Here is a 40,635-nt window from a genome sequence, read left to right as displayed (position 1 = left end):
GGGTATCAACATATCTGGCGTTGACTTTTGGCACGCTGTTGAGTTCTCAAGGAACGGACGCTTCCTTTGAAACCGTATCACCGGTTTCTCCGGGCTTTTCCCTCCGGGCCTTTCGGCCTTTCGTGTTTCCAACCTTACCAGATCCGTTTTCCGTTCCGTTTCCGGTTCGAATTCCGTTTCCGGTGGCCTGTTGGGGGCCTTTGCCTTTCGGCGTGTCTTCGACTTTAGCAGAGTCGCATCGGCCGACCTAATCGGCTTCGCGATTACCTACAGGGTCAAAGTGCTCCGTTTGGAATTGCCTTCACGAACGGAGCGGTTAGATGCCAACGGCTGCTGAGCAGCGTACCACGCCGCTCATCGCAACCGTTAAAATCTACCTCCCCACATGACCCGTGTCAACGGTTTCGGGGAGATGAACACCGTACCAGGTCAGCGGGGCGCTCCGCACATCACCCGAAGGACGACGGCGGGGTCTCCAGCTCCTCCAGCTCGATGCCCGGAGCAGCGAGTACCACGTCGCCGGCGATGTGAACCGTGTGCTGCTCACCCGTGTCCAACTCGCTGACCTGGTACTCGTCCACGGTGAGCGGGCCGCTGTCGGTGGAGTGCGCCGTACTGCCGAGCAGTGCCCAGGACTGGTCGAGGGTGCGCGGCGCGAGGACCGGGTCGGTGAAGGCGACGAGGCGGACGCGTACGGGCCCCGCGCCGGGTTCGAGCCGGAGCATGCGGGAGAGCGCGACGAGGAACGCCGGGGAGGTGCCGGTGAACGCGTGGGCCTGGGTGTTGCCCTCGGTCGCGTGCTCTCCGGACGGGTCGGTACGGACCCAGGTCACGCCCTCCATCGCGCCGCCGCGGATCCGCCAGCTGGCGGCGTGCAGTTCCAGGCGGAGGGGGCGGCCGAGTTCGTCGAGCGTGAGGTCCACGGAACCGGCGTGCTCGCCGGAGGGCGAGGTGCGCTGTGCGACGTAACGCCATCCGCTGGGGCCCGGCGCGCAGTGGAAGTGCTCTTCGCCGAGGGGGGCGTGGTCGTGGGTGTCGTGGAGGGAGTAGCGGCCGCGGGGCATGGTGTGGTCCTTGAAAACGAGCCGGGGCCCGCCCGGCCGTAACGGCGCGGACGGGCCCTGGGGCCCCGCCGGTGGCGGGGCCGGTGACCGGCGCTCGGCGCGCCGGCCGGGGCGATCAGTAGCGGTAGTGGTCGGGCTTGTACGGGCCCTCGACCGGGACGCCGATGTAGTCGGCCTGCTCCTGGCGGAGCGTCGTCAGCTTGGCGCCGAGCGCTTCCAGGTGGAGCCGGGCGACCTTCTCGTCCAGGTGCTTGGGCAGCACGTACACGTCGGTCGGGTAGGACTCGGGCTTGGTGAACAGCTCGATCTGGGCGATCGTCTGGTCCGCGAAGCTGTTGGACATGACGAAGGACGGGTGACCGGTGGCGTTGCCGAGGTTCAGCAGACGGCCCTCGGAGAGCACGATGAGCTTCTTGCCCTCGGGGAACGTCCAGGTGTGGACCTGGGGCTTGACCTCGTCCTTGACGATGCCGGGGATCGCCGCGAGACCGGCCATGTCGATCTCGTTGTCGAAGTGGCCGATGTTCCCGATGATCGCCTGGTGCTTCATCTTGGCCATGTCGCTGGCCATGATGATGTCCTTGTTGCCCGTCGTGGTGATGAAGATGTCCGCGGTCTCCACCACGTCGTCCAGGGTGGCGACCTGGTAACCGTCCATCGCCGCCTGCAGCGCGCAGATCGGGTCGATCTCGGTGATCACGACCCGGGCGCCCTGACCGCGCAGCGACTCCGCGCAGCCCTTGCCGACATCGCCGTAGCCGCAGATGACCGCGACCTTGCCGCCGATCAGTACGTCGGTGGCGCGGTTGATGCCGTCGACCAGGGAGTGGCGGCAGCCGTACTTGTTGTCGAACTTCGACTTCGTCACCGCGTCGTTGACGTTGATGGCCGGGAAGAGCAAGGTGCCCTCGCGGTGCATCTCGTACAGGCGGTGAACGCCGGTGGTGGTCTCCTCCGTCACACCGCGGATCTCGGAGGCGAGCTGCGTCCACTTCTGCGGGCTCTCCGCGAGGGTGCGGTTCAGCAGCTCGAGGATGACGCGGTGCTCGTCGTTCTCGGCGGTGGCGACGTCAGGGGCGGCGCCGGCCTTCTCGTACTCGACGCCCTTGTGGACGAGGAGGGTGGCGTCGCCACCGTCGTCCAGGATCATGTTCGGGCCGCCGGTGGCGGTACCCGGCCAGGTCAGCGCCTGCTCGGTGCACCACCAGTACTCCTCCAGCGTCTCGCCCTTCCAGGCGAAGACCGGAATGCCCTGCGGGTTCTCCGGGGTGCCGGTCGGGCCGACCGCGATCGCGGCGGCCGCGTGGTCCTGGGTGGAGAAGATGTTGCAGGACGCCCAGCGGACCTGCGCGCCGAGTGCGGTCAGGGTCTCGATCAGGACCGCGGTCTGCACCGTCATGTGCAGCGAGCCGGTGACTCGGGCACCGGCCAGCGGCTGGGATGCGGCGTACTCCTTACGGAGCGCCATCAGGCCGGGCATCTCGTGCTCGGCGAGGGTGATCTCCTTGCGACCGAAATCGGCCAGGGAGAGGTCGGCGACCTTGAAGTCCTGACCGGTGTCGGCTGACGTCATGAGTGCTGCTCCTCATTGATCGGTTGGCGAGCGAGAGTGTTTCGGCTGGCCTGCGGGCAGCGGGCACGGTGTGTCCGGAAACAGACATACCTGAAGCGGACACACGTGTCCCCTTTGCTCGCAGTGCGCAGTCCGTCGGAGGCCCTCTCTCCCTCGGTCGACCCGCGGACGGGCCGCCCGACCGCCATCAGCAGCGACGTCTGGCTCGCACTCGAATCTACACGCTGGGCGGGGTGAGCCCCAGCCCGCGGGGGTGTTCTTCGGCCCCCGGGGCCGTACGGGCGGGCTCCCGGGGCCGTACGGGCGGGCTCCCGGGGCCGTACGGGAACTCGCGTCGTGGGGCCGCCGCGGCCGTACCGCTTCGATCCCGACCGCGGGTATTGCAGGATGCAGCCGGCACGGGGACGCTTGCACATTCCCGCGCTGCTCGGCGAGTTGACGGTGTTGGCAGCGCTGACGGCGTTGTCGGCATTGACGGCGTTGTCGGCGTGCTCGAGGAAGCTGATCGTGACAAGGAGAACCACGTGACCAGTCCAGCCGATCCCCCCAACGGTGCGGGGACCAGCGACAGTGCGGAGACCGGCGGGCCGGGGCTCAAACTGCTCGCGGTGACCGCCTGTCCGACGGGCATCGCCCACACCTATATGGCCGCCGAGAAGCTGGCGCAGGCCGCGGAATCACGCGGTCATCGCATGAAGGTGGAGACACAAGGCTCGATCGGGGCCGAGAACGTACTGTCTGACAACGATGTCAGCGAGGCGGACGGCATCATCATCGCCGCCGACAAGGACGTCGACCGCAGTCGGTTCGTCGGCAAGAAGGTGCTCGTCGTCGGGGTGGCCGAGGGGATCCACCAGCCGGGGCGGCTGATCGAGCAGGTGCGGAACGCGCCGGTGTACGGGGGCGATGCGGCCGGGTCGGGCTCGGGTTCGGGCTCGGGCTCCGGTTCGGGTGGGGCCGGCGCCGGTGGCGGTCGTACGGGGCGCGGCGTCACCTACAAGGCGCTCATGAACGGCGTCTCGTACATGATCCCGTTCGTGGTCGTCGGCGGTCTGCTGATCGCCGTATCGCTCGCGCTGGGCGGCGATACGACGTCCAAGGGGATCGTCATCCCCGACGACTCGTTCTGGAAGACCGTCAACGACATCGGCACCATCGGCTTCCAGCTGATGGTGCCCGCCCTGTCCGGCTACATCGCGTACGCCGTCGCCGACCGGCCCGGGCTGGTGCCCGGCATGGTCGGCGGCTGGATCGCGGCCCATGGCGAGCTGTACGACAGCGAGGCGGGCGCCGGGTTCATCGGGGCGATCGTCACCGGCTTCCTGGCCGGGTATCTGGTGCAGGGGATCAAGAAGGTCCGGGTACCGAAGTTCGTCCAGCCGATCATGCCGATCATCGTGATCCCGATCGTGGCGACCTCGGCGCTCGGCCTCTTCTTCATCTACGTCCTCGGCAGGCCCATAGCCTGGGTCTTCGAGAACCTCACCGACTGGCTCGGCGGGTTGACCGGGACCAGTGCGGCGCTGCTCGGCATCATCCTCGGGCTGATGATCGCGTTCGACATGGGCGGACCGGTCAACAAGACGGCGTTCCTCTTCGGGGCCGGGCTGGTCTCCAAGAACCCCGAGGTCATGGGCGCGTGCGCGGCGGCCATTCCGGTGCCGCCCCTGGGGCAGGGGCTGGCCACGCTGATCCGTCGCCGAATGTTCGACGACCAGGAGCGGGAGACCGGGCTTGCCGCCCTCTTCATGGGCTTCTTCGGCATCACCGAGGGTGCGATCCCGTTCGCCGCGGCGCGGCCCGCGCTGGTGATCCCGGCGAACATGCTCGGAGGTGCGGTGGCCGGGGCCATAGCCGGGCTGGCGGCGGTCGAGGACAGCGTGCCGCACGGAGGGCCCATCGTGGCGGTGCTCGGTGCGGTGAACGGGGTGCCGATGTTCTTCGTGGCGGTGGTGGTCGGTGCGGCCGTCACGGCGGTGGCCACGGTCGGATTGATGGGGCGGGGTGGGGCGGTGGCGTCGGCCTCTGCCTCTGGCTCTGCCTCTGCCTCTGCCGACGTGAAGTCGGCTTCTGTTGTGGCCGAGCCGGTGGCGGTGGGGAGCCGTACCGGTGCCTCGGGGGCTCCGTCGGGGGCCGGGGCCGTCGGTCGTGCTGCTGTCGCCGAACCTGCGGCGTCCGCCGATGGCGAGGTGCTGTCCGGGTATCTGACCGAGCGGACCGTCAAGGAGCAGCTGGCCGCCGACCGTAAGGACGATGCCATTCGCGAGATGGCCGAACTGCTGGCCGCGAGCGGCAAGGTCGCGGATGCCGCGGAACTGGTGCGGGCCGCATTCGCCCGCGAGGACCAGGGCACCACGGGTCTCGGCGACGAGATCGCGATCCCGCACGCCAAGTCGGACGCGGTGACCGCCCCCGTCGTCGGCTTCGCCCGGTCCGCCGAGGGCATCGAATGGGGCGCTCCGGACGGTACGAAGGCTCGGCTGGTCTTCATGATCGCGGTGCCGGAGGCCGCGGCGGGGGATGAGCACCTGCGGATCTTGGCGCTGCTGTCGCGGAAGTTGATGGTTTCGGAGTTTCGGGAGCGGTTGGTGGAGGCGGAGGGTGTGGGGGCGATCGTGGGGGTGCTGGGCGAGATCTCGTAGGGGTGGGCTGGTGCGGGGTGGGTTTTCCCCACCCCGCCCCTCCCCGAACCGGGGCTCCGCCCCGGGCCCCGATGCGGGGGCCCGGCCATGAGTGGCTGGGCCCCCGCCCCAACGAGGGGGCCGGTGCGGCGCCGCATCCCGCCCCGGCCCGCGCCGGGACTGCGCCCCTGCGGCGGGTGCTGTGACCGTCCCGGCCGTGCGCCGTGCCGGGCGTACCCGGGGTACGCCGGTATGCCGCGGCTCGGGGTCGCGTGCACGTGTACGCGGCGATTCGTACGTGCCACGCCATGCGTACGCGCCATGGGGCCTCCTGGGCCCCGGCCATGGGTGGCTGGGCCCGCCCCCGGGCTGCCCTGCCCCGGCCATGAGTGGCTGGGGTCGGTCCAGTCGAGGGGCCAGGGCGGCTCGCCCCGCACGGAACGGCGGCTCGTATCCCGATCCGGCAGGTGGGGCTCCGCCCGCCGCTCCCCGCCGAGGGTGCGTCCCCGCCCCCTCCGATGAAGCGCGGCTCCGCACCGCGCCCCGGGCCCCGCTCCCTCCGCAGCGGGGCTTCGCTGCCCCAAGCTGCGCTCCTGGGCGCCGGGCCCCCTTCGGCAGCGCGCCGGGCTGCGTCGGCCCCGAGCCGGTGGACGCCCACCGTGGCTGCGCCCCAGGCCCCGAGGCTGGGGCGCAGCCTCTGCTCCGGTGCAGCGGCGCTCGCCGGGCGTTTCGTAGCGCACAGACGCGTCCCCCGGTAGCGCGATCGCCCCGCGCCGGAGGGGCGCGGGGCGATCGGGGCGTGTTGCCGGGGGCAGACCTAGGAGGCTCGGAGGATGTCCGGCTCCAGGTAGATCACTCGGGCGATCGGGACCGCCTCGCGGATGCGGGCTTCCGCTTCGTCGATCGCGCGGGCGACCTCCGCCGCGCTGTCGTCGTGCTGGACGGCGATCTTGGCGGCGACCAGGAGTTCCTCGGGGCCCAGGTGGAGGGTGCGCATGTGGATCAGGCCGGTGACGGTCTGGCCGTCGACGACCGCTTCGCGGATCTTGGCGACCTGGTCGACGTCGGCCGCCTCGCCCAGCAGGAGGGACTTCGTCTCGGCCGCGAGGACGAGGGCGATCAGGACCAGCAGGGCGCCGATGCACACGGTGCCGATGCCGTCCCAGATGCCGTCGCCGGTCAGGACGGCGAGGCCGACGCCGCCGAGGGCGAGGACGAGGCCGACCAGGGCGCCGAGGTCCTCCAGGAGGACGACCGGCAGCTCGGGGGCCTTGGCGCGGCGGATGAACTGGGACCAGCTCAGCTTGCCGCGGATCTCGTTGGACTCCTTGACGGCCGTACGGAACGAGAAGCCCTCCGCGATGATCGCGAAGACCAGCACGCCGACCGGCCAGTACCAGGCGTCCAGCTCATGCGGGTGCTTGATCTTCTCGTAGCCCTCGTACAGCGCGAACACGCCACCGATGGTGAACAGCACGATGGAGACGAGGAAGCCGTAGATGTACCGCTCGCGGCCGTAGCCGAAGGGGTGCTCGGGGGTCGCCGCGCGCTTGGCCTGTTTGCCGCCGAGGAGCAGCAGTCCCTGGTTGCCCGAGTCGGCCAGCGAGTGCACGCCTTCGGCGAGCATCGACGACGAGCCGCTGAAGGCGAACGCCACGAACTTGGCTGCGGCGATGGCCAGGTTGGCGCCCAGCGCGGCAACAATCGCCTTGGTTCCGCCTGATGCACTCATATGTGCCGAATGTCCCTTCCCGCTCATGGCAGTTTTGCTTGAGCTTTACTGCCGCTACGGCGGGCCATTGTTCCAGCCCTCCGCAGGAGCCTGACGTCAGGCGGTCAGTGTGGCCCTGAACACAGTGCCGTCGCCGGTCACGGTGACATCCTCGCCCGCCCTGAGATAGGCCGATTCGCCGCGGGACAGGCGAAGTTCAGCGTCCTGTTCGTCGGCGGCGCGGAGCGAAACCTCGCCCGCGACGCACAGCAGGATCTGCGGGCCCGAGGAGGGCAGCCGGCGCGGGGCGGCGCCCTCCGCCAGGACGTACCGGGAGAGCCGGAACTCGTCGATCGGGGTGGCGTACAGCTCCTCGCCGGAGGGGTCCTCCTCGGGGCGCAATACGGCCGGGGCGTCGCTCTCGAAGCGGACGATGCGGAGAAGTTCGGGGACGTCGACGTGCTTGGGGGTCAGACCGCAGCGCAGCACGTTGTCGGAGTTGGCCATGATCTCGACGCCGAGTCCGTCGAGGTAGGCGTGTGGGATGCCCGCGCCCAGGTACAGCGCCTCACCGGGCTGCAGCGTCACGAAGTTGAGCAGCATCGCGGCGATCACGCCGGGGTCGCCCGGGTAGTGGCGGGCGATGGTGGCGTACGCCGCGTACGCCGGGGCGTGCGGGCCGTCGAGCGCGCCGAGGCGTTCGGCAGCGGTCGCGGCCTCGTGCACGGTCTCGGCGATGGCCTCGCGGTCGGCGGTCAGCACGGCCGTCAGCACCTCGCGCAGGGCGCGCGACTCGGGGTGGGCGTGCAGGATGTCCACGTACGGCTTGAGCGAGTCGACCTCAAGCGCGGCCAGCAGCTCGGCGGCCTCGTCGGGGTGGCGGAAGCCGCACAGCCCGTCGAACGGCGTGAGGGCGCAGATCAGCTCGGGCTTGTGGTTGGCGTCCTTGTAGTTGCGGTGCGGGGCGTCCACCGGGACGCCGCGGGCCTCCTCGTCCGCGAAGCCCTCCTTCGCCTGCGCGAGGTCCGGGTGCACCTGGAGGGAGAGCGGCGATGCCGCGGCGAGCACCTTGAGGAGGAACGGGAGCCGCGGCCCGAAGGCCCGTATGGCGCCCGCGCCCAGCTCGCGCTCCGGATCGGCCGCGATCACGTCGGACAGCGCGACGGAGCCCTCGCCCCGGTCGATGCGGGACGGCGCCCCGGGGTGTGCGCCCATCCACATCTCGGCCTGCGGCTCGCCGGTCGGCGGGGTGCCCAGCAGCTCGGGGATGGCGGTGAGGGAGCCCCAGGCGTAGGGGCGCACGGTGTTGACGAGGCGGTCCATGCGGTGCGGTTCCTGACTGTCCGGGCGAAGGGATGCCGATTCCCGGCGCGGGTTTCCGGCGCGGGCCGTTCGCGGGCCGTTCATGGCGTCGCGTACGGCCTCAAGTTCTATCCGCCGAAGCAAGCGCGAGGTAAACGGCGGCGAAATCCGTGATGGCGAGAAGCTCGGCCGCGCGCTCCAGTGGACTTCCCTCGTCCGGTTCCAGCTCGCTGAACGCCGTCTCGTGCGCCAGCGCGAGTTCGCGGGCCGACGGCACGGCCGAGACGGGATCCACCGGCTCGTCGTGCAGCAGCACGATCCGGGCGCGCAGCGCCTCCGGCTCCTCCACCCGGTCGCGGAAGAAGTCATCCGGGTCGGCCCCGCCCGCGAAGGACCCCGCCAGCAGCGTGCCGTGCGCGGCCAGCGCGCCGGGCAGATCGGCGGCGAGTGCGGGGCGCCCGGCGAGCACCGCGAGCAGCCCCGCGAAGCGCCGTCCGGTCGCGGCGGCCACCGGGCCCTCGGTCCACAGCAGTGGAAGCGACCCGGCCAGCTCGGCCGCGAGCGTCTTCGCGGGGTTGGTGTACGTGGCGATGGCCGGCCCGCAGCGCTCGGCGACCCGGTCCAGCCGGTCGGCCACCTGCTGCAGCGCGGCGGGCGGCGCGGAGATCAGGCCGATCCGGTCGACGAGCATCAGCAGCGGGGTGAGCAGCGCCCACAGCGTGCCGGGCAGGGCGGGGCCGGTGACCTCGTCCGGTGCGGTGCCGGGCGGCTCTATGTGCGGCGGGGTGGTGTGGTGCGCGTGCGCCCCCATGGGGGCGGGCTCGCCCAGGGCGCCTTCGAGTGGGGGGCCTTCGGGCTCGGTTTTTGGGGGAGCCGCTTCTTGGGGCGCCGTGTCCGGGGCGGGCTCGCCGCGCCCGGCCGCCGCGTACGGCGAGGGGGCGCCGCCGCCGGGCGAAGCGTACGCGGACGTGGCCAGCGGCACCATCAGGCCGCGCGCCTGCGCCACCGCGCCCGCCAGCGGCGCGTGCCCGGGGGCCACCGCCACGAGCGCGCAACCGCGGCGGTACGCCTGCTCCACGAGGCGCGGCAGCCCCGGCTCCGTACCGTCCGGCGTCGCGATGACCAGCAGGTCCAGCGGGCTCGCCCAGCCGGGGAGCGCCCAGCGCAGGGCGCCGGGGGCGGGTGCGACGCCGGTGGGGCCGATCAGGCTCACCGGGATGTTGCCGCCGCTGAGCGCGCCGAGGAGATCCGCGGTGCAGCTGCCCGCCGCCCCCGGGCCCGCGACCAGGACGGCGCGCGGCCGTCCGTCCGGCTTGAGGTCGGCTACGCCCGCCTCGGCGGCGTGCCGGGCTGCGGTACGGACCCTGGCGCCCGATTCGGCGGCCCCGCGCAGCAGCCCGCGGGTATCGGCCCGGGCGAGGGCCTCAGGGGCGTCGAGGAGGGATTCGTCGAGCATGGAGCTACGGCCTCCGATCGCCGTGGGCGGGGTGCGGCGTGGTGTCGTCGGATGTCGTCAGGCCGGGCGGCGCGCCTCGTCTACGAGCAGGACCGGGATGCCCTCCCGGACGGGGTACGCGAGACCGCATCCCTTGGCGTCCGTGCACACCAGCTCGGGGTTCTCCTCGGCCTCTTCCTCGCGGAGCGGGGCGTGGCACGCCGGGCAGGCGAGAATCTCGAGAAGACCGGCTTCGAGCGGCATGGGGTGTCCCTTCGGATGTGGTCCAGTCGGACGTGGGTCCGGCGTGGTCAGGGTACCGCTGGGGTCGCCCCCGCGGCGGCCGGTGGCCCCGGTGGGGGCGGGGCCGCGGGCGGCTGGGCGGGGGTGGTTTTCCCCCACCCCGCCCCTTCCCGAAACCGGGGCTCCGCCCCGGACCCCGCTCCTCTTCCCCAGCCACCGCCGGGAGGTGCCCCTTGGGAGCTGGAGGTGGGGCCCCTGGAACCCGCCTCCACGCGCCGGAAGAACTGAGGGTGGGGCATCGCCGCCCCGGGCCCCGCCCCACAAACACCGGAGAGGCCGGAGGTGGGGGCACCGCCGCTCCGGGGACCCGCCCTCCAAACGCCACAGACGCTGGAGGTGGGGCACCGTCGGCCCCGCCCCGCAAACGCCGCCGGGGCGGGGGCAGGGCACCACCGCCCCGGGCGCCCACGTCGCACAGGGGCGAGGCGCCTCCGCGCCAGGCCCCGCCCCACACACCGGACGGGCTGGGAGTGGAGTACCCGGGCCGCCCCCACACCAGAGAAGGCTGGGGTGGGGCACCGCCGCCCGAGGGGCCCGCCCCCACACCCCGCAGGGGCGGGGGAAGGGCATCACCGCCCCCACACACCGGAGGAGCTGAGGATGGGGCCTCAGCACCCCACACACCGGTGGGGCTGGGGGTGAGGCGCTACCGCCCTGGATCCCGCGTCTCAAACGCCGCAGGGGGTTGAGGGCCGGGGCACCATCCCAGGAGCCACGCCCCCACACGCCGCAGGGGCGGGGCGGGGCACCGCCACCCCGGGCCCCGCCCCACACGCCGGAGGGGCTGGGGTGGGGCGCCCCCGCCCCGGGGCCCGCCCGGCAAAACGCCGTAGGGGCTGAGGGTTCGGGGCCCGCCCCCGCGCATGCCGCTGGGGCGGGTGGCTACCGCTGGGAGGTGTCCCCGGGGCTTGTGGCGGTGGGTGGGTTGGGCTTAGGCGCGGACCTTGGTCAGGACCTCGTCTCGGATGCGGTCGGCGGTCTGGGTGTCGCGGGCCTCTACGTTCAGGCGGAGGAGGGGTTCGGTGTTGGAGGGGCGGAGGTTGAACCACCAGTCGGCGCTGGTGACCGTCAGGCCGTCCAGCTCGTCCAGTTCGATGCCCTCGGCCTGGCGGCCCTCGTAGGCGGCCTTGACGGTCTCCATGCGGCCGGTCTGGTCGGCGACGGTGCTGTTGATCTCGCCGGAGGCGGCGTAGCGGTCGTACTGCTCGACCAGCTGCGACAGGGGCCGGTCCTGGCCGCCGAGGGTGGCCAGGACGTGGAGGGCGGCGAGCATGCCGGTGTCGGCGTTCCAGAAGTCGCGGAAGTAGTAGTGGGCGGAGTGCTCGCCGCCGAAGATGGCCCCGGTGCGCGCCATCTCGGCCTTGATGAAGGAGTGGCCGACGCGGGTGCGGATGGGGGTGCCGCCGTTCTCCTTGACGACCTCGGGGACCGACCAGGAGGTGATGCAGTTGTGGATGACCGTCCCGCCCGGGTGTTTGGCCAGTTCGCGGGCGGCGACCAGGGCGGTGATCGCGGAGGGGGCCACCGGCTCGCCGCGCTCGTCCACGACGAAGCAGCGGTCGGCATCGCCGTCGAAGGCGAGGCCGAGGTCGGCACCGGTCTCGCGGACGCGGGCCTGGAGGTCGACGATGTTCTTGGGGTCGAGGGGGTTGGCCTCGTGGTTCGGGAAGGTGCCGTCCAGCTCGAAGTAGAGAGCGTCCAGCTCCAGGGGGAGCCCCTCGAAGACGGTGGGGACGGTGTGGCCGCCCATGCCGTTGCCCGCGTCCACGACGACCTTCAGCGGCCGGATGGCCGTGAGGTCCACGAGGGAGCGCAGATGGGCGGCGTAGTCGGTGAGGACGTCACGCTGGATGATGGTGCCGGGGTCGGCGGCGGGCTCGGGGGCTCCGGTCTCGGCCCAGCCTTCGACCAAGGCGCGGATGTCGGCCAGGCCGGTGTCCTGGCCCACGGGCGCGGCCCCGGCGCGGCACATCTTGATGCCGTTGTACTGGGCGGGGTTGTGGCTTGCCGTGAACATCGCGCCGGGCAGGTCGAGGTGACCGCTGGCGAAGTAGAGCTGGTCGGTCGAGCAGAGGCCGATCTCGGTCACGTTCACCCCGAGGGACGCGGCCCCGCGGGCGAAGGCGCGCGACAGGCCCGGCGACGAGGGGCGCATGTCATGGCCGACGACGATCGCGCCCGCGCCGGTCACCCGGGCGAAGGCGGCGCCGAACAACTCGGCGAGCGGTTCGTCCCACTGGTCCGGGACCACACCGCGGACGTCGTACGCCTTCACGATCTGCGACAAGTCGGGCACAGCCAACCCCTTCTCGAAGTCCTTCTTGGAGGTCTCCACGGACAGGATCCACGGACAGTGTCCACGGATCTCAAAACTTACCCCCCGGGCCTGGGCGGCAGCTGTGAGGCTCACCTACCGGGCTACGGCAGCATCCAGCCGAGCAGGAACGACGACTGCGCGACGACGATCAGGCACATCAACAGCAGCAGCCCCAGACTCCACGGCAGCACCTTCCGCAACAGATCCCCCTCACGCCCCTTGAGCCCCACCGCGGCGCAGGCGATGGTGAGGTTCTGCGGGGAGATCATCTTGCCGAGGACGCCGCCCGAGCTGTTGGCGGCGGCGAGCAGGTCGGGCGAGAGCCCGGACTCGCGGGCGGCGGTGACCTGGAGGGCGCCGAAGAGGGCGTTGGCGGAGGTGTCCGAGCCGGAGACGGCGACGCCGAACCAGCCGAGCACCGGGGAGAGGAACGCGAGCCCGGCGCCGGCGGCGGCGACGAAGTGACCGATGGTGGCGGCCTGTCCGGAGAGGTTCATTACGTACGCGAGGGCGAGCACCGAGGTGACCGTGAGGATCGCGTGCCGCAACTCTCGTACGGTGGCCGCCCATTCCCCCAGCGCGTCGCGCGCGCCGACCCGCAGGACGGCGGCGGTGGCTAGCCCTGCGAGCAGGACGAGGGTGCCGCCGGTGGCGACCAGGGGCAGCGCGAAGAGGTTGCCCGCGACCGCCTTGCCGTCGGGGGCGGCGACGTCCAGGAACGGCCAGTCGATGGTGCGGGTGGCCTTGGCCAACAGGTCCTTGACCGGGCCGATCTGGGCCATGGAGAAGATCGCGACGATGAGCGCGTACGGGGCGTAGGCGCGCAGCACCTCGGGGCGCTGGTCCACCTGGTCCAGGTCGTCGCTGCGCACGCCGGTGAGGACGGCGGCGCGCACCGGCTCCTCGGCGGGCCGCCGGGCGGACGGTACGGCGACGAGCGCGGCGGCGCCCACGAGCGCGGCGGCGATGTCGGCGAGCTGGACGGAGAGGTAGTTGGAGACGGTGAACTGGGCGGCGGCGAAGGCGGTTCCGCAGGCGAGCGCCGGTATCCAGGTCTCGCGCAGCCCGCGCCGCCCGTCGACCAGCACGACCAGCAGCAGGGGGACGACGAGGGCGAGCAGCGGGGTCTGCCGTCCGACGACGGAGGCGACGGAGTCCAGCGGCAGTCCGGTGACTTGAGCGAGCGTCACCACCGGCGTGGCCATGGCACCGAAGGCGACGGGCGCGGTGTTGGCGACGAGCGCGACGACGGCGGCGCGCACCGGATCGAAGCCGAGCGCCACGAGCATGACCGCGCTGATGGCCACCGGCGCGCCGAAGCCGGCGAGGGCCTCCAGCAGGGCACCGAAGCAGAAGGCGATGACGAGGGCCTGGACGCGGGGGTCGTCGGACAGCCGCCCGAACGAGCGGCGCAGGACGTCGAAATGGTCGGTGCGGACCGTCATCCGGTACACCCACAGGGCGTTGACGACGATCCACATGATGGGGAAGAGCCCGAAGAGCACGCCCTGTGCGGCGCTGGAGAAGGTCTGGCCGATGGGCATCCCGTACGGGAGGCAGGCGACGAGGACGGCGACGGCGAGGCCGATGGGCCCCGCGTAGTGGGCGCGCATCCGCACCCCGCCGAGCAGGGCGAGGACGGTGAGGAGGGGGAGGGTGGCGACGAGGGCGGAGAGGGTCAGTGAATCGGCGACGGGCTCCAGCTGCTGCACGAACACGCGGGCCTCCCGGCGTTGGGGGTCGGCATTCGGGGCCGTATCCCCGGAAGTCCACGTCCGTGATGCGGAATTGAAGGACTCGGGGTCCAGGAATGGTCATGTCCGTGGCGAGTTCGCGTCAATGCCCTGGAGGGAAGTGATCGACTGGCGGCGGAAATTGACCGCGCGGCAGAAGGCGCGACCTCAAGAAGCGAGCACGGTCAGGGAGATCAGGATTCCGGTGAGCGCAGGACGCGCAGATGGCCGCGGCGCGCGACCTCGCGGGGGTCGGCCTCCCGGCCGTTCTGTCCGCCCCCGCCCGCACCCGGGCCCGCGGAACCGGACGCCCCGGATCCACCCGCCGCCCCGGCGGCGCGCTCCTGTGGGCGGGCCGCCTCACGCACCGCGTTGGCCAGGGCTTCCAGATCGTCGCTGCTCGGCCGGGGCGGACCGGTGTCGACGGCCAGCCGGACGACCTCCCAGCCGCGCGGGGCGGTCAGCCGCTCCGAATGCTCCGAACACAGGTCGTAGCAGTGCGGCTCGGCGTAGGTGGCGAGCGGTCCGAGAACCGCGGTCGAGTCCGCGTAGACGTACGTCAGCGTCGCGACGGCGGGGCGGCCGCAGGCGGTGCGCGAACAGCGACGTACAGGGCTCACGACGTTGGACGGTACCGCACTCTTGAGCGGGCCGCGACGACTCTCCACCAGCTCACTCCGCCGTGTCGTCCCGGTTCGCCCCGTGCACCCGATACGCGCACTTCCCCGCTGACCAGCCGGGACATCGGGACGACCGCGAGCCGTCGTGGACGATTCCGGTCAGCAGCCGAACCGAGAGGGGTCGCCCTGCGGCACGGAAGTGAACCAAGAGACGTCCGTTTATGGATGTAAACATGGCCGGAATGTTCATTAAGTGACATTGCACATGGCTGCCCGTAAGCGCGTGCCCGGGGCCGGGCGACGGCTACCCTCGTGAGTGATGACCAGGTCCGCACCCTCCGACCAGCCCGAGCCGCGCCCCCGGCGCCGCGATCGGCACGGTCGGGGTATGCGCGGTCCGATCGCGCCGCCCCAGGTGCCGCTGTCGGTCAGCCGCGCCGAGTCCTTCGTCGATCTTGTGCAGGACTCGGCGGAGCGGCTGGAGAGACGCTGGCCACAGCTGTCGGGGGTCGACTTCACGGTGCTGGAGGTGCCGGTCACCGGCGGGGGCACCGACGGGCCGTCCGCGCACGGGCTCGATGGGCATCCGCCGGGCGCCTCCGGCCTCGCCGACGGGTGGGACGGCGAGTCCGTACCGCTCGGGCGCTTCATCGCGGCGCGCGGCGACGCCCCCGACCGGATCGTGATCTACCGGCGCCCGGTGGAGATCCGTACGAAGAACCGGGACGAGCGCGCCCTGCTGGTGCACGAGGTCGTGGTCGAGCAGGTGGCGGAGCTGCTGGGGCTGGAGCCCGAGTCGGTGGATCCGCGGTACGGGCAGGAGTAGGCGGCAGGAGCAGGGGGCCGGGACGGGGCCGTGGCCCCCGCCCCGCCGCGATCCCTAGCGGTTCAGGACGGACAGGTCCTGCGTCGCCTGCGGGACCTCCACCGTCCCCCGGTCGTCCGGGAGGGACTGGATCGTGAAGGCCGGCACGCCGCCCTGCGGGAGGGACAGCATGCGGGAGGCGTGGACCGGGCCGCCCGAGACGCGCTCCACGGTGACGGCGTACTGCCCCTTGGCGCCGGACGGCTTCGGCGGGGCGACGGCCTTCGTCGTGCCCCCCTTGACCGTGTAGGTCTCGCTCGCCGGGGTGCCGCCGCCGGTGCCCGCCGAGGCGGTGACACGCACCTTCGCGGTGGAGCCCGGGGCGACCAGCGACAGGACGGAGCCCTTGGCGCGGTTGTCGGCGGCGGTGGCGGAGCGCTCGATGGCGCCGGTGGCGGGGATGAACGCCGTCTCCTGGTCGCTCCCCTTGCCGCGGGTGACCTGCATCCCGGCGACCACCGGGGTGGCCGGGCCCCCGCCGCCCTCGGGGGTGAGCAGCAGCGAGCCCGGTTCGCCCTTGGTGACGTCGCCGAGGTCGATCGCCGAGGTCATCCCGCTCTTCACGTGCAGGGACTCGTGTCCGGCCGGGGTGATCGAACTGGTGGGCCCGGCAAGCCGCACCTTGAGGTCCGCGTCGTCGGCGCCGGGCGCGAAGACCACCAGGCGCGCCGAGGTGGCGTCGGACGGTATGCCGGGGATCGCGACGCTCGTGGCGGGCACCGCGGAGGCCGGGATCCAGTCGCCGCCGCGCTTTTCGTCGGTGGCCTGGACGGCGGCGCCGACCCGTCCGCTGCGGGCCGTCACATGGAGGGAGACATCGGTGGCGCGCTGATCGGTGAGGGTGGACAGCAGCACCGGCACGGTGGACCGGCCCGGGACCGTGATCGACTCGTCGGACGCGGACTTGAGGCGGCCGTCCGGGCCGTACATCGTGAGGTCCACCTCGGCCGCCCGGTCGTCCGGGTTGGTCAGATGGACGAAGTCCTGCCGGTCCTTACCGGTGGACGCGCCCTGGAACCAGAAGTCGGTGTCCGGGGCGGTGCACGCGGTGCCCATGAGGCCGCGGCCGCTGCCCGCGTCGATCGAGGTGGTCTGCTGGACGGTCCAGCCAGGCGCGAGCGGGCCGTCGGCGGTGCCGATGAGCGCGGGGGCGCCCGAGCGGTCGGTGTCGGTGGTGACCGGCGCGCCGGGGCGCTTGAGCGGCAGGACGGGTTTGTTGCCGCCCTTCCCGCCCTTGGCGCCGCCATTCTCCTCCGACACGCCGTCAGGGCTGCTCTCGGCGGGCAGCAGTTCGGCCGTCCCGCTCCCCTTGGCCGCGCCGCCGCCGTTCCGCTTGGGCGTGTACCCGGTGTACGTCGTACGGCTCACGTCGGAGGAGCTGGGCGCCGGGCACAGCAGCGTGGAGCGCTGGACGGGCAGCCGGCCGGCGGCCTTGGCCGCCGTGCCCGCGTCGTCCGGCGAGCCGCCGGTGAGGGACGCCACGCCGGTGAGGGCGGCCAGCGCCGTGGCCGCGCCGATCAGGGACAGGGTGGTGCGGTTCATCGCTGCTGATCGCTCCCGTCGCGACGGTCATCGGGGGCGCCGCCGCCGTACGTCGTGTCGCCCTGGGCGGGGTAGGTGCCGTCGGGATACGTGCCGTCGGGGTAGGGCTGCTGCTGGTCGTAGGCGTACGGGTCGGCGTACTGACCGGCGGCGTACTGATCTCCGTACGGGCCGCCCGCGTACGGGTCCGCCGGGTACGGGGGGTCCTGGTACTGCCCCTGCGGGTACGGATAGCCGCCCTGGTACTGGTCGGCCGGGTACTGCCCGTATCCGGCGCCGGCGTACGGCGCTTGCGCGTCCCACTGCCCGTACGGCTGCTGCTGCGGCTGCTGGTCCGGCTGTTGCTCTGGAACGAACGGTTCCGGGACGTACACCGGCGGCTCGGCGGGCGGTGCGGGCGGCGGCGGGGTCACGTCCGCCTCCGCGCCGCCGCCGTCCGCCGGGGCGCCCCGCGGCGCCTCCGCGGCCTGCGCCGCCTCCGCGGCGGCCCGCAGCCGCCGCGCGCGTCGCCCGTCGCCCGCCAGGTCCTCGGCGGTGATGGCGGAGGCCGCGGCCGCGGCCTCCGCCTCCGGCAGGTCGTCGTCCACGTGACGGCGGCGGCCCGGCAGCGCGAGCACCAGCAGGACGACCGCGAGCAGCCCCTGCGCCCAGACCCACGCGGTGTGGGTGACGGGGGTGTCGTAGGTGAGGTCGAGCCGGCCGCCGTTCGCCGGAAGTGCGAAGCCCTGCGCCCAGCCGTCGAGGGTCTTCGGCGTCAGCGGCTTGCCGTCGAGCGTGGCCGTCCAGTCGGCGGTGGCCCGGTCGGCGAGCCGCAGCACGCGCCCGTCCGCGCCGTCCGGGATGGTGGTGTGCGCCTCGACGGGACCGGCCGCCACGGGCACCGGCGCGGCCGACGCGCCCGCGCCGCCTCCCTGGGAGGGCGGGACGATGGAGACCCGCGCGACCCGCTGGTCGAGCCGCCACAGGGTGCCGTCCTTCTCCCTGCTGAGCTGGGTGAGGCCGGGCGTCGCGTTCAGCACGCGCGTCACGTCGCGCGAGGCGCCCTGCTGTACGTAGACGTAGCGCACCGCGTAGGCGCCCAGCCGGGCGGTCTGGTCGGCGCCGGAGCCCGCGACCAGATGGGCCACGACGTCGTCGAGGCGGGTGTCGGCGCCGCCCGCCGCGGCGAGTTCGCCGTCGCCGAGCCGGGCGCCGGAGCCGCGCACCAGGGCGTAGTCGGTGCGGGCGTCGTCGCCGGTGAGCACCAGGGTGCGGGCCTGGTCCTCGGTGGCGCTCTCGGCCGCCACGAACGCCGGGACCTGGGAGGGCTCGCGCCGTGACAGCGGGCCGTCCGCGCCGCTGACCATCCAGCTGACGGCGGCGTACAGCGGGGCGGCGGCGGAGGCGACGGCGATGATCAACGCGACCGGCTGGCGCCAGCCGAAGCTCTGCGCCGCCACCCGCTCCTTGGCGCCCTCGGCGCCGACCACGGCGGCGGTCAGCAGCGCCAGGCCGTAGACGAGGGTCGCGGGCCCGGCCCAGGCGGAGCCGTTGGTGATCGCCGCGAAGAGGAACCCGGTGAGGGCGACGGCCCAGGCCGTACGCACCGTCAACTGCCGTTCGCCGCGCATCAGGGCGGCGAGCGCGGCCAGCACGAAGCCGATCAGCAGCAGCGTGCCGCCGCCCTTGGGGCCGCCGGGGCTGAGCGCGAGCAGATCCAGGGCGGACGCGGAACCGCTGCCGCTGTCGAGCCCGGCCTCCTTCAGGAAGCGGACCGGGTCGGTGAGCAGATCGACCGACCAGGGCGCGAGGGCCAGCAGCGGGGTGAGGACGACGGCCAGGAACCGCATCCCGTACGCCACGAGCGGCTCGCCCTGCCGCTGCCGCAGGACGAGCACACCGGCGGACAGCAGGAGCGCGATCGGCCAGACGACCGGCGTGAACGCCATGGTGAAGGTCAGCAGCAGGGCGTACGCCCACGCCGCGCGCCAGCTCGGCAGCCGGCCCTTCGTACCGCCCGCCCGGAAGCCGCCCGCGGCGGCCGCCGCCCGCGCCATCAGCGGCAGCAGGACGGCCAGGACCGCGGTGCCCAGGCGCGCGCTCGCGAGCGCGCCGGTCGCGGCCGGGAGGAAGGCGTACGCGACGCTCCCCCACGCGCGCAGCAGCCGGGACTCGACGAGCGGCCGGGAGGCGAAGTACGCGATGAACCCGGCCAGCGGCACCGAGCAGACCAGCAGCAGGGTGAGGGTGAAGCCGGTGCTGCCCAGGAAGACCGTGGCCAGGGCGGCGAGGGCGGCGAGATACGGCGGTGCGCTCTGGGTGCCGCCGGTGCCGACCGGGTGCCAGCCGTCGACGTAGCTCGCCCAGAGGTCGGAGACCTGCCCGGGGGCGGGCAGCAGGTTGCCGCCCGCGAGCGCGCCGGTGCCCAGCAGCTCCCGGCAGGCGATCAGCGAGACCACCAGCAGCACGACGAACAGCATCGGGCCCGGTTTGCGCGCTATCCGCTTGAGCCGCGCGAACTGCTCGATCTCCAGGAAGTCCGCGTCGTCGTCGCCCGGCCCGGACTCGACGGCGCCGTGCCGGCCGCCCGAGGACAGCTCGGGCTCCGACCGTCCGCCGATGTTGCTGGCGATCTGCTCGGCCGTCGCCCGCACGGTCGCCCCGGAGGGCGGGAAGAGCGGCCGCAGCTCGCTCGCCTCGATCGCGGGGCGGCCGCGCCGTTTGCGCGCGGCACTGATCTTCCCGGGTCGCAGCAGCGTGCCCGACAGGCCCGTGACCTCGTCCAGCGCCTGGCCGGGCACCTTGCCCACCAGATAGGCGAGGGTGCGCACCAGGGTGCCGAGGACGACCCGCAGCATCACATAGGGCAGCAGCGCGCCCCGGGTGTTGACCAGCAGGGTGTAGACGGCACCGGCCTTGTCGACACGGTGCGGGCTGGCGACGGAACGGCCCACGCAGTCGATGGGGCGCCGCTCCCGCGCGGACGCCTCGGCGTGCCGCAGGGAGGCGTCCGGCGCGACCAGCACCTGATGCCCGGCGGCATGGGCGCGCCAGCACAGATCGACGTCGTCCCGCATCAGGGGCAGCCGGGGGTCGAAGCCGCCCAGCTGCTCCCATACGTCACGGCGCACCAGCATGCCCGCGCTGGAGACCGACAGCACCGGCCGCACCTGGTCGTGCTGGCCCTGGTCCTGTTCGCGCCGCTCCAGACCGGTCCAGCGGCGGCCGCTGCGGGCGATGCTGACGCCCACTTCGAGCAGCTGCTTACGGTCGTACCAGCCGCGCAGCTTGGGGCCGATGATCGCGGCCTCGCGGTTGGCCAGCAGCTCGGCGTCGGCGACCCGCAGCAGCTCGTGGAGGGCGTCCGGGGCGGGCGCGCAGTCGTCGTGCAGCAGCCAGAGCCACTGGATGGGCTCGCCGTGAGGCAGCTCCGGCATGTCGTAGGCGTCGTCGCGCCAGGTGCGGTTGACGGGATCCCAGCCGCTGGGGCGCTTGAGGTACGTCAGCTCCTCGGGGCCCAGCACCGGGGCGCCGCGGACGGCCTCGGCGACGGCCGTACCGAAGCCGCTGCGGCGCGCCAGGTGCAGGACCCGGTCCTCGCCGAGGGCCTCGGTCAGCAGCCGGGCCGATTCGTCGGCGCTGCCGGTGTCGGCGGCGACGACGCTCTGCACGGGGCGCTCCTGGCCGAGCAGGCCGGACAGCGCGTCGGGCAGCCAGCGGGCGCCGTCGTGGGAGACGAGCACGGCGGTGACGACATGGCGCGGGAAGTCAGGTGCCGGTTGCGCGGCGGCAAATCCGGCGGAGGCGGCCGGGTGTGGGGCCGCCGAGTGGCTGTGCACGGACATCGAGGTACGGGCCCCGGTTCGCTGGACTGCGGTGGACGAGCCCGCCCCAGGGGGACGTTGGCGCGCCTCGGACGGGCCCCCACACTAACGGCTGCGTACGCAGGCGGTCCGCCTCCCGTCGTCCGGAACCGGGGACAGACCGCTCACCGCTGTGCGGATGTGGTCAGACCGCTGCCTTCTTCAGCCGGCGGCGCTCCCGCTCGGAGAGGCCGCCCCAGATGCCGAAGCGTTCGTCGTTGGCAAGGGCGTACTCGAGGCATTCGGAACGGACCTCGCAGGCCAGGCAGACCTTCTTCGCCTCGCGCGTGGACCCGCCCTTCTCCGGGAAGAACGATTCGGGATCGGTCTGGGCGCACAGTGCGCGCTCCTGCCAACCGAGCTCCTCGTCCGCCTCTTCGACCAGCAGTTGCTGGAACAACTCGGTCATGTGCGCCCCTCGTCTGTTTTCGCGTCCCCGGTGCCGTCCCCGTGCCCTGGTGCCGTGGTCAAACGGCAGAACGACACGTGTGAAATTACAAGTGCGCCGATCCGGGCCAGTCAAGCCGAGATCTGCTATTGGGCCTCTTATTCACTCTGCGGAACCAAGGCTGCGCGGAAAGTGTTCAAATCGGCCTAAACGCGACACGTTTCCCCTCCGCTGCCCACGGCTCCTCCTCGCCCTCACGGTGGAGGACGCCGTGAACGCCGTTTCCGTTGCACACACGTTTCTCGTTTGCGCACGGAGGCGGGTGCTGCGCCACCTCTCCGACTAACGCGCGGGCAAACCTTTCTGCCCCCATTTCGACCGGATGAGGTGAACGATGGGCGCCCGACCGGAGATCAAGTTGACAGGAGGGCCAGGACCCGCTGTCCTTGTCCTCATGTCAGTGACCCACGCGCCCCAGTCGACCCGTGTCCACGGGTTCCGCTGCGCCGTGCAGGCTCGCTGTCGCTGTTCCAGCTGTTGATGCCTCTCTGAGCTCCAGCTTTTCTCTTCGCGTCTCCCGCGTCTCCCGCGTCACCCCGCACAGCTCCGCTTCGCGCATCCGCGCACCGCCGCACTTCCCGCTGAGGAACCCCCCACATGAACAGCGACGTCCAGATCGCCGGTGACCCGCTCGCCGTCCCGCATCTGCTGCCGCCCGTACCCGCGCACCCCACCACCGTCTCCGGCTTCGCCGGACTGGCCCGCGACATCGCCGCCGACCGCGACAGCTGGGCGCCGCTCGTCCGGTACGACGCCACCACCCGCTGGTACCACCGGCTGCGCACCGGCCCCGGCTATGAGGTGTGGCTGCTCAGCTGGGTGCCCGGGCAGGGCAGCGGCGCACATGACCACGGGCGCTCCTCCGGCGTACTCACCGTCCTCCAGGGTGAGTTGACCGAGCGTGTGGGCGCGGACGGCAGCGCACGGCATACGCTGCGCGCCGGCGCGCAGCGCGTCTTCGCGCCGGGATACGTGCACGATGTCGTCAACGACGCGCTCGAACCCGCCGTCAGCCTGCACGTCTACTTCCCCGGCCTCACCGAGATGCCGCCGCACCCGGCCCCGGCCGCCGATACGGCCGTCTCCGGCCCCCTCGACCTCCTGCACTGAGCCCGCCCCGCACGGTTCCCTGTCGTAGCCGACTGCCAGGCCCGCCCGTCGCCCACCACCACCCTCAACGGATCAGCCTTCGGCTGACAGACTGCCCGCCCGTCGCCCACCACCACCCTCAACGGATCAGCCTTCGGCTGACAGACTGTCCTTCATGCGCATTGTGGTTCTGGCAGGCGGCATCGGCGGCGCCCGTTTCCTCCGTGGTCTGATGTCGGCGGTTCCCGACGCCGACATCACCGTCATCGGCAACACCGGCGATGACATCCACCTCTTCGGCCTCAAGGTCTGTCCCGACCTCGACACCGTGATGTACACCCTCGGCGGCGGCATCCATGAGGAGCAGGGCTGGGGCCGGGCCGAGGAGACCTTCGCCGTCAAGGAGGAGCTGGCGGCGTACGGCGTGGGGCCCGAGTGGTTCGGCCTCGGCGACCGGGACTTCGCCACGCACATCGTCCGTACGCAGATGATGGGCGCCGGCTACCCGCTCAGCGCCGTCACCGAGGCGCTGTGCGCGCGGTGGCAGCCGGGGGTGCGGCTGCTGCCGATGACGGACGACCGCGTCGAGACGCACGTCCTCATCGACACTGCGGACATCAGCGGCTCCGCCGCGGGCGAAGGGGAAGGCCGCAAGGCCATCCACTTCCAGGAGTACTGGGTCCGGATGCGCGCGTCCGTGCCCGCCCACGCCGTGGTCCCCGTCGGCGCCGATCAGGCCAAGCCCGCGCCCGGCGTCCTGGAGGCCATCGCCGACTCCGACGTCGTCCTCTTCCCACCGTCCAACCCCGTCGTCAGCATTGGCACCATCCTGGCCGTCCCCGGCGTGCGCGAGGCGATCGCCGACGCCGGGGTGCCCGTCGTCGGCCTGTCCCCCATCGTCGGCGACGCGCCGGTGCGTGGCATGGCCGACAAGGTGCTCGCCGCCGTCGGCGTCGAATCCACCGCCGCCGCCGTCGCCAAGCACTACGGCTCCGGGCTGCTCGACGGCTGGCTCGTGGACACCGTGGACGCCGGGGCGGTCGACGAGGTCGAGGCCGCCGGGATCCGCTGCCGGGCCATCCCGCTGATGATGACCGACACCGAGGCCACCGCGCGCATGGCCGCCGAGGCGCTGGCGCTGGCCGAGGAGGTCCGGGCATGACCGGATCGCCCTCCTCGCCGTCCTCCTCCTCACCGCTCGGGGAGACGCCCGCGTACCAGGTCTGGGCCCTCCCCGGCCTGCCCGAGGTGCGGCCCGGCGACGATCTCGCCAAGCTCATCGCCGACGCCGCGACCGCCGGTGGCCTGCCGGGGCTGGCGCACGGCGACGTCCTGCTCGTCACCTCGAAGATCGTCAGCAAGGCGGAGGGGCGCGTCGTCGCGGGCGACGACCGCGAGGCCGCCATAGACGCCGAGACCGTCCGGGTCGTCGCCCGCCGCGGGCGTACCCGGATCGTGGAGACCCGGAACGGTCTGGTCATGGCCGCCGCCGGAGTCGACGCCTCCAACACCCCCGCCGGCACCATCCTGTTGCTCCCCGAGGACTCCGACGCGTCCGCCCGTGCCATCCGGGCCGGGTTGCGGGACGCGCTCGGCGTCGACGTCGGCGTCGTCGTCACCGACACCTTCGGGCGGCCCTGGCGCAACGGGGTCACCGACGTCGCCATCGGGGCGGCCGGGGTGCACGCCCTGGACGACCTGCGGGGCGGCACCGACGCCCATGGCAACGCGCTGAGCGCCACCGTCGTCGCCACCGCCGACGAGCTGGCCGCCGCCGGGGAGCTGGTCAAGGGCAAGGCGGACGGGCTGCCGGTGGCGGTGCTGCGGGGGCTGCCGCATGTGGTGGTCATGGACGGCTCCGGTGATGAGCCCGACGCGGGGGCGCGGCCGCTGGTGCGCGATGCCGCCGACGACATGTTCCGGCTGGGCACCTCCGAGGCCGTACGGGAAGCGGTGACCCTGCGCCGTACGGTCCGCGAGTTCACCGACGAGCCGGTGGACGGCGCGGCGGTGCGGCGCGCCGTGGCCGCCGCCGTCACCGCCCCGGCGCCGCACCACACGACGCCGTGGCGGTTCGTGCTGCTGGAGTCGGAGGAGTCGCGGGTGCGGCTGCTCGACGCCATGCGGGACGCGTGGATCGCGGACCTGCGGGGTGACGGCTTCTCGGAGGAGTCCATCGCCAAGCGCGTGCGGCGCGGGGACGTGCTGCGCAAGGCGCCGTATCTGGTGGTGCCGTGCCTGGTCGCGGACGGCGCCCACACGTACCCGGATCCCCGGCGGAACGCGGCGGAGCGGGAGATGTTCGTGGTGGCGGCCGGAGCCGGGGTGCAGAACCTGCTGGTCGCGCTGGCGGGCGAGCGGCTGGGGTCGGCGTGGGTCTCGTCGACGATGTTCTGCCGCCCGGTGGTGCGGGAGGTGCTGGGCCTGCCGGAGGACTGGGACCCCATGGGCGCGGTCGCCGTGGGCCACCCGGCGGCCGAGCCCGCGGCACGGCCGGAGCGGGGCGTGGAGGGGTTCGTGGTGGTGCGGTAGCGCTGCCGGTTGCGCTGCGCTTGCGCTGCCGGTTGCGGTTGCGTTTTTGGGCGCGCGAGGTGGGGGTGCGCGCCGGGGTGGGGGTTGTGCGGGTGCGTTTGGGGTGCGGGGTTCGTGTGCGGGTGCGTGGGTGGTGCGGTTTCGGTGGGGCGGTGGTCGGCGACGGCGGGGAGGGGGCCCGCCGACCGCGGCCGGTCGGCCCCACCGGCCCCCATGCTCGGCAGCTGCGAAACCGGCCCGTCCATCGTGGGCGCCGGGCGGGGGCTTAGGGTGGCGGCGTGGTGGGACGTCGTGTGTGGGTGCCTTCCTGCGCGTACGACCTCGCGCGGAACCTCGGTGTGCTGCGGCGCGGCCCGGGGGATCCCGCGTTCCGTGTCGACGCGGACGGTGCCTTCTGGCGGGCCAGCCGGACCCCGGACGGGCCCGGGACGGTCCGGATCGCGGGGGACGGCAAGGGGGTCGAGGCCCAGGCGTGGGGGCCGGGGGCCGAGTGGCTGCTCGACCGTCTGCCCGCGCTCCTCGGCGCCGACGACGATCCGTCCTCGTTCAGCCCGCGGCACCGGCTCGTCCACGAGGCGCACCGCCGGAACCCCGGGCTGCGGCTGATCCGGACCGGGCTGGTGCTGGAGTCGCTGATCCCCTCGATCCTGGAGCAGAAGGTCACCAGCGACGAGGCGTACCGGGCCTGGCGGTTGCTGCTTCAGCGGCACGGTGAGCCGGCGCCGGGGCCGATGGAGCGCATGCGGGTCATGCCCGATCCGCGTACCTGGGCGCTGATTCCGTCGTGGGAGTGGCACCGGGCGGGCGTGGACGGCAAGCGTTCGGCGACGATCCTGCGGGCCGTGCGGGTCGCGCGGCGGCTGGAGGAAGCCGCGGCCATGGATCTCGACGCCGCCTCGCACCGGTTGCAGCTCGTCCCGGGCATCGGCCCCTGGACGGCGGCGGAGACCCTGCAGCGCAGCAACGGCACCCCGGACGCGATCACGGTCGGGGATCTGCATCTGCCCCGTATCGTCGGCTACGCGCTCACGGGTGAACGCGGTACGGACGACGCGGCGATGCTGGACCTTCTCGCGCCCTACGCCGGGCAGCGGCACCGGGCCGCCCGGCTGATCCTGCTGTCGGGCCGCATGCCGCCCCGCCGCGCGCCGCGTTTCGCGGTACGGGACTTCCGGGCGATGTAGCCGCGCCCGGCGGCTACTGGTCCGAGGAGAACCGCACCGCCCCCGGCGGGATGTCCACCCCGCACCACACCCGCACCCCGTCGCGCAGTTCGTTGTCCGGGCCCACCAGCGCGCCGTCCCCGACCACCGCGCCGTGCAGCACCGTACGGGCGCCGACCCGGGCCCCCGCGCCGATCAGCGAGTCGCGGACCTCGGCGCCCTCCTCGACCACGGCCCCCTCCAGCACCGTGCTGCCGTCGATGTGCGCGCCCGCGCCCACCCGGGCCTGCGGCCCGATGACCGTGCCGCCGGTGAGCTTGGCGTCGCCCGCGACGGTGGCGGAGTCCAGCACGAGGTGGTCGCCGCAGCGGCCCGGGACGGCCGGGGAGGGTGCGCGGCCGAGGACGAGGTCGGCGGAGCCGCGGACGAAGGCCTGCGGCGTGCCGAGGTCGAGCCAGTACGTGGAGTCGACCATGCCCTGGAGGTGGGCGCCCTCGGCGAGGAGCCCGGGGAAGGTTTCGCGTTCGACGGAGACGGGCCGGCCGTCCGGTATCGCATCGATCACGGAGCGGTTGAAGACGTACGCGCCCGCGTTGATCTGGTCGGTGACGATCTCCTCGGGGGTCTGCGGCTTCTCCAGGAAGGCGGTGACCCGGCCCTGCTCATCGGTGGGCACGAGCCCGTACGCGCGGGGGTCGGTGACCCGGGTGAGGTGGAGGGAGACGTCGGCGCCGGTACGGCAGTGGGTGTCGACGAGGGCGCGGATGTCGAGGCCGGTGAGGATGTCGCCGTTGAAGATGAGCACCGGGTCGTCGGGGCCCGAGCGCAGCCGGGAGGCGACGTTGCGGATGGCGCCGCCGGTGCCGAGCGGCTCCTCCTCCGTCACGTACTCCAGGTGCAGGCCGAGGGAGGAGCCGTCGCCGAAGTACGGTTCGAAGACCTCGGCCAGGTAGGAGGTGGCGAGCACGATGTGCTCGACCCCGGCGGCGCGGGCGCGGGCGAGTTGGTGGGTCAGGAAGGGAACGCCGGCCGCCGGGACCATCGGCTTGGGAGTGTGCACCGTCATCGGGCGCAGCCGCGTTCCCTTGCCGCCGACCAGGAGGATCGCTTCTGGCGTTGCTGGCGCGTTGGTCACGTAGTCTCTGCTTCCTGCTCTGGCTCCCCGTGGTCGGCGGCCAGTTTATGCAGATGCCCGGACCGCGCCTCGTCAGCGCCCCTGGAGCCGGGCGGCTGCGCTGCGTACGGAGCCGAGCTTGCTGTAGAGGCGCTCTCCGGGGCACTCGGTGGCGAAGCCGTCACGGTGCCCGGAGACGACGCGCAGCTTCACATCGGCGCCCTTTTCATACCTGTTGCCGCCGCCGGACACCAGATGGGTGGTGCCGCGTGGATTCCGGTTGAAGAGGCCGAGTTTCCACGCGATGAGTCTGGAGAGGGCCTTGACGGACTTGGCGGAGGGGTTCTGGGCGGAGTAGGTGCCGAGGACGGCGACGCCCATGCTGTTCCGGTTGAAGCCGAGGGTGTGCGCCCCGAGTACGGCCTTTGCGATGCCTCCTGCGCGGCCTTCGTAGATGTTTCCGCACTTGTCGATGGTGAAGTTGTAGCCGTAGTCGCGCCAGCCCATGCTCTGGACGTGGTAGCGGTAGATGCTGCGCAAAACGGCGGGAACCTGGGCGCAGGAGTAGCCGTTGCCCGTCACCGTGTGGTGGACGAAGGCGACTTTGACGGTCTTGCTGTAGGCGCTGCCGCTCTCCCGGATCGTCTCGTCGGCGCCCCATCCGGCGCGGGTGATGATGCGCGGCCGGGGCGCGGTGTGGCGGGCGGCGTTGGACTCGGCCTGGCCGGTGGGGCGTTGGGCGGACCCGGACGGGCGCGGGGTCGGGGAGGCGGGCCGGGTGCCGGGCGAGGTGGCCCCGCCGGTGGGGTGCGGTTGCGGTTGCGGTTGCGGCATGGCGGTCGGATGCGGGTTCGGCTGCGGTTGCGGTTGCGGCATGTCCGTGGGGTGCTCGTGTGGGTGCGGTTGCTGATGGGGGTCGACCGGCTGTGCGGCGGTGGGGTGGGCCGGGGGCGGGGCGGGGGCGGCGCCGGGGTTGACGAGTTCGAGGCGCAGCCCGGCCGGGAGGGCGGCCGGTGCGGCACCGGCGGGCCGGGCGGCGCGGACGCGGGCCTGCACGCCGTCGGAGTCGCCGACCCACAGCGGGGCGGTGCCGCCGCGCGGATGGCCGGCGCCGCCGTCGGAGGCGGCTCCGGAGGCGGGGTCGGGGGCGTCGTCGTCGTACGCCGGGAGGTCGCGCCAGCCGGACCACGTGCCGGAGTCGGCGGCGCGGGTGCGCACCTGGACCCGGCCGCCGAGGTCGGCGGAGGCGTCGTTCCAGACGGCGCCGACGAGGGAGAAGGGGGATACGTCGCGGGCGGCGAGCCGCCGGTCGCCGCCGGGTGCGGTCGCCGCCCGGTCGAGCGGGAAGAGGGGCAGCGACTGGGTGCTGCCCACGAGGTCGGCGCGGTCGTCCCGGGCATGTGCGGTACCCAGGGCGGACGGGAGGGCGAGGGCGGCGGTGCACACGACGCCGACCGAGGATGCAAGGAATCCACGCATGATGAAAATCCTGTGCATATCGTTACAAAAGTGTCTATCGGGACGCGCGGTCCAGGGCCGACCGGAGCAGTCAACCTCCCCCGTCGGCCCCTACGCCGGACGGGTGGGACGCGTACCCTTGCGCGGATGAACGCCACCGATCGCACCCCTGCCGACCTGCTGCGATCCGCGCTCGCCGCGGATCCCGCACGCCCCCTCGTGACCTTCTACGACGACGCGACGGGCGAGCGCGTCGAACTCTCCGTGGCCACGTTCGCCAACTGGGTGGCGAAGACCGCCAACCTGCTCCAGGACGATCTGGCCGTGGCCCCCGGTGACCGGGTGGCCCTGCTGCTGCCCGCCCACTGGCAGACCGCGGTGTGGCTGCTGGCCTGCTCGTCGGTCGGGGTCCACGCGGACGTGGGCGGCGATCCGGCCGCGGCCGATGTGGTGGTGAGCGGGCCGGACACCCTGGAGGAGGCGCGCGCGTGCTCCGGGGAGCGGATGGCGCTCGCCCTGCGCCCCCTGGGCGGCCGGTTCCCGCAGCCGCCGCAGGGGTTCGCCGACTACGCCGTGGAGGTGCCGAGCCAGGGCGACCGCTTCGCGCCGTACGCCCCGGTGGACCCGGACGCGCCCGCGCTGGCCGTCGGCGGGCTGGAGCTGACCGGCGCGGAGCTGGTGGAGCGGGCGCGCGCCGACGCGGTCGCGCGCGGGCTCACGCCGGGCTCCCGGGTGCTGTCGGGGCTGCCGTACGACGGCTGGGAGGGGCTGTCGTACGGGCTGTACGCGCCGCTGGCGGCAGGCGGCTCGGTGGTGCTGTGCCGCCATCTGGACCAGTTGGACGAGAAGGGGCTCGCGGAGCGCCGCGAGAGCGAGCGCGTCACGGTGTAGCGGCTCTTCGTCCTCTCGCAGCCCACGGCCCGGCCGCCCGTCTGACCCGTCCGGCGGACTGCCGGGCCGAGCCCGCGCGCCCCGGCGTGCACCCCGCGCGATGATCGACGGATACGTACAACCCTGTGCGGGGTTCGCATGTCTGTACCAATGATCGGCCCAGCACGCGATACCGCTCCTGTCCGCTGCCGGGCGGGAGGCGGGGTGGGAGGACGCGGACGTGACGACTGACGGCCAAGAGCCGGCGCCGAGACCCAGGCGCCGCTGGCTGCGCGTGGTCGCGCTGGGCGCGACCCTGCTGGTGCTGTCGGTCGCCGGGACGGGGTGGTGGTTCTACGAGCACCTGGACCGCAACATCCGCACCGACACCCGCACCGCCGACGAGCTGAGGAAGTACGAGGCCGAGCGGCCGGTGTCGATGGTGCGCGACGCGCAGAACATCCTGGTGATCGGCTCCGACAACCGGGGCGGCAAGGGGAACGGCAAGTACGGCCGGGACACCGGCACCCAGCGCTCGGACACCACGATCCTGCTGCACCTCCAGGCCGGGGGGAAGAGCGCGACCGCCGTGTCCATCCCGCGCGACCTGATGGTGGACGTCCCGGGCTGCGACCGGCCGAAGGGTGGCCGGCTGGCGGCCCGGTTCGCGCAGTTCAACTGGGCGTTCGAGTTCGGCGGCGCGGCCTGCACGATCCGTACCGTGGAAAAGCTCACCGGGATCCGGGTGGACCACCATGTGATCGTGGACTTCAGCGGCTTCAAGAAGCTGGTGAACGCGGTCGGGGGCGTGGAGGTGTGCCTGACCGAGCCGGTCGACGACGATGACGCGCATCTGCGACTGCCCGCGGGCCGTCAGGTGCTGCACGGGGAGAAGGCACTCGGCTATGTCCGCGCCCGTTACTCGATCGGCAACGGCAGCGACACGGAGCGCATCGCCCGCCAGCAGGAGTTCCTCAGCTCACTCGTGAAGAAAGTGCAGAGCAATGGTGTGCTGCTCAATCCGGCGAAGCTGTATCCCGTGCTCAACGCGGCGACCTCCGCGCTGACCACGGATCCGGGTCTGGACACCCTCAAGGACCTGTACGGCCTGGTGCGCGGGATGCGGGACATCCCACGCGACAAGATCCGTTTCCTGACGATTCCACGACAGCCGTATACGTACAACAAGAATCGTGATGAACTCGTCCAGCCCGACGCGGACCGGCTCTTCCGCCAACTGCGCCTGGACCGCCCGGTGTCGGTGACCCACGCCGTCACGGCGGCCCACGGCGAGGAGGACCCCAAGGGTACGGACCGCACTCCGTACGAGGGGACCACGGCGGCTCGTGCCGTCTGTGGCTAAAAGCCGGTAAAGGCGAGGCCAGGACTCGTGAAGAATCTCGAAAGGATTGGGCAGATTGCCCAGTTGTAGGGAAGTGGAATTTGTCACCGGCGTCGCTTGACGCGGATCCGGGCGGATAGTGTGAGCGATCCGGTGCGCTCCGAGAGGTGACCGCGCACTGCATATGAAGACGGACCGAGCGCCTTGAGGGGGAGGCGCCCGCGTGGCACCGACGGAGGACACAGGCGACCGTGGACGCGCAAGGCCATGGGCGGGACGGTGACATCGACCCCGCCGATCAATGGGTGTTCGACCCGAACACCGGCAACTACGAACTGCGGTTGAACCCTGCGGGGGAGACGGCCGCGGCCGCCGCATCCCCCTCGGCCCCCAGAACCACGGGCCGGCGCCGCGCCCCCGAGCCCGAGCCGCGGGGGCGCAGGCGGGCGGCGGGCAAGCGGGAACCGGAGAAGGCGGCGACTCCCGCGAGCAGGCGAAAGCCGAAGCCGAAGAAGTCGAAGACGAAGAAGGCGCTGTTCTGGGGTGCCGGCACCCTGGCCTTTGTGCTGGTCGGTGGCTCGGCCGCGGCGTACTTCGTCTACCAGCACCTCAACGGGAACATCAGCAAGGTCGACATCGGCGAGAACAACGCCGCGGTCTCCGACGGGCCGATGAACATCCTGCTGATCGGCACCGACCGGCGCGACGGCAAGGGGAACGAAGGCTACGGCGACGCGGGGAGCGTCGGCCATGCCGACACCACCCTCGTCATGCATGTCTCCAAGGACCGGACCAACGCGACGGTGCTGTCCATCCCCCGCGACATGATCACCGACATCCCGGACTGCGAGAGCAAGCAGGCGGACGGGAAGAAGAAGTTCATCCGGGGCCAGCAGGAGGCGCGCTTCAACACGAGCCTCGGGCAGGAGGGGCGCGACCCGGGCTGCACCATGAAGACGGCCGAGAAGATCACCGGGCTGGACATCACCCACTTCATGATGGCCGACTTCAACGCCGTGAAGTCGATGTCCACGGCGGTCGGCGGGGTCGACGTCTGCCTCGCCAAGGACATCGACGACCCCAAGTCGCATCTGAAGCTGAAGGCCGGCAACCACAACATCAAGGGCGAGCAGGCCCTGGCGTTCGTCAGGACCCGGCACTCCGTGGGCTTCGGCGGCGACCTGGACCGGATCAAGCTCCAGCAGCAGTTCCTCAGCTCCATGATGCGCAAGATGAAGGGGAACGGGACGCTCAGCAGCCCCAGCAAGATGTGGGGCCTGGCCAACACCGCCACCAAGGCGCTCACCGTGGACACCGGCATCGGCACCGTCGACAAGCTGGTCACGCTGGGGAAGGAACTCGGCAAGATCAACCTGAAGAACATGACCTTCACCACGGTTCCGGTCGTCGACAACACCGACGGCGCGACGGTGCTGCTCGACCAGACCAAGGCCGAGCCGCTGTTCGAGATGGTCCGGCAGGACGTGTCGCTGACCGAGGTGAAGCAGAAGGAGAAGGCGGCCAAGGACAAGCAGGCGGCCCGGCTGAAGGGGCCGAAGGCCGACGCGTCGGAGGTCCGGGCCAAGGTCCTCAACGGCAGCGGCCAGACGGGCGCCGCCCAGGAGACCCTCGACTGGATGCAGAACACCGAGGGGATGCCGCTGACGAGCAACGGCGGAAACGCTCCGGCAGATCTCGACAAGACTACTCTGGAGTACGCTCCCAACCAGGCGGACCAGGCACGCCGGCTGGCCGACAGCATGGGCTTGCCCGCGTCCGCGATGAAGGAAGGTACGAAGGACGCCGCCCCCAGGGCGGAGATGACGCTGACGCTCGGCGCCGACTTCAAGGGCGCGGGTGTTTCCATCTCCGCTCCGGCCAAGGCGCCGAAGGACATTCAGAAGGTCGAGGCCGACGACAAGAACGTCTGCGCCAAGTGACCACTCCCGGCCGTGAGCACGCTCGCCCATCGGTCCGGACGAGCACGGAAGTACGGGGAGGGGCCCGATGCGACAGAGCAGTGTGCGGGGGGAGAGACGGCGGCAAGCCGTACCCGAGCCTCGCAGCACCGGTGAGGATGACAGCCCGCCCGGAGCGGAAGGCCCCGCGTCGGACGACGCGGGGCGCCGCGGTGGCGGCAAACCTCTGGCGGCCAAGCGCGGCCGGGGACTACGGGTGGTGCGGTGGAGCGCCCTGACGCTCGCCGTGCTGATACTGGGCGCGGCAGCCGGCGGTTATCTGTACTACAACCACCTGAACGGCAATCTGCGGAAGGAAGCGCTCGACCTCGGCGACAGCAAGCTGGGCAAGCCCGAGCCGAACGCGGCCGGTCAGACCCCGCTGAACATCCTGCTGATCGGCTCGGACAGCCGTAACACCGCCGAGAACGTGAAGCTCGGCGGCGCCAAGCAGGACGCCGACCGCAAGCCGCTGGCCGACGTGCAAATGCTGGTGCACGTCTCGGCGGACCGCAGCAACATGTCGGTGGTCAGCATTCCGCGCGACACCCGGGTGACCATCCCCCGGTGCACCGACCCGAAGGACGGCCGTGTCTACCCGAAGACCGAGGCGGCGATCAACCAGTCGCTCCAGCACGGCGGTCCGGGCTGCACGGTGGCCACCTGGAAAGAACTGACCGGCATATACATCGATCACTTCATGATGATCGACTTCAGCGGGGTGGTCTCCATGGCGGACGCCGTCGGCGGCGTTCCGGTGTGTGTGAAGGCCAACGTCTACTCACACGACAGCAAGGGCCACGGCTCCGGGCTGCGGCTGACCAAGGGCACCCACTCCGTCAAGGGCATCCAGGCCCTCCAGTGGCTGCGGACCCGCTACGGCTTCGAGGACAACACCGACATCGGCCGGGCCAAGGCCCAGCACATGTACATGAGCTCGATGATCCGGCAGCTGAAGAAGGGCACCAAGCTCAGCGACCCGGGCAAGCTGATGGACCTCGCGGAGGCGGCCACCGACGCGCTGACCGTCGACCACGGCCTCGGCGACGTCAAGAAGCTCTACAACCTGGGCAACGACCTGAAGCGGGTGCCGACCGAGCGCACCACCATGGTCACGATGCCCTGGCAGTACAGCGCGGACGAGCAGTTCGTGGAGCCCAAGCCCGGCGACGCCGAGCAGACCTTCGCGCTGCTGCGCAACGACACGGCGCTGGACGGCAAGGACAAGAAGAAGCCCGACAAGACGCCGGCCCCCACCGCGCCCAAGGGCGAGGTGCCCGTCGTCGTGCAGAACGGCACCGCCTCCATGGTGTACGGGCCGGTCTCCGGCCGGGCCCGCGTGATCACCAATGAGCTGATGCGGCTCGGCTACACCAAGGCCACCCCGAACACGGTGCTCATCTCGCAGGCCGACACCACCGTGGCCTACCCCAGCGAGGCCGAGCAGGGCGACGCGCTCGCCGTGGCCAAGGCGCTGGGGCTGCCCAAGACCGCGGTGAAGTCCTCGAAGTCGGTGCAGGACGTGACCGTGGTGGTCGGCAACGACTGGCGTGCGGGCACGACCTACCCGAAGGCCGGGCCGGCGGCCGACGACGACAAGACGCCGGAGAGCGCCGACGCCCTCAACGGCGAGGACAAGAAGGCGTGCATGGCGGTCAACCCGAACTACACGTTCTGACGGCCTCCACCTTCTGACGGCACGACGAAGGGGCCGGACCACGTGGTCCGGCCCCTTCGCGTACGTGACTACGAGGTCCGGCTCGCCATGACCGCCGGGCGGCGGCTGGCGATGACCTTCTTGGCGAGCGCCCGCGGACTGGTCAGAAAGCCCCAGCCCCACGACATGTGCATGGTCGCCAGCGCCAGCGGGATCCGCACCCGCGCCCCCACCGGCAGCCCCTTGCCCGCCGGGAGCGAGCCCGCGACGATGGCCGCCAGATAGCCGCCCGGGACCAGGAAGCCCCACGGGGTGACGGCCGCGCCCACCACGGCACCCGCTGCGATGGCCACCACGGCGGTCGGCGGGGCGAGGTAGCGCAGGTTGATCGAGCCCTGGTGGAAGCGGGCGACGACATGGCGCCAGCGCCCGTAGTTCCGGTACTGCTTGGCCAGCTCCCGCACGTTCGGCCGCGGCCGGTACGAGACCTTCAGCTCGGGCGAGAACCAGACCAGCCCACCCGCCTCGCGGATCCGGAAGTTCAGCTCCCAGTCCTGGGCGCGGATGAACTCCTCGTTGTAGCCGCCCTGCTGCTCCAGCGCCTCACGGCGGAAGACGCCCAGGTAGACGGTGTCGGCGGGGGCCGCCTCGCCGCCGGTGTGGAAGGCGGCGTTGCCGACGCCGATCTTCGAGGTCATGGCGGCGGCCACGGCCCGCTCCCAGTCGTTCTCGCCCTCGGCGTGCATGATGCCGCCGACGTTCTGCGCGCCGGTCTCCTCCAGCAGCCGCACGGCGGTCGCGATGTAGTTCGGCGAGAGCATGCCGTGCCCGTCGACCCGCACCACCACGGGGTGGCGGGACGCCTTGATCGCGGCGTTCAGCGCGGCCGGGGTCCGGCCCGTGGGGTTGGGCACGGTGTTCACCCGCGGGTCCTCGGCGGCCAGCTCGGCGGCGATCTCTTCGGTGCGGTCCGCGGACGGGCCGACCGCGATCACCACCTCCATCTCACCGTCGTACTCCTGCTCCAGGATGTGCCGCACGGAGTTGCGCAGATGGCGTTCCTCATTGAGCACCGGCATGATCACGGAGACGGCCGGGAGCTGACGCGGGGGCATGGCACCTCGGGGTTTCGGGGGCGCCGGGCCCCCAGGAGACTGCAGTAGCGCGCCCACGTTACCGCGAATGGGGGCACCGGAACGCGCCGCCCGGGTGGCAGCGGGCGCTACGGGCGGCGTGGGGCGCCGGAACGCTCATCGTATGGCCGTACCGTGACAGCGGTTCCGACCCGCCAGCGCCCCGCCCGGGCCCGTTCACGGAGGTCTCCTTCGGTGAGTGCACCGGCCCGATCGACGCGCACCCCCCGCCCCCGGCCCCGCTCCGGCCGCCGCCGTCGTCGCTGGGGGCTGCGGATCGCCCTGTTCGTCGCGTGCCTCGTGCTGGCCATCAGCGCGATCGGGCATCTGCTGGTACGGGAGCTGGAATCCGGCATCCACCGGGTGGACGCCTTCCGCGGCCTGGACAACCGGCCGAAGAGCGCCGGCAGAGGCGTCAACTTCCTGGTCGTCGGCACCGACGGCCGGGACCGGATCACCCGGCAGGAGAAGGTGCTGTACCGGCTCGGCGGGGCGCCCTGCCACTGCACCGACACGATCATCCTGGTCCATCTGTCGGCGGACCGCCGCCGGGCCTCCGTGGTCAGCCTGCCCCGCGACTCGTACGCCGTGATCCCCGAGTACACCGGCCGGACCGGGAAGCGGCACCGCGCCCATCCGCAGCGGCTCAACGCCGCCTACGCCGAGGGCGGGCCCAGCCTGACCGTGCGCACCGTCGAGCATGCGACCGGGGTGCACATCGACCACTACCTGGAGGTCGACTTCACCAGCTTCATGAAGACCGTCGACGTGGTCGGCGGGGTGAAGGTGTGCACGTCCCGGCGGCTCAAGGACGACCACACCGGCCTCGACCTGACGGCCGGCAGCCATGTCCTGAACGGCGGCCAGGCGCTCCAGTACGTGCGCTCCCGGCACGCCGACGGCACCTCCGACCTCGGCCGGATCCAGCGCCAGCAGCGCTTCCTGGCCTCGGTGCTCCACCAGGCGGCGGCCAGCGGCATCCTGCTGAACCCGGTGCGGTTCAACGTCGTCGCCACCACCCTGCTGGGCTCGGTCCGCGCCGACCACGACTTCGGCGCGGAGGACCTGATGGCCCTGGGCCGGGCCATGAACGGCCTCACCCCGGCGTCCTCCGAGTTCGCCTCGGTCCCGGTGGTCCTGCCGGGGAAGCCGCTCAAGGGCGTCGGCTCCACGCTCCACTGGGACGGGCCGGCGGCCGAGCGGCTGTTCGACGCCATCCGCCAGGACCTGCCGCTGACCAGGCACCACGCGCGGCCCCGGGCCACCGTGGTCGACGTGGCTCCACAGCAGGTCCGGGTCCACGTACTGAACGGCACCGGGACGGCCGGGCTCGCCCGGCGCGCGGACCGCGCGCTGCACGCCACCGGCTTCGCCACCACCGGCTCCCCCGCCGACGCGGCCACCAAGGACGTGGCGCGCACCGTCATCACGTACGACCCGGTCTGGGACCACTCGGTGCGCACCCTGGCCGCCGCGCTGCCCGGCGCGCAGCTGAAGCCGGTGCCGAAGCAGGGCGGGGTGATGCAGGTCACGGTCGGCGCGGACTACAAGGACGTGCACCCGGTGCGCACCGAGGACCCGCGCAAGGACCGCCCCGGCATCACCGCCGTCACCGGCGACGAGGTCAGCTGCGCGTAGCGGCGGCTGCGCGTAGCCCCGGCGCTGATCGCGGCCTACAGCTCCTCGGGGGCCTCCGCGGCGCGCCGGGCGCGCAGTTCCTTGATCGCGCGGCGGCGGGCCAGCCGGTGGGTGCGACGGATCTCGGCCTCCTGGTAGCGCCGCTTGTCGCGCTCGGTCTCCGGTATGACCGGGGGTACGGGCCGGGGCTTGCCGTCGGCGTCGACCGCGGCGAAGACCAGATAGGCGCTGCCGACCTGGGTGGCGGGGGTGGACTCGTTCCAGCGCTCGGCCAGCACCCGCACCCCGACCTCCATCGAGGACCGTCCGGTCCAGTTGACCTGGGCCTTCACATGGACGAGATCGCCGACGCGGACCGGTTCCAGGAAGGCCATCTCGTCCATCGAGGCGGTGACCGCGGGGCCCTCGGAGTGCCGTCCGGCGACCGCCCCGGCGGCGTCGTCGACGAGCTTCATGATCACGCCGCCGTGGACCGTGCCGAGGAGGTTGGTGTCGCTGCCGGTCATGATGTGCGACAGGGTGGTGCGCGAGGCGGACGTGGGCTTGCCCGGAAGATCCACATCCACGCCCTGGGCCTGTTTGGTCATGCCGTCCACCATATGCGGGCCGGCTTCTTATCAGCTCTGCAACAGCCATGCCCCGATCCGGCACCTGCCCTGTAAGACAGCGGGTCCGACCAGGCACACTGCCATACATGAGCGATTGGCCCCAGGGTTGGACCGGTGACCGCAACGACCGGTACGGAGGCGGCAGCGGTAACCCCCAGCCAGAGGGTGCCCGCTCGATGCCGCAGGTGCGCCGGGCGGCGCCGGGCGGCGGGCCGCAGCCCGCCGAGCCGCCGATGCCCCCTGAGTTCTCGCCGCGGGGGAACGTTCCGCGGCCCTCGCCGAGCTATGACGACTACGGCGGCCATGGCGGCGACGGCTACAACACCGGCCAGGTCTACGGCGGCGGCCGTGGCCCCGACGGGCCGGGTAGGGGCGGCGGACGCGGCGGCGCGCGGAGGGGCGGACCGGTGAACTGGAAGCGCCGGATAACCATCGGCCTGGTCACCCTGGTCGTGGTGCTGCTCGCGGTCGGCATCGGCACCTACTTCTGGGCCGACGGCAAGCTCAAGCGCGACGTCGACCTCAGCAAGGTCGAGGACCGGCCGACCGGCGGCAAGGGCACCAACTACCTGATCGTCGGTTCGGACAGCCGTGAGGGCATGTCCGCCGAGGACAAGAAGAAGCTGCACACCGGCTCCGCCGAGGGCCGCCGCACCGACTCCATGATCCTGCTCCACGTCGGTGAGAACGGGAACACCATGGTCAGCCTCCCGCGTGACTCCTGGGTCACCATCCCGGCCTTCACCGGCTCGTCGAGCGGCAACCGGATCCCGCAGAGTCAGAACAAGCTGAACGCGTCGTACTCCTCCGAGGGCCCTGAGCTGCTCACCCGGACCATCGAGTACAACACGGGCCTGAAGATCGACCACTATGCGGAGATCGGCTTCGACGGCTTCGCCAAGATCGTCGACGGGGTCGGCGGGGTCGACATCAACATCCCGCAGGACATGAAGGACAAGAAGTCCGGCAACGACCTCAAGAAGGGCGAGCAAACCCTCAACGGCCAGCAGGCGCTCGCCTTCGTACGACAGCGCTACGGACTCGCGGGCGGCGACCTGGACCGCACCAGGAACCAGCAGAAGTTCCTGTCCGCACTGGCCAACAAGGCGGCCTCGCCGAGCACGGTCATGAACCCCTTCAAGCTCTACCCGATGATGGGCGCCGGCCTGGACAGCCTGATCGTCGACAAGGACATGAGCCTGTGGGACCTGAAGGACATGTTCTTCGCGATGAAGAGCGTCTCCGGCGGTGAGGGCAAGCAGATGAACATGCCCGTCTCCAACCCCGGCCTGTCCACTCCCAAGGGCAGCGCGGTCCAGTGGGACATGCCCAAGGTCAAGCAGCTGGTGGGCGAGCTGAAGAACGACGAGACGGTCACGGTCTCCGGCAACTGACCGGGACGCCGAACCGCGTACATCAGCAAGGGGGCGGGGGCATCGCGCGCGATGCCCCCGCCCCCTTGAATCCCGAGCCCTACGGCAGGTTGCGCGCCATGACGATGCGCTGGACCTGGTTCGTTCCTTCGTAGATCTGCGTAATTTTCGCGTCGCGCATCATGCGCTCGACCGGGTAGTCGCGGGTGTAGCCGTAGCCGCCGAGGAGCTGGACGGCGTCCGTGGTGATCTCCATCGCGGCGTCGGAGGCGTAGCACTTGGCGGCGGCGCCGAAGAAGGTCAGGTCGGCGTCGACGCGCTCGGACTTGGCGGCGGCCGAGTAGGTCAGCTGGCGCGCGGCCTCCAGCTTCATGGCCATGTCGGCGAGCATGAACTGGACGCCCTGGAAGTCGGCGATGGGCTTGCCGAACTGCTTGCGCTCCTGGACGTAGCCCTTGGCGTAGTCGAGGGCGCCCTGCGCGATGCCGAGGGCCTGGGCGGCGATGGTGATGCGGGTGTGGTCGAGGGTCTTCATGGCGGTGGCGAAGCCGGTGCCCTCGGCGCCGATCATGCGGTCGGCGGGGATGCGGACGTTGTCGAGGTAGACCTCGCGCGTCGGCGAGCCCTTGATGCCGAGCTTCTTCTCCGGGGCGCCGAAGGAGACGCCCTCGTCGGACTTCTCCACGACGAACGCGGAGATGCCCTTGGACCGCGCCGAAGGATCGGTGACGGCCATCACCGTGTAGTAGTCGGAGACCCCGGCGTTGGTGATCCAGCGCTTGACGCCGTTGAGGACGAAAGAGTCGCCGTCGCGCACCGCCTTGGTCTTCATGCCGGCCGCGTCGGAGCCCGCGTCCGGCTCGGAGAGACAGTACGAGAACATCGCGTCGCCCTTGGCGAGCGGGCCCAGGTACTTCTTCTTCAGCTCCTCGGAGCCGGACAGGATGACCGGCAGCGAGCCCAGCTTGTTGACCGCGGGGATCAGGGAGGAGGAGGCGCACACCCGGGCGACCTCCTCGATGACGATCACGGTCGCGAGCGCGTCGGCGCCGGCGCCGCCGTACGACTCGGGGACGTGCACCGCGTGCAGATCACTGGCGACCAGGGAGTCCAGGGCTTCCTGCGGGAAGCGGGCCTCCTCGTCGACCTCGGCGGCGAAGGGGGCTATTTTCGCCTCGGCGAGTGAGCGGACCGAGTCACGGAGCATGTCGTGCTCCTCGGACGGCCGGTACAGGTCGAAGTCTGCGTTTCCCGAGGACGCCAAGGTCTTCTCACTCCCCTATGATGCTAACTACCGTTAAGTAACTGAATTCTAGGGCCGCCG

Annotated in this window: 30 protein-coding genes; 13 read left to right on the top strand and 17 right to left on the bottom strand. The window is 72.0% G+C overall.

The window, feature by feature from the left end; translation table 11 throughout:
• Window positions 1-251: hypothetical protein (locus tag ACH4SI_RS37340; RefSeq protein ID WP_398303895.1), on the top strand; the 251-nt coding region annotated here is incomplete at its 5' end.
• A 198-nt stretch (window positions 252-449) separates the two neighbouring features.
• Here ACH4SI_RS37340 and ACH4SI_RS37335 read toward each other — a convergent pair.
• Window positions 450-1,064 carry a hypothetical protein gene (locus ACH4SI_RS37335; protein ID WP_398303893.1) on the bottom strand — a complete coding sequence of 205 codons (615 nt, stop codon included), beginning with the start codon at window positions 1,062-1,064 and terminating at the stop codon, window positions 450-452.
• Between the two features lie 115 nt (window positions 1,065-1,179).
• Complete coding sequence (ahcY, locus tag ACH4SI_RS37330) at window positions 1,180-2,637, bottom strand: adenosylhomocysteinase (RefSeq protein WP_398303891.1); 1,458 nt, start codon at window positions 2,635-2,637, stop codon at window positions 1,180-1,182.
• A 524-nt stretch (window positions 2,638-3,161) separates the two neighbouring features.
• Here ahcY and ACH4SI_RS37325 point away from each other — a divergent pair.
• Entirely contained in the window at window positions 3,162-5,279 is a 2,118-nt protein-coding gene (locus ACH4SI_RS37325; protein ID WP_398303889.1) for a fructose-specific PTS transporter subunit EIIC, read from the top strand.
• 796 nt (window positions 5,280-6,075) lie between these two features.
• Here the strand turns inward: ACH4SI_RS37325 and ACH4SI_RS37320 are convergent.
• From ACH4SI_RS37320 to ACH4SI_RS37290, 7 genes are all read right to left on the bottom strand, one after another.
• Window positions 6,076-6,990 (bottom strand): cation diffusion facilitator family transporter, encoded by a 915-nt coding sequence (locus tag ACH4SI_RS37320; RefSeq protein WP_398303887.1) that lies wholly within the window; start codon window positions 6,988-6,990, stop codon window positions 6,076-6,078.
• 96 nt (window positions 6,991-7,086) lie between these two features.
• Window positions 7,087-8,292: a mannose-6-phosphate isomerase, class I gene (gene manA / locus ACH4SI_RS37315; protein WP_398303885.1), complete on the bottom strand. Its 1,206-nt coding sequence runs from the start codon at window positions 8,290-8,292 to the stop codon at window positions 7,087-7,089.
• A 100-nt stretch (window positions 8,293-8,392) separates the two neighbouring features.
• Window positions 8,393-9,727: an SIS domain-containing protein gene (locus ACH4SI_RS37310; protein ID WP_398303883.1), complete on the bottom strand. Its 1,335-nt coding sequence runs from the start codon at window positions 9,725-9,727 to the stop codon at window positions 8,393-8,395.
• A 57-nt stretch (window positions 9,728-9,784) separates the two neighbouring features.
• On the bottom strand, window positions 9,785-9,970 hold the full coding sequence (locus tag ACH4SI_RS37305; RefSeq protein ID WP_398303881.1) for a Trm112 family protein: 186 nt from the start codon (window positions 9,968-9,970) through the stop codon (window positions 9,785-9,787).
• A gap of 970 nt (window positions 9,971-10,940) precedes the next feature.
• Window positions 10,941-12,305 (bottom strand): phosphomannomutase/phosphoglucomutase, encoded by a 1,365-nt coding sequence (locus ACH4SI_RS37300; protein WP_398303905.1) that lies wholly within the window; start codon window positions 12,303-12,305, stop codon window positions 10,941-10,943.
• Window positions 12,306-12,427: 122 nt separating this feature from the next.
• Window positions 12,428-14,044 (bottom strand): L-lactate permease, encoded by a 1,617-nt coding sequence (locus ACH4SI_RS37295; protein WP_398303879.1) that lies wholly within the window; start codon window positions 14,042-14,044, stop codon window positions 12,428-12,430.
• A gap of 209 nt (window positions 14,045-14,253) precedes the next feature.
• Window positions 14,254-14,727 carry a DUF3499 domain-containing protein gene (locus tag ACH4SI_RS37290; RefSeq protein WP_398303877.1) on the bottom strand — a complete coding sequence of 158 codons (474 nt, stop codon included), beginning with the start codon at window positions 14,725-14,727 and terminating at the stop codon, window positions 14,254-14,256.
• A 340-nt stretch (window positions 14,728-15,067) separates the two neighbouring features.
• Between ACH4SI_RS37290 and ACH4SI_RS37285 the strand changes: the two genes are divergently transcribed.
• The gene (locus ACH4SI_RS37285) at window positions 15,068-15,505 is read left to right on the top strand and encodes a metallopeptidase family protein (protein WP_398303875.1); all 438 of its coding nucleotides are present in this window, start codon (window positions 15,068-15,070) and stop codon (window positions 15,503-15,505) included.
• A gap of 54 nt (window positions 15,506-15,559) precedes the next feature.
• On the opposite strand, the gene ACH4SI_RS37280 is transcribed toward ACH4SI_RS37285, so the two are convergent.
• The 3 genes from ACH4SI_RS37280 to ACH4SI_RS37270 all read right to left on the bottom strand — a co-directional run bounded on the left by ACH4SI_RS37280 (window position 15,560) and on the right by ACH4SI_RS37270 (window position 21,337).
• The gene (locus ACH4SI_RS37280) at window positions 15,560-17,086 is read right to left on the bottom strand and encodes a DUF5719 family protein (RefSeq protein ID WP_398303873.1); all 1,527 of its coding nucleotides are present in this window, start codon (window positions 17,084-17,086) and stop codon (window positions 15,560-15,562) included.
• Window positions 17,083-20,910, bottom strand: a complete 3,828-nt coding sequence (locus ACH4SI_RS37275; RefSeq protein ID WP_398303871.1) for a glycosyltransferase — start codon at window positions 20,908-20,910, stop codon at window positions 17,083-17,085. The genes ACH4SI_RS37280 and ACH4SI_RS37275 overlap by 4 nt, the downstream gene beginning before the upstream one ends.
• 163 nt (window positions 20,911-21,073) lie before the next feature.
• Window positions 21,074-21,337 carry a WhiB family transcriptional regulator gene (locus tag ACH4SI_RS37270; RefSeq protein WP_004952403.1) on the bottom strand — a complete coding sequence of 88 codons (264 nt, stop codon included), beginning with the start codon at window positions 21,335-21,337 and terminating at the stop codon, window positions 21,074-21,076.
• Window positions 21,338-21,973: 636 nt separating this feature from the next.
• Between ACH4SI_RS37270 and ACH4SI_RS37265 the strand changes: the two genes are divergently transcribed.
• From ACH4SI_RS37265 to ACH4SI_RS37250, 4 genes are all read left to right on the top strand, one after another.
• Window positions 21,974-22,486: a cysteine dioxygenase gene (locus tag ACH4SI_RS37265; protein ID WP_398303869.1), complete on the top strand. Its 513-nt coding sequence runs from the start codon at window positions 21,974-21,976 to the stop codon at window positions 22,484-22,486.
• A 154-nt stretch (window positions 22,487-22,640) separates the two neighbouring features.
• Window positions 22,641-23,627 (top strand): 2-phospho-L-lactate transferase, encoded by a 987-nt coding sequence (cofD, locus tag ACH4SI_RS37260; RefSeq protein WP_398303867.1) that lies wholly within the window; start codon window positions 22,641-22,643, stop codon window positions 23,625-23,627.
• Entirely contained in the window at window positions 23,624-24,997 is a 1,374-nt protein-coding gene (locus ACH4SI_RS37255) for a coenzyme F420-0:L-glutamate ligase (RefSeq protein WP_398303865.1), read from the top strand. The genes cofD and ACH4SI_RS37255 overlap by 4 nt, the downstream gene beginning before the upstream one ends.
• A gap of 278 nt (window positions 24,998-25,275) precedes the next feature.
• Entirely contained in the window at window positions 25,276-26,181 is a 906-nt protein-coding gene (locus ACH4SI_RS37250) for a DNA-3-methyladenine glycosylase family protein (protein WP_398303862.1), read from the top strand.
• Window positions 26,182-26,194: 13 nt separating this feature from the next.
• On the opposite strand, the gene ACH4SI_RS37245 is transcribed toward ACH4SI_RS37250, so the two are convergent.
• The gene (locus ACH4SI_RS37245) at window positions 26,195-27,295 is read right to left on the bottom strand and encodes a sugar phosphate nucleotidyltransferase (protein ID WP_398303860.1); all 1,101 of its coding nucleotides are present in this window, start codon (window positions 27,293-27,295) and stop codon (window positions 26,195-26,197) included.
• A 72-nt stretch (window positions 27,296-27,367) separates the two neighbouring features.
• Entirely contained in the window at window positions 27,368-28,753 is a 1,386-nt protein-coding gene (locus tag ACH4SI_RS37240) for a peptidoglycan recognition protein (protein ID WP_398303858.1), read from the bottom strand.
• Between the two features lie 126 nt (window positions 28,754-28,879).
• On the opposite strand from ACH4SI_RS37240, the gene ACH4SI_RS37235 reads away from it, so the two are divergent.
• The 4 genes from ACH4SI_RS37235 to ACH4SI_RS37220 all read left to right on the top strand — a co-directional run bounded on the left by ACH4SI_RS37235 (window position 28,880) and on the right by ACH4SI_RS37220 (window position 34,580).
• Window positions 28,880-29,623, top strand: a complete 744-nt coding sequence (locus ACH4SI_RS37235; RefSeq protein ID WP_398303856.1) for a TIGR03089 family protein — start codon at window positions 28,880-28,882, stop codon at window positions 29,621-29,623.
• A 220-nt stretch (window positions 29,624-29,843) separates the two neighbouring features.
• Complete coding sequence (locus ACH4SI_RS37230) at window positions 29,844-30,965, top strand: LCP family protein (protein WP_398303854.1); 1,122 nt, start codon at window positions 29,844-29,846, stop codon at window positions 30,963-30,965.
• 230 nt (window positions 30,966-31,195) lie between these two features.
• A complete protein-coding gene (locus ACH4SI_RS37225; protein ID WP_398303852.1) occupies window positions 31,196-32,884 on the top strand; it encodes an LCP family protein in 1,689 nt (562 codons plus the stop codon).
• Between the two features lie 67 nt (window positions 32,885-32,951).
• On the top strand, window positions 32,952-34,580 hold the full coding sequence (locus ACH4SI_RS37220; RefSeq protein ID WP_398303850.1) for an LCP family protein: 1,629 nt from the start codon (window positions 32,952-32,954) through the stop codon (window positions 34,578-34,580).
• Window positions 34,581-34,648: 68 nt separating this feature from the next.
• Here the strand turns inward: ACH4SI_RS37220 and ACH4SI_RS37215 are convergent, their stop codons facing one another.
• Window positions 34,649-35,674, bottom strand: a complete 1,026-nt coding sequence (locus tag ACH4SI_RS37215) for a glycosyltransferase family 2 protein (protein ID WP_398303848.1) — start codon at window positions 35,672-35,674, stop codon at window positions 34,649-34,651.
• A 213-nt stretch (window positions 35,675-35,887) separates the two neighbouring features.
• Here ACH4SI_RS37215 and ACH4SI_RS37210 point away from each other — a divergent pair, with 213 nt between their 5' ends.
• The gene (locus ACH4SI_RS37210; RefSeq protein WP_398303845.1) at window positions 35,888-37,330 is read left to right on the top strand and encodes an LCP family protein; all 1,443 of its coding nucleotides are present in this window, start codon (window positions 35,888-35,890) and stop codon (window positions 37,328-37,330) included.
• A 35-nt stretch (window positions 37,331-37,365) separates the two neighbouring features.
• Here ACH4SI_RS37210 and ACH4SI_RS37205 read toward each other — a convergent pair whose 3' ends face one another.
• The gene (locus ACH4SI_RS37205; RefSeq protein WP_398303843.1) at window positions 37,366-37,917 is read right to left on the bottom strand and encodes an acyl-CoA thioesterase; all 552 of its coding nucleotides are present in this window, start codon (window positions 37,915-37,917) and stop codon (window positions 37,366-37,368) included.
• Between the two features lie 107 nt (window positions 37,918-38,024).
• Here ACH4SI_RS37205 and ACH4SI_RS37200 point away from each other — a divergent pair, with 107 nt between their 5' ends.
• Entirely contained in the window at window positions 38,025-39,332 is a 1,308-nt protein-coding gene (locus tag ACH4SI_RS37200; RefSeq protein WP_398303841.1) for an LCP family protein, read from the top strand.
• 79 nt (window positions 39,333-39,411) lie between these two features.
• Here the strand turns inward: ACH4SI_RS37200 and ACH4SI_RS37195 are convergent, their stop codons facing one another.
• Window positions 39,412-40,575: an acyl-CoA dehydrogenase gene (locus ACH4SI_RS37195; protein WP_398303839.1), complete on the bottom strand. Its 1,164-nt coding sequence runs from the start codon at window positions 40,573-40,575 to the stop codon at window positions 39,412-39,414.
• Between the last annotated feature and the right edge of the window lie 60 nt (window positions 40,576-40,635).

This window comes from Streptomyces sp. NPDC021212 (assembly GCF_044332925.1).
Classification (GTDB): domain Bacteria; phylum Actinomycetota; class Actinomycetes; order Streptomycetales; family Streptomycetaceae; genus Streptomyces.
This window is presented reverse-complemented; position numbering and strand designations above follow the sequence as displayed.

What these genes read in the sequence shown, in the direction of transcription:
- ACH4SI_RS37335 (WP_398303893.1), bottom strand. Translation starts at nt 1,064, where the DNA reads ATGCCCCGCGGCCGCTACTCCCTCCACGACACCCACGACCACGCCCCC.
- ahcY (WP_398303891.1), bottom strand. Translation starts at nt 2,637, where the DNA reads ATGACGTCAGCCGACACCGGTCAGGACTTCAAGGTCGCCGACCTCTCC.
- ACH4SI_RS37320 (WP_398303887.1), bottom strand. Translation starts at nt 6,990, where the DNA reads ATGAGTGCATCAGGCGGAACCAAGGCGATTGTTGCCGCGCTGGGCGCC.
- manA (WP_398303885.1), bottom strand. Translation starts at nt 8,292, where the DNA reads ATGGACCGCCTCGTCAACACCGTGCGCCCCTACGCCTGGGGCTCCCTC.
- ACH4SI_RS37310 (WP_398303883.1), bottom strand. Translation starts at nt 9,727, where the DNA reads ATGCTCGACGAATCCCTCCTCGACGCCCCTGAGGCCCTCGCCCGGGCC.
- ACH4SI_RS37305 (WP_398303881.1), bottom strand. Translation starts at nt 9,970, where the DNA reads ATGCCGCTCGAAGCCGGTCTTCTCGAGATTCTCGCCTGCCCGGCGTGC.
- ACH4SI_RS37285 (WP_398303875.1), top strand. Translation starts at nt 15,068, where the DNA reads ATGCGCGGTCCGATCGCGCCGCCCCAGGTGCCGCTGTCGGTCAGCCGC.
- ACH4SI_RS37280 (WP_398303873.1), bottom strand. Translation starts at nt 17,086, where the DNA reads ATGAACCGCACCACCCTGTCCCTGATCGGCGCGGCCACGGCGCTGGCC.
- ACH4SI_RS37275 (WP_398303871.1), bottom strand. Translation starts at nt 20,910, where the DNA reads ATGTCCGTGCACAGCCACTCGGCGGCCCCACACCCGGCCGCCTCCGCC.
- ACH4SI_RS37270 (WP_004952403.1), bottom strand. Translation starts at nt 21,337, where the DNA reads ATGACCGAGTTGTTCCAGCAACTGCTGGTCGAAGAGGCGGACGAGGAG.
- ACH4SI_RS37265 (WP_398303869.1), top strand. Translation starts at nt 21,974, where the DNA reads ATGAACAGCGACGTCCAGATCGCCGGTGACCCGCTCGCCGTCCCGCAT.
- cofD (WP_398303867.1), top strand. Translation starts at nt 22,641, where the DNA reads ATGCGCATTGTGGTTCTGGCAGGCGGCATCGGCGGCGCCCGTTTCCTC.
- ACH4SI_RS37255 (WP_398303865.1), top strand. Translation starts at nt 23,624, where the DNA reads ATGACCGGATCGCCCTCCTCGCCGTCCTCCTCCTCACCGCTCGGGGAG.
- ACH4SI_RS37240 (WP_398303858.1), bottom strand. Translation starts at nt 28,753, where the DNA reads ATGCGTGGATTCCTTGCATCCTCGGTCGGCGTCGTGTGCACCGCCGCC.
- ACH4SI_RS37235 (WP_398303856.1), top strand. Translation starts at nt 28,880, where the DNA reads ATGAACGCCACCGATCGCACCCCTGCCGACCTGCTGCGATCCGCGCTC.
- ACH4SI_RS37220 (WP_398303850.1), top strand. Translation starts at nt 32,952, where the DNA reads ATGCGACAGAGCAGTGTGCGGGGGGAGAGACGGCGGCAAGCCGTACCC.
- ACH4SI_RS37215 (WP_398303848.1), bottom strand. Translation starts at nt 35,674, where the DNA reads ATGCCCCCGCGTCAGCTCCCGGCCGTCTCCGTGATCATGCCGGTGCTC.
- ACH4SI_RS37205 (WP_398303843.1), bottom strand. Translation starts at nt 37,917, where the DNA reads ATGACCAAACAGGCCCAGGGCGTGGATGTGGATCTTCCGGGCAAGCCC.
- ACH4SI_RS37200 (WP_398303841.1), top strand. Translation starts at nt 38,025, where the DNA reads ATGAGCGATTGGCCCCAGGGTTGGACCGGTGACCGCAACGACCGGTAC.